General features: G+C 58.8%; 54 protein-coding genes, 1 CRISPR repeat array and 1 riboswitch (1 of these 56 cut by a window edge). Of the genes, 32 read left to right on the top strand and 22 right to left on the bottom strand.

Annotation, left to right across the window (positions count from 1 at the left end; translation table 11 throughout):
* The 4 genes in view from K341_RS0111280 to K341_RS0111265 are tightly spaced (at most 34 nt apart) and all read right to left on the bottom strand, a layout consistent with a single transcriptional unit that may run on beyond the window.
* A protein-coding gene (locus tag K341_RS0111280; RefSeq protein ID WP_026762865.1) for an SDR family NAD(P)-dependent oxidoreductase crosses the window boundary here: on the bottom strand, window positions 1-149 show its beginning. Its footprint begins 607 nt before the window's first position; 149 of the gene's 756 nt are visible here — the first part of the coding sequence; the start codon lies at window positions 147-149; its stop codon lies off the left edge, out of view.
* Window positions 150-163: 14 nt separating this feature from the next.
* Window positions 164-1189, bottom strand: a complete 1026-nt coding sequence (locus tag K341_RS0111275; RefSeq protein ID WP_026762864.1) for a 2-hydroxyacid dehydrogenase — start codon at window positions 1187-1189, stop codon at window positions 164-166.
* Between the two features lie 16 nt (window positions 1190-1205).
* Complete coding sequence (locus K341_RS0111270; RefSeq protein WP_026762863.1) at window positions 1206-2468, bottom strand: PTS transporter subunit IIC; 1263 nt, start codon at window positions 2466-2468, stop codon at window positions 1206-1208.
* A gap of 34 nt (window positions 2469-2502) precedes the next feature.
* A complete protein-coding gene (locus K341_RS0111265; protein ID WP_026762862.1) occupies window positions 2503-2766 on the bottom strand; it encodes an HPr family phosphocarrier protein in 264 nt (87 codons plus the stop codon).
* 440 nt (window positions 2767-3206) lie between these two features.
* Between K341_RS0111265 and K341_RS0111260 the strand changes: the two genes are divergently transcribed.
* Complete coding sequence (locus tag K341_RS0111260) at window positions 3207-3500, top strand: nucleotidyltransferase family protein (RefSeq protein WP_026762861.1); 294 nt, start codon at window positions 3207-3209, stop codon at window positions 3498-3500.
* Between the two features lie 147 nt (window positions 3501-3647).
* Here the strand turns inward: K341_RS0111260 and K341_RS0111255 are convergent, their stop codons facing one another.
* Complete coding sequence (locus K341_RS0111255; RefSeq protein ID WP_026762860.1) at window positions 3648-4238, bottom strand: hypothetical protein; 591 nt, start codon at window positions 4236-4238, stop codon at window positions 3648-3650.
* Between the two features lie 251 nt (window positions 4239-4489).
* Between K341_RS0111255 and K341_RS0111250 the strand changes: the two genes are divergently transcribed.
* Window positions 4490-5044, top strand: a complete 555-nt coding sequence (locus K341_RS0111250) for an NAD(P)H-dependent oxidoreductase (RefSeq protein WP_026762859.1) — start codon at window positions 4490-4492, stop codon at window positions 5042-5044.
* On the opposite strand, the gene K341_RS0111245 is transcribed toward K341_RS0111250, so the two are convergent.
* The 3 genes from K341_RS0111245 to K341_RS0111235 form a co-directional block, all read right to left on the bottom strand.
* Window positions 5039-5392, bottom strand: coding sequence for a winged helix-turn-helix transcriptional regulator (locus tag K341_RS0111245; RefSeq protein WP_026762858.1), 354 nt, complete (start codon window positions 5390-5392; stop codon window positions 5039-5041). The genes K341_RS0111250 and K341_RS0111245 overlap by 6 nt on opposite strands.
* Window positions 5393-5631: 239 nt before the next feature.
* Window positions 5632-6873 carry an NAD(P)-dependent malic enzyme gene (locus K341_RS0111240; protein ID WP_009350846.1) on the bottom strand — a complete coding sequence of 414 codons (1242 nt, stop codon included), beginning with the start codon at window positions 6871-6873 and terminating at the stop codon, window positions 5632-5634.
* Between the two features lie 29 nt (window positions 6874-6902).
* Window positions 6903-8255: an LCP family protein gene (locus K341_RS0111235; RefSeq protein WP_026762857.1), complete on the bottom strand. Its 1353-nt coding sequence runs from the start codon at window positions 8253-8255 to the stop codon at window positions 6903-6905.
* Between the two features lie 144 nt (window positions 8256-8399).
* Between K341_RS0111235 and K341_RS0111230 the strand changes: the two genes are divergently transcribed.
* The 4 genes from K341_RS0111230 (at window position 8400) to K341_RS12055 (ending at window position 11088) form a co-directional block, all read left to right on the top strand.
* Window positions 8400-8903 carry a CYTH domain-containing protein gene (locus tag K341_RS0111230; RefSeq protein ID WP_026762856.1) on the top strand — a complete coding sequence of 168 codons (504 nt, stop codon included), beginning with the start codon at window positions 8400-8402 and terminating at the stop codon, window positions 8901-8903.
* 257 nt (window positions 8904-9160) lie between these two features.
* Window positions 9161-9838, top strand: a complete 678-nt coding sequence (locus K341_RS0111225) for an MgtC/SapB family protein (RefSeq protein WP_009350843.1) — start codon at window positions 9161-9163, stop codon at window positions 9836-9838.
* 21 nt (window positions 9839-9859) lie between these two features.
* Entirely contained in the window at window positions 9860-10339 is a 480-nt protein-coding gene (locus K341_RS0111220; RefSeq protein WP_009350842.1) for a deoxycytidylate deaminase, read from the top strand.
* Between the two features lie 239 nt (window positions 10340-10578).
* Window positions 10579-11088: a hypothetical protein gene (locus tag K341_RS12055; RefSeq protein WP_248676921.1), complete on the top strand. Its 510-nt coding sequence runs from the start codon at window positions 10579-10581 to the stop codon at window positions 11086-11088.
* A 76-nt stretch (window positions 11089-11164) separates the two neighbouring features.
* On the opposite strand, the gene citC is transcribed toward K341_RS12055, so the two are convergent.
* Together citC and K341_RS0111205 are read right to left on the bottom strand one after the other, a co-directional pair.
* A complete protein-coding gene (gene citC, locus K341_RS0111210; protein ID WP_026762855.1) occupies window positions 11165-12211 on the bottom strand; it encodes a [citrate (pro-3S)-lyase] ligase in 1047 nt (348 codons plus the stop codon).
* Between the two features lie 28 nt (window positions 12212-12239).
* Window positions 12240-13136: a Fic family protein gene (locus K341_RS0111205; RefSeq protein ID WP_026762854.1), complete on the bottom strand. Its 897-nt coding sequence runs from the start codon at window positions 13134-13136 to the stop codon at window positions 12240-12242.
* 181 nt (window positions 13137-13317) lie between these two features.
* Between K341_RS0111205 and gyrA the strand changes: the two genes are divergently transcribed.
* The gene (gene gyrA / locus K341_RS0111200) at window positions 13318-15765 is read left to right on the top strand and encodes a DNA gyrase subunit A (protein ID WP_026762853.1); all 2448 of its coding nucleotides are present in this window, start codon (window positions 13318-13320) and stop codon (window positions 15763-15765) included.
* Window positions 15766-15850: 85 nt separating this feature from the next.
* Here gyrA and K341_RS0111195 read toward each other — a convergent pair whose 3' ends face one another.
* The 11 genes from K341_RS0111195 to K341_RS0111135 all read right to left on the bottom strand — a co-directional run bounded on the left by K341_RS0111195 (window position 15851) and on the right by K341_RS0111135 (window position 25862).
* On the bottom strand, window positions 15851-17446 hold the full coding sequence (locus K341_RS0111195; protein ID WP_026762852.1) for a DUF805 domain-containing protein: 1596 nt from the start codon (window positions 17444-17446) through the stop codon (window positions 15851-15853).
* A gap of 111 nt (window positions 17447-17557) precedes the next feature.
* The gene (locus K341_RS0111190) at window positions 17558-18061 is read right to left on the bottom strand and encodes a DUF805 domain-containing protein (RefSeq protein WP_009437984.1); all 504 of its coding nucleotides are present in this window, start codon (window positions 18059-18061) and stop codon (window positions 17558-17560) included.
* Window positions 18062-18125: 64 nt separating this feature from the next.
* Complete coding sequence (locus tag K341_RS0111185; protein WP_026762851.1) at window positions 18126-18524, bottom strand: hypothetical protein; 399 nt, start codon at window positions 18522-18524, stop codon at window positions 18126-18128.
* Between the two features lie 116 nt (window positions 18525-18640).
* The gene (locus K341_RS0111180) at window positions 18641-20362 is read right to left on the bottom strand and encodes a sensor domain-containing diguanylate cyclase (protein ID WP_009350832.1); all 1722 of its coding nucleotides are present in this window, start codon (window positions 20360-20362) and stop codon (window positions 18641-18643) included.
* Window positions 20363-20535: 173 nt separating this feature from the next.
* The gene (locus tag K341_RS0111175) at window positions 20536-22044 is read right to left on the bottom strand and encodes a phosphohexomutase domain-containing protein (RefSeq protein ID WP_026762850.1); all 1509 of its coding nucleotides are present in this window, start codon (window positions 22042-22044) and stop codon (window positions 20536-20538) included.
* A 202-nt stretch (window positions 22045-22246) separates the two neighbouring features.
* Window positions 22247-22912 carry a D-sedoheptulose-7-phosphate isomerase gene (locus K341_RS0111170; RefSeq protein WP_026762849.1) on the bottom strand — a complete coding sequence of 222 codons (666 nt, stop codon included), beginning with the start codon at window positions 22910-22912 and terminating at the stop codon, window positions 22247-22249.
* A gap of 390 nt (window positions 22913-23302) precedes the next feature.
* Complete coding sequence (locus tag K341_RS0111160) at window positions 23303-23677, bottom strand: pyridoxamine 5'-phosphate oxidase family protein (protein WP_009658827.1); 375 nt, start codon at window positions 23675-23677, stop codon at window positions 23303-23305.
* Between the two features lie 57 nt (window positions 23678-23734).
* Window positions 23735-24415: a hypothetical protein gene (locus K341_RS0111155; protein WP_026762847.1), complete on the bottom strand. Its 681-nt coding sequence runs from the start codon at window positions 24413-24415 to the stop codon at window positions 23735-23737.
* A 345-nt stretch (window positions 24416-24760) separates the two neighbouring features.
* Window positions 24761-25036, bottom strand: coding sequence for a hypothetical protein (locus tag K341_RS0111150; RefSeq protein ID WP_009658779.1), 276 nt, complete (start codon window positions 25034-25036; stop codon window positions 24761-24763).
* Window positions 25037-25107: 71 nt separating this feature from the next.
* Window positions 25108-25278: a hypothetical protein gene (locus K341_RS12815; protein WP_169713243.1), complete on the bottom strand. Its 171-nt coding sequence runs from the start codon at window positions 25276-25278 to the stop codon at window positions 25108-25110.
* A gap of 299 nt (window positions 25279-25577) precedes the next feature.
* On the bottom strand, window positions 25578-25862 hold the full coding sequence (locus K341_RS0111135; RefSeq protein ID WP_009350822.1) for a hypothetical protein: 285 nt from the start codon (window positions 25860-25862) through the stop codon (window positions 25578-25580).
* Window positions 25863-25974: 112 nt separating this feature from the next.
* On the opposite strand from K341_RS0111135, the gene K341_RS0111130 reads away from it, so the two are divergent.
* From K341_RS0111130 to hypE, 24 genes are all read left to right on the top strand, one after another.
* Complete coding sequence (locus K341_RS0111130) at window positions 25975-27810, top strand: MutS-related protein (RefSeq protein ID WP_009350821.1); 1836 nt, start codon at window positions 25975-25977, stop codon at window positions 27808-27810.
* Between the two features lie 812 nt (window positions 27811-28622).
* A complete protein-coding gene (locus K341_RS0111125) occupies window positions 28623-29591 on the top strand; it encodes a YybS family protein (protein WP_155814477.1) in 969 nt (322 codons plus the stop codon).
* A gap of 94 nt (window positions 29592-29685) precedes the next feature.
* Complete coding sequence (locus tag K341_RS0111120) at window positions 29686-31692, top strand: DHH family phosphoesterase (protein ID WP_009350819.1); 2007 nt, start codon at window positions 29686-29688, stop codon at window positions 31690-31692.
* Entirely contained in the window at window positions 31670-32113 is a 444-nt protein-coding gene (rplI, locus tag K341_RS0111115) for a 50S ribosomal protein L9 (protein WP_026762843.1), read from the top strand. The genes K341_RS0111120 and rplI overlap by 23 nt, the downstream gene beginning before the upstream one ends.
* Before the next feature lie 3 nt (window positions 32114-32116).
* Window positions 32117-34462, top strand: a complete 2346-nt coding sequence (locus K341_RS0111110) for a S16 family serine protease (protein WP_026762842.1) — start codon at window positions 32117-32119, stop codon at window positions 34460-34462.
* 34 nt (window positions 34463-34496) lie between these two features.
* Window positions 34497-35819, top strand: a complete 1323-nt coding sequence (dnaB, locus tag K341_RS0111105) for a replicative DNA helicase (protein ID WP_009350816.1) — start codon at window positions 34497-34499, stop codon at window positions 35817-35819.
* A 974-nt stretch (window positions 35820-36793) separates the two neighbouring features.
* The gene (gene pfkA, locus K341_RS0111100; RefSeq protein WP_009350813.1) at window positions 36794-37756 is read left to right on the top strand and encodes a 6-phosphofructokinase; all 963 of its coding nucleotides are present in this window, start codon (window positions 36794-36796) and stop codon (window positions 37754-37756) included.
* Window positions 37757-37793: 37 nt separating this feature from the next.
* Window positions 37794-38558, top strand: coding sequence for a ParA family protein (locus tag K341_RS0111095; protein ID WP_026762841.1), 765 nt, complete (start codon window positions 37794-37796; stop codon window positions 38556-38558).
* Window positions 38545-39624 (top strand): ParB/RepB/Spo0J family partition protein, encoded by a 1080-nt coding sequence (locus K341_RS0111090; RefSeq protein ID WP_026762840.1) that lies wholly within the window; start codon window positions 38545-38547, stop codon window positions 39622-39624. Before K341_RS0111095 ends, K341_RS0111090 begins: the two co-directional genes overlap by 14 nt.
* 28 nt (window positions 39625-39652) lie before the next feature.
* Window positions 39653-40174: a DUF4446 family protein gene (locus K341_RS0111085; protein ID WP_009350810.1), complete on the top strand. Its 522-nt coding sequence runs from the start codon at window positions 39653-39655 to the stop codon at window positions 40172-40174.
* A gap of 1141 nt (window positions 40175-41315) precedes the next feature.
* Window positions 41316-41414 (top strand): type II toxin-antitoxin system YoeB family toxin, encoded by a 99-nt coding sequence (locus tag K341_RS13070; RefSeq protein WP_081453789.1) that lies wholly within the window; start codon window positions 41316-41318, stop codon window positions 41412-41414.
* Between the two features lie 228 nt (window positions 41415-41642).
* The gene (locus K341_RS0111080; RefSeq protein WP_009439327.1) at window positions 41643-42548 is read left to right on the top strand and encodes a M23 family metallopeptidase; all 906 of its coding nucleotides are present in this window, start codon (window positions 41643-41645) and stop codon (window positions 42546-42548) included.
* 29 nt (window positions 42549-42577) lie between these two features.
* Window positions 42578-43489: a hypothetical protein gene (locus tag K341_RS0111075; RefSeq protein WP_009350806.1), complete on the top strand. Its 912-nt coding sequence runs from the start codon at window positions 42578-42580 to the stop codon at window positions 43487-43489.
* A gap of 103 nt (window positions 43490-43592) precedes the next feature.
* Window positions 43593-43735: riboswitch (molybdenum cofactor riboswitch) on the top strand.
* A 274-nt stretch (window positions 43736-44009) separates the two neighbouring features.
* On the top strand, window positions 44010-45098 hold the full coding sequence (locus tag K341_RS0111070; protein ID WP_026762839.1) for a hydrogenase small subunit: 1089 nt from the start codon (window positions 44010-44012) through the stop codon (window positions 45096-45098).
* The gene (locus K341_RS0111065) at window positions 45095-47008 is read left to right on the top strand and encodes a nickel-dependent hydrogenase large subunit (protein ID WP_026762838.1); all 1914 of its coding nucleotides are present in this window, start codon (window positions 45095-45097) and stop codon (window positions 47006-47008) included. The genes K341_RS0111070 and K341_RS0111065 overlap by 4 nt, the downstream gene beginning before the upstream one ends.
* A 12-nt stretch (window positions 47009-47020) precedes the next feature.
* Window positions 47021-47704, top strand: coding sequence for a Ni/Fe-hydrogenase, b-type cytochrome subunit (gene cybH / locus K341_RS0111060; protein ID WP_026762837.1), 684 nt, complete (start codon window positions 47021-47023; stop codon window positions 47702-47704).
* Window positions 47705-47796: 92 nt separating this feature from the next.
* Complete coding sequence (locus tag K341_RS0111055; protein ID WP_026762836.1) at window positions 47797-48042, top strand: heavy-metal-associated domain-containing protein; 246 nt, start codon at window positions 47797-47799, stop codon at window positions 48040-48042.
* 6 nt (window positions 48043-48048) lie between these two features.
* On the top strand, window positions 48049-48387 hold the full coding sequence (hypA, locus tag K341_RS0111050; protein WP_026762835.1) for a hydrogenase maturation nickel metallochaperone HypA: 339 nt from the start codon (window positions 48049-48051) through the stop codon (window positions 48385-48387).
* Window positions 48388-48391: 4 nt separating this feature from the next.
* Window positions 48392-49060, top strand: coding sequence for a hydrogenase nickel incorporation protein HypB (gene hypB, locus K341_RS0111045; RefSeq protein ID WP_026762834.1), 669 nt, complete (start codon window positions 48392-48394; stop codon window positions 49058-49060).
* Window positions 49057-49587, top strand: coding sequence for a HyaD/HybD family hydrogenase maturation endopeptidase (locus tag K341_RS0111040; RefSeq protein ID WP_026762833.1), 531 nt, complete (start codon window positions 49057-49059; stop codon window positions 49585-49587). The genes hypB and K341_RS0111040 overlap by 4 nt, the downstream gene beginning before the upstream one ends.
* Window positions 49587-51944, top strand: coding sequence for a carbamoyltransferase HypF (hypF, locus tag K341_RS0111035; protein ID WP_156024947.1), 2358 nt, complete (start codon window positions 49587-49589; stop codon window positions 51942-51944). Before K341_RS0111040 ends, hypF begins: the two co-directional genes overlap by 1 nt.
* A gap of 461 nt (window positions 51945-52405) precedes the next feature.
* The gene (locus tag K341_RS0111030; protein ID WP_026762831.1) at window positions 52406-52651 is read left to right on the top strand and encodes a HypC/HybG/HupF family hydrogenase formation chaperone; all 246 of its coding nucleotides are present in this window, start codon (window positions 52406-52408) and stop codon (window positions 52649-52651) included.
* On the top strand, window positions 52651-53760 hold the full coding sequence (gene hypD, locus K341_RS0111025) for a hydrogenase formation protein HypD (RefSeq protein WP_026762830.1): 1110 nt from the start codon (window positions 52651-52653) through the stop codon (window positions 53758-53760). The genes K341_RS0111030 and hypD overlap by 1 nt, the downstream gene beginning before the upstream one ends.
* On the top strand, window positions 53750-54757 hold the full coding sequence (gene hypE, locus K341_RS0111020) for a hydrogenase expression/formation protein HypE (RefSeq protein WP_009350792.1): 1008 nt from the start codon (window positions 53750-53752) through the stop codon (window positions 54755-54757). The genes hypD and hypE overlap by 11 nt, the downstream gene beginning before the upstream one ends.
* 726 nt (window positions 54758-55483) lie before the next feature.
* Here the strand turns inward: hypE and K341_RS12810 are convergent.
* Window positions 55484-55648, bottom strand: coding sequence for a hypothetical protein (locus tag K341_RS12810; RefSeq protein WP_026762829.1), 165 nt, complete (start codon window positions 55646-55648; stop codon window positions 55484-55486).
* A 243-nt stretch (window positions 55649-55891) separates the two neighbouring features.
* Here K341_RS12810 and K341_RS0111010 point away from each other — a divergent pair, with 243 nt between their 5' ends.
* The gene (locus tag K341_RS0111010; protein WP_026762828.1) at window positions 55892-56815 is read left to right on the top strand and encodes a LysR family transcriptional regulator; all 924 of its coding nucleotides are present in this window, start codon (window positions 55892-55894) and stop codon (window positions 56813-56815) included.
* 540 nt (window positions 56816-57355) lie between these two features.
* A CRISPR array of direct repeats spans window positions 57356-57671; the repeat unit is 35 nt; unit sequence GTTACACAGGCGAATACCGCTTGCGGTATTGAAAC.

Raw genomic sequence — 57671 nt, 5'->3', positions numbered from 1 at the left:
ACGGCCGCCAGCGCCTCTCCTTCGTCTCCGTGGCGGCTGACCGCGACGATGTTCGCGCCCTCCTGCGCGAGCAGTTCGCATACCGCTTTGCCGAGTCCCTTCGTTCCGCCCGTGACAAGCGCGTTTTTGCCATGCAGTCCGAGTTCCATGCTGCACCCCGTTTCTATCGTACGATCCAGTGCGAGGATCGGTCGCCCGAGAGTGCGGACGCCATCGCCTCGGCGAGCAGGACGGGCGAGCGCAGGAACGCGTCCGTCGTCCCGCCCGCCAGATGCGGCGTGATCGTGACGTTCGGGAGCCGTACCAAAGGATCGTCCGCCGCGGGCGGTTCGTGTTCAAAGACGTCGAGCGCCGCGCCGCGCAGCCGCTTGTTCCGCAATGCGTCGGCGAGCGCCGCCTCGTCCACGAGTCCCGCGCGCGCCGTGTTGACGAAATATGCCGACGGCTTCATAAGCGAGAACGCGCGCGCATTCATCATGTGTTTCGTTTCGTCCGAAAGGCGGCTGTGCAGCGTGACAAAGTCCGCCTGCGTGAGCAGATCGTCGAGCGAGACCTGTGTGACGAAGTCCGGAAAGACCGTCGCGTAAGGATCGTAACCGAGGAGGCGTACGCCAAACCCGTGCAGACGGTGGGCGACCTTGACGCCGACCTGTCCCATGCCGATGATGCCGACGGTCTTGCCCTCCAGATCGGGCACGGCGCCCGCGTTCGCATAGTCTCTGACCCAGCGGCCTTCTTTCAAATTTGCGTGCGCCTTCGCGATGTTGCGGCACTCGGCCAGCAGCATGCCGACGGTGAAGTCCGCCACCGCCGTCGCGTTCCGCCCCGGCGTATGGAATACGGCGACGCCCTTCGCGGATGCGTACGGCACGTTGATATTTTCATAGCCCGCGCGCAGGACGCCGACGAGCTTCAGTTTTGTGCAGGCGTCCAGCACCTTTTTCGTAATGGGACAGAACTGTGTGATGAGAATCTCCGCATCGCGCAGCTGCTCCACGAGCGCATCCGGGACGTCGTAGGCCTCGCTGCCCTCCGTCTCTACGCGCAGGTTGATGTTCTGCAGCTCCTCATAGTCCCGCAGCGGCCAGTCGACGGTTTCGACCGTTACGCCGCGCTCCCTGTACGATGCAAATCCTTCTTCTATATACGACGATGGGATGAGCAGGTCGCCGATGCCGATGAGTTTCATATTGATCGCCTCTTTGTCACATGCCGATGAGTTGTCCAAGCTTAATCAGCGCCCAGCCGACGGGCGTATTGTACGCGGCCACGAGGTTTCCGAGCTCGGTCGACGTCACGTTGCTCGGCAGTCGGACGTTCGCCTGATCTGCCGCCATGCCGTAGACGCCCGAGAGATCGCTGCCCGCGTAGAGCGCGAGCGTTACGATGACGAGACCTGTGATGAAAATGCGGAACATGTTGCGCTTACAGAACGGCGCGACCATCGAGATGAGGAAGACGATGGACGCGAGGTCGACGAAGGGCAGCATGCGGTTGCCCGGCAGGATGATCGCGATAAAGAGCGTCGCGGGGATGAGCAGGAGTCCCGTCGCGATGATGCACGGCTCGCCGATGAGCAGCGCCGTATCCATGCCGATGTTGAACTCCCTGCCCGGAAAGACTTTTTTCAGCACCGTTTCGGCCTGGTCGCGGACAATCATGACGCCCTCCACCGTGATCTCTACCATCTTCGGCAGGAGAATCATGACGGCGGCGACTTGAACGGCGAGGAACGCGCACTGACCGACGCCCCAGCCCGCGAGGATGCCCATGCCCGCGCCGAGGATCGTCGCGAGCGTGATCGGTTTGCCGAGCACGCCGAGCTTATTGATGACGCCCTCCGGACTGAGGTTGATTTGATTCAGGCCGGGAATGCGCTCGATAACCGCATTGACGAGGATGCCGATCGGCACATAGACGCCGCAGGTCGCGTGGACGAATGCGACGCCCTTGAGGTTGTACATCTTCTGGATCGCGGGCGCCGTCTTGTCGGCGATGATGAAGGCGATCAGATAGAGGATCAGCGATCCGGCCGTTCCGAGCATGAGGCTGCCCGTCTCGCAGTAGATCATGGAGCCCGGCAGGAGGATCAGCCAGTAGTTGAAAATATCGATATTCAAAATCTGCGTCTTTTTGAGCGCGAGCAGGATGATATTGAGGAGGATTGCGCCCGGCACCACCATGGGGATCAGCGGCGACGACCAGCCGATCGCCGCGCTCGTCGCCCAGCCGGCGTCGATGACCGTCAGGCTCGCGCCGAACCGCGCGACCATGTCCTCGGACGCGGGACCCAGGCTTCCGAGCAGCATGGACACGATCAGGTTGATGCCGGTGAAGCCCACGCCGACGAGCATGCCCGCCTCGAACGCCTTGCCGACGGGCAGGCGGAAACATATGCCCAGAATGAAGAAGATCACGGGCATCATGACCGTCGGACCCAATGCTAAAACTTCGTTCAGAAATTCCATGTCGTTCACCTCGATGTCAAAAACGCACCGTTACTTACCGGTAGATATCCTTTGCGGCGAGCATGCCCGCAAGCGTATACACCGCGGCCGTCGCTTCCGGCCCGGAAGCCTCGACCGTGATCTCGCTGCCGCAGGTGATGCCGAGTCCCATGATTTCGAGAACGTCCGTTGCCTTTGCCTCCTTTCCGTGCGCGTACAGACGAATCTCCGCCTCGAACTTCGACGCGCGGTCGGCGAGCAGCACGGCCGGACGTGCATGAAGCCCCGAGGGGTTCTCCATGGTGATCGTCACTTTCATGTCGTTCCCTCCTTTCGTTGATCAATAAAAAATCGGCATTAGGAGATAAGGAGACCCCTCATCTCTTAATACCGAATTCTTCTGCATACTTCAGTAGCCAAGCTATTTTGTTATAAATCCCTCTCTTTTTCTGAATTATGATAATCATATCACATCTCGTATAAACCTGCAAGAAGAATTTGAATATAGATACCAGACATGCAGCAGATGTTCATTGTAAAATGAAGTGGGACAGTAAAAAAAGACAGGCAGCGCTCTATGTGTTGCAATGCTTTCACCACAAAAACAGAACAGAAGGTGCTGCCGTGTCCCATACTCATTATTGTAATTTAGGATTGTCTTTTTTCATATTGTCACCCTTCCTATGAAGCAATTGACAGTGCTCCTTCCCTGCGATAGAATGAAATCAAGAAAAACCGACGAGAGAGGAGGAATCTCCCATGCTGCTCACCATTCCCGCCGTCAAGGAGCGGATCGCACCCGTCTGCAAAGCGCGCGGCGTTGCAAAGGTGTATCTCTTCGGCTCGTATGCGCGCGGTGAAGCGACCGAGGAGAGCGACGTGGATTTGCATATCGAGGGAGGTCGTATCCAAGGGCTTTTTGAACTCAGCGGATTTCGTCAGGATATTGTAGAAGCCCTCGAAAAGGACGTCGACATCATCACTTGTATGCCAAAACCCCCGCATTTTCGAGAGAATCTTGAACGAGAGGAGATATTGCTCTATGCCAATTAAGACAAAAGACGGGCAGATTTTATATCTCATTTCCCGAACCGGAAACAACCGAAGGATCCTCCGGATTTTATCGAAAATAAATCGACATCAACATAAAAGGACTGCAGCACGAATTCGTGCTGCAGTCCTTTTATATTGTACCGGCGCTTAATCATCGACAACGAATTTATGCCCGCAGCGATTGCAGATATAGCTCCGGTTCCACGCTTCCAAACGATTGCGATATCGTGCCATCGCCGCATCATTTTCCGCCTGTACCGCTTCATTGGCTTTTTTCATACCGGGATATGCTTTTATCAGGAAAAAGACGGTACAAGCGATAAATGCATACATAAGGTAATCCATCCATGCCCAAATATCCTTGTTAAATTGATACTTCGCAACGAAATAAATGATCGCCAACGTGATCGGCATCAGGCAGCCGATCGCACCGCAGCCCACGGAGACAAGAGAATTTGGCATCTCTTTCAGCTTTGGTTCCGAGGGCGGCGCAACCTCGCGTGCGAGGTCGGTCATCGTATGCGTCGTATGTGACACGTTTTCATAGATGGGGCGATTGCCCACCTCTTTTGTTTCGATATGTCCGTCAAAGTGTTGGGTTGTTTCGACCTTGACATCGTAACCGACAACCTCACGATGCACCGCAGTGCCCGTGCCGTGACCGCTCTTATAGACCAGTGGAATGGACGACGTATTTTCACTGCCGCAGTTCGGGCAGTTTAACTTTCCCGGTTCCATATCGTTCCCTCCTTGATATGCTGATGAAAAGAGACTGTTTCACATGACAGTCTCTTTTTGTTGTATTTGATTTCGTTAAGCGGATGTGGTTTTCCTGCAATGAGATGTTAATTTTTTGAAAACATATCTTTGTTTTGTGCCGCATCATGTCGAATACTTTCTCCGAGGTAAGTACTGTGCGCAAAGGTGCGTTCTTGTCACCGCGGTGCGGCAGCGCTATACTTTCTTCGAGAAGAAAGTGAGGTGCTTTGATGAAAACACTCGTTATTGCGGCGCATCCCGCGCTGAAAGACTCTGTGATCAATAAACGCTGGCTCAGTGAGCTGCAAAAGTATCCTGATCAATATACGATTCATGTGCTTGCGGACGTCTATCCGGACGGCTGCATTGATGCGGCACGCGAGCAGCATTTGGTTGAGACGCACGGCAGCTTGATCTTTCAGTTCCCGTTTTATTGGTTTTCCTGTCCGCCGATCCTCAAAGCATGGTTTGATACGGTGCTGACACACGGATGGGCCTATGGGAGAAACGGCGGGGACAAGCTCGCGGGGCGCAAAATCGCTCTTGCTGTCAGTACCGGCATCCGCGCGGAGGATTATGACCGCGGCGGCCGTTATCACTATACGCTCGCGGAACTCCTCGCACCGTTTGAAACGATGCTGCGCATCTACTGCCGCGCGGATTACCGATCGTTCTTTGTCTTCTACGGCGCCGAAGATGTGCCGGGCGAAGATTACAGCTCGCCTGCGTGGGAGGTTGAGGCGAGCGCGCAGGAATATGCCCGCTTTGCGGCGGCGTTGTCATAGGGTTTTGCGCATATTGCGGTGGCGCTCCCCCCAATCGCACATCATGTAGAGGATGGGGATCAGCGAGCGTCCGTGCTGTGTGAGCGCATACTCTACTTTGGGAGGAATCTGCGGGTATTCCGTCCGCGCAACGAGTCCGTCACGGGCGAGTGCGCGCAGTACGGAGGCGAGGGTCTTGAACGATATGCCCGTAATGCGGCGGTGCAGCTCGTTGTGCCGCAGGGCGTCGTGTTCTGCGAGCAGGTAGAGCACAGCCATTTTATATTTACCGCCGATCAGCGACAGTGTATAGTGAAATCCGGTGCGTTCGATTTCTGTTCCCTGTGGGATACAGCTTGCTTCCTTCATAAAATCTCTCCCGTAATCATTACCGATAGAAAAAGGACACGTTTCATCGTGTCCTTTTTTGTATAGCCAAGTGAAAAGCGAAAATCCCGCGTCACGCCACACCGTACAGTGAGTGAGCCGTAAGCTTTGATGCACGGCTAGGAATGAGGTGAACGCGAGCGACGGCGTAGTAAAAAGCTACTCCTAGCGAAGCGTTCACCGATATGACAACGCTGTGCGCAAAGATCGCGGCTCACGCCTTACACTTTCTGTCCTAACAGCTCCCGCGTATGCCTTGCCACATCCTCCGGTGTGATGTCCGTCTTGCGTGCGACACCCGTCTCGAGTGCTGCCTTTGCGACGGCGGCGGCGACGGTGGGGGCGACGCGCGGGTCGAGCGGGCTCGCGATGATGTTGGTCTCGTTGAGCTCGCTCTCGGGGATGAGGGACGCGATGGCGCCGGCGGCGGCGATCTTCATCTCCTCGTTGATCTCCTTGGCACGGACGTCAAGGGCGCCGCGGAAGATGCCGGGGAATGCGAGGAGGTTGTTGACCTGGTTCGGGAAGTCGGAACGACCCGTGCAGACGATGCGCGCGCCCGCTTCCTTTGCCTCGTCGGGCAGGATCTCGGGGACGGGGTTCGCCATCGCCATGACGACGGGCTCCGGGCTCATGGTCTTGATCATCTCCTGCGTGAGGCTGCCGGGGGCGGAGACGCCGATGAAGATGTCCTTGCCCTTCACGACCTCGGCGAGTGTGCCGCGCTCCTTCTGGAGGTTGGAGACCTTTGCAATGCTCTCCTTGTACGGGTTCATGTTCTCGGGGCGCCCCTCGTAGATCGCACCCGTGGTGTCGCAGAGGACGACGGTGGTTGCGCCGTACGCAAAGAGGAGCCGCGCGATCGCCTGTCCTGCAGCGCCTGCGCCGTTGATGACGATCCGCGCGGTGCGCAGGTCGCGCCCGAGGTACTTGTACGCGTTGAGCAGCGCGGAGACGACGACAATGGCGGTGCCGTGCTGGTCGTCGTGGAACACGGGGATGTCGAGGGTCTTCTTCAGCTCGTTTTCGATGTCAAAGCACTGGGGCGCCTTGATGTCCTCGAGGTTGATGCCGCCGTAAGTCGGGGCGATGAGCTGGCAGACCTTTACGACGTCCTCGACCTTGGGGCTGTTCACACAGACGGGGACGGAGTCGACGCCGGCGAATCCCTTAAAGAGGATGGATTTGCCCTCCATGACGGGGAGTCCTGCGCCTGCGCCGATGTTGCCGAGCCCGAGGACGGCGGTGCCGTTGGTGACGACGGCGACCATGTTGCCCTTCGTCGTGTAGTCGTAGATGCTCTCGGGGTCGTCCTTGATCGCAAGGCATGGCGCCGCGACACCCGGTGTGTAGGCGCGGCTGAGATCGTCGCGCGAGGTCAGCGGGACGGTCGGGGTGACGGCGAGTTTGCCGTGGTGGCTCTTGTGGAGGTCGAGTGCTTCTGCATCAAATTTGCTTGCCATGGTGATGGACTTCCTTTCTTTCTCCTAAATTACTCTTGTTTCCCGGTGCCGGGAGTGCCCCGTGTGGGGGCGTTGCTTTGTGCTCCGCCGGAAGAACTGCGTGCGTCGGTACTGCTGCCGTTCTCACGCGAGGAGGCATGGCGCCCGGTGTCCGAGGACTTCGTCGATGAGCTGCCGCCGGTGCTCCCGCGCGTGCGGGTGGAGGACGGTGTGTCCTCGTCTTTGTCGGATGCGGAGGAGGAACTGCCCGGCGTTCGGGATTTGGAGGATTTGCCGCCGCTCTTGACGTCTTTGTCCTCCGCATCCTTTTTGCCGCTCTTTTCTCCGCGCGCCTCGTCCGCGCTGACGGCATGCCCGACGGAGGTATCGCCTGCCGGGAGCTCGGTGGCGCCCGCCGGGATGGATTCCTCGTACTCGCGCACGGCGCGTTCCATGCGGCTGCGCTCGGCGGAGCTGAGGACGATGCCGAGGTTGCTCGCCATGGAGCGGCGGAGCTCCGACATGTTCGGAATCCAGTAGCTCACCTCGTCGATATACATCGGGCGCCCGGGAACCATCTCGGTGCGCAGACCGTGCGCCTGGGATTCGCGCAGTGTCCCCGCGAACTCGAGGAGCTGGCGCAGGGAGAGATCGGTCTTTACGCTGTCGATGACGCTGCTGATAATGCCCGGCAGACGCGGGAGGATGGCGGGTGTGGTGATGGCGTCGACGCACGCCTTCATAAACTTTTGCTGCCGCCGGACACGCCCGATGTCCCCCTCCTCGTCGCGGTAGCGCACGTAGGTGACGGCGGTTTTGCCGTCCATGTGCTGCATCCCGGGGCGGAGATCAATGATGAGACCGCCGTCATCGTCCCACGGGTCTTCATAGTACATGCGCTTTTCCACGTTGATGTCGATGCCGCCGATGGCGTCGACAATCTTTTGAAAGGCGTGCGTGTTGATGATGACATAATGGTCGATGCGGATGCCGAGGAAATCCTCGACCGTGCGCTGTGTGAGCTTCTCGCCGCCGTAGGCGTATGCGGCGTTGATTTTATCGTAGCCGTTGCGCGGGATGGCGACGCGTGTGTCGCGCGGGATGGAGAGGAGCGCCGTCTCCTTTTTCGCCGGGTCGATGGTCGCGACCATGAGCGTGTCGCTGCGTCCCACGTCGTCCGCGCGCTCGTCGACGCCCATGATCATGATGGTCGCCTTGTCCTTGGCGGTCAGGAGCTCTTCCTTTTGCTGCGTGTCACTGCGCTTGTCGAGCAGACTGCTCTCGGCGAAGAACACGCCCGCGATCGCCGCGAGGACAAAGATGAAGATCGTACCGAGGACGACAAACGGCCAGATACGTTTCTTTGGTTTTGTCGGTCGGAGCGGAGGTGGTAATTTGCTCAATGGTTTAACTGTTCTCCTTGCACTTTCACGTCATTCTAGATTATACTACTATATAATATTCCCTTGGTATCACAATAATATATAGCAAACGGCGCCATTATGCAACCTATTTCATCAAGTATTCATAGAAGGGACGCGGTTCTCATGGGGGTTGAAATCGAGCGAAAATTTCTTGTGCGGGAGGATTTTCATCCGGATACTGCCGGAACGCCGATCGCGCAGGGGTATCTCTCGCGCGATCCCGCACGGACGGTGCGGGTGCGCATCGCGGGAGAGCGTGCTTATCTGACGATAAAAGGGAAAAACGTCGGTGCCGCGCGCGCGGAGTTCGAGTATGAGATCCCCGCCGCCGACGCGCGGGAATTACTCGCGCTCTGCGATGCGCCGCTTGTCGAAAAAACGCGGTATCGACTCCCGCACGCGGGGCATCTGTGGGAGGTCGATATCTTTCACGGGGCGAACGCAGGGCTCTGCGTTGCCGAGGTGGAGCTCGGCGATGAGCAGGAGAAAATCGACCTCCCTCAGTGGATAACAAGAGAAGTTACGGGGGAAAAACGTTACTACAATTCGTCGCTGATCGCGCATCCCTACATACTGTGGACAGCGGAGGAACGCGGTGTTCATCCACTCCGGTCTGTGGATAAGTAAGATAAAGTATACTACAAAATATAGGATTCAGATACTTTTCAGGTTCTATATATGGGGTTATCCACTGCTTTATCCACATTATCCACAGAAATCGGAGCATCGTTCGGATTTTTTATCCACACTGTGCAAAGATATGTGGATAAAGGCGTTTTCGGGCTTTTACACAAATTTATCCACAGACTTTTACACAGCTGGGGATAACTTATGACAATGTGTTAATTTTATGTTTTGTTCTCACCGGAAAGGTATTTTTACATATGCAAGAATGGGAAATCTGTCTGCGGCTCGTGCTCTCGTGCATCATGGGCGGCATCATCGGCTACGAGCGGCAGATGCGGCACAAATCGGCGGGTCTCAGAACGAACATGCTCGTCTCGCTCGGCTCGTGTCTCATCATGATCATGTCCGAGGCGCTCTACGACAACGTCGAGGGCAAGACGAACGCCGATCCCGCGCGGCTCGCGGCGCAGGTCGTCAGCGGTATCGGCTTCCTCGGGGCGGGCGCGATTATGAAGGAGGGGCTGACCGTCACGGGACTGACGACGGCGGCGTGCCTTTGGGTCGTGGCGGGCGTTGGACTCGCGGTCGGCGCGGGATTTTACTTCAGCGCGACGGTGACGACGCTCATCGTGTTCCTCGTCCTCGGCAATCTCTCGCGGCTCGATGCGTGGGTGGACAGCGACCGCCTGCTTTCGCTCTCGGTGCACACGGTCGACCGCCCGGGACAGATCATGCGCATCAGCGCGTGCATCGAGGATCTCCACCTGCGCTCGCGCGGGGTGAAGGTGCATACGGACGAGGACGAGGCGCCGCAGGCGGGAGAGCGGCGCATTTATGTCAGCTTTGAGGTTTTTAACACGGAGAACATCAAACCCGCCTTTATCGTGGATGCGCTGCGGCAGGTGGACGGGGTGCTCCGCGTGGACGTGGCTTGATTGTGGAAAAGAGGAAGTACAATGATCATCACATGGGACGAGTATTTTATGGGCATCGCGATTTTCTCCGCCTATCGGAGCAAAGACCCGCACACGCAGGTCGGCGCGTGCATCGTCAACGAGGATAAGCACATCGTCGGCGTCGGTTACAACGGGATGCCGAACGGGTGCGATGACAGCGAGTACCCGTGGGGGCGGACGGGTGAGTTCGCCGATCAAAAATATCCCTACGTCGTCCACGCCGAGCTCAACGCCATCCTCAACGCGAGCACATCGCTCAAGGGCTGCCGCATCTACGTCTCTCTTTTTCCGTGCAACGAGTGCTGCAAAGCCATCATCCAGAGCGGCATCCGCGAGGTTGTCTATCTCTCCGATAAATACGCCGCCACCGACAGCACGAAGGCGTCGAAGCGGATGCTCGCCTCTGCGGGCGTTGTGTGCCGGCGGATGGAGACGGATTTGACGGAGGTGCCGGTGTCGTTCACGCCGGTGGAGACGTAAGGCGTGACGCGGGATTTTGGCGCATAACTGCGTCACTGCGAAAAATACTGCGCTCGACGTAGGTCTTTAACTACGCCTTCGCTTGTATTTTTCTTGTTCCTTGTTCTGCATCCAAACTTCCGCGTCACTTACGTTGCGGTGATGAGAGGCGGGATTTTCGTGCCTAGCGTCGTTATTCGTCGAATCCTGCGGGGGCGCAGAGTTCCAACCCGATGTGCTGCGTCCATGGAGGAAAGGAAATGGATCGAGATACTTCGGATCGGATGCGCTGTATTTCACTGGCCGTTTACATGGCGGTGTCGTTTTATTTTGCCTTTGATTTGATATTTCTCGCTGTCTATACGCTGATTGTGTGCGGCAAGGGCGGCGCATACGGCGTCGGGGTCGCCGTTCCCGCGATTTTGGTGATCGTTCCGTTTGTTCCTATTGTCAAGGAAATCCCGTGGAGACGGCTCTGTCTCGCTGCCGGGGGCGGGTTTTTCCTCCTGTACGGCGCGGCGCTCCTTTTGGTAGAGCCGGAGTTTCTGGAAGATCGGCTGTTTGAGATTACGGTTCTCGTGGTGTCGTACATCGTGATTCAACTGGTCGCGCTGCTGCTTCTGCGATATTTTTTTGACGGTATGGAAAAGCGCGGGCGCTATATCGCGATAGGGGTGAGCGTCGCCGTTTTCTGGGGCATATGGGGGCTATTCTATTATTTAGGAGGGACGCCCGTTCTTTCGAACTGGTTTTTCCGCGGCGCAGCATAATATTTATAGACGAGAAAAGCTGTCGTATTTGTCATGCGGCAGCTTTTTCATGCAGTGTTCTGTTATTTTGGGATGTTCAATAATGTACGACGTTCTCGGCGCGCCGGATTGCACGGCGCACATCGGCGCTCTCCTCGGACGTCAGATAGGCAAGCGTCGGCGCGGGGACGAGATCGGCAAGCTCTTTCATGCGCCCCTCGCGGATGCAGGTGCGGACGCTCGATGCGCTGATGGGCGCGCCCGCGTGCTCCTTGCGCGGGATGATCTCGCAGGTGATGCCCGCCTGCGGGAGGAGGCGGTGCATACTGTCGTTGTAGAGGCTCGTGACGTGACTCGCCTGCTCCGCACCGACGAAGCGGCGCGTGATGCCGAGCGCGGCGGCAATCTCGGTAAAGACGACGAGGTCAAGCGCCGCATGTCCGCGGATCGCCTCGTCCTCATCCTTTTGGAAATAGCTCGGGAACGTCGCCTGACTGACGATATAGGGGCCGCTCGCGTGGCAGACGACGTTCGGCAAATGCGCCGTCCCCGCCCGCACAAGCCGTTCACGCACGGCGCCGGGGAAAAAGCTCACGTCCTCACTGACGATAAAGACGTGCAGGAGGTCGCTGCGCGCGGCGGCGTATTCGATGAGATACTGGTGCCCGAGTGTGAAGGGATTCGCATTCAGAACGACCGCGCCGATATTCTCATACGTGCCGGCGGGTGTCTCCGCCTTCCATTTGGCAAGCATTCCGGAAAATCCGTCGGGGCGGTTCTCCATAAAGACCACGCGGTTCGGCACGCGTGCGACCTCGTAGAATCCGAGCTGCTTAAAATACGGTGCGGTCGTCGGTTTCGTATAGAGAAAGACGTTCCCGTTCCCGCGCGCCGCCTGTACGCCCATGAGGTGATCGAGCAAACGGCGCAGCATCCCCTCGCCGCGGTGTTCGGTGACGACCGCAAAACAGCGCAGTGTATTCCCCGCACAGCTCCCCGTCGCAATAAATGTGCCGTCCGCATCGCGGATCGCGCAGGTGTAGTCCACATGCGCGTCGAGCCGCAGCCCCTCGTGCTCTAAGAGGGCGCGCACGGCACTTATCCCCGCCGTGTCGTCCGGGGCGATATGGATGATGTTAGACATAGTGACCGCCTTTCCTATATACTCGGGTCTATTTCCTGTACGGCACGCGGAAATAGTCCAGATACGCCTTGAATTTATCCTGCGCCGAAAGGCAGGTATCTATCAGATAGCCGCGTTCCGACGTCCATTCGCGCAGCCCGCGGTAATAGAACATTTTTAGGTCTTCGTCGATGATAAACGGAACAATGCCGTGTCGGAGGCATTCTTTCAGCAGGATCAGCCGCCCCACGCGTCCGTTGCCGTCCTGGAACGGGTGGATTGCCTCAAATTCATAGTGAAACGAGATGAGGTCTTCGAATGTTTTTTTCTTCACGATGCGGTAGCGGCGCAGCAGTGCCCGGATTCGTTCCGGTACCTCTTCCGGCGCCGCGGTACGGCGCCCGCCGACCTCGTTGGGCAGCGTTTTGTATGCGCCCGCCGGGAACCGCCCTATGCGTGCGTCGCGGGTTCCGGTCTTGAGCGTTCGGTGGAGCGTCTTGATAAAAACTTCGCTCAGTGCGTAATTTGCCTGCTCGATGGCGAGGTCGATACAGCGGAAGTGGTTTGCCGTTTCCACGATATCGTCGACATTGACCGCTCCGGTTTCTGCGGCAATCGTGTTCGTTTCGTAAATATAACGCGTTTGGTCGTGGGTCAGGCGGCTTCCCTCCATATGGTTGGAATTATAGGTAAATTCGATTTGTATCTTGTGATAGATGCCGCCCTTGACGCGGTCTTTTTTTTCTGCGCGCAGCACCTCCGCCAGATTCTTCGGCGTGGTTGACCTCGCATTTGCGCGCCCCGGACGCTGCGTGTCCGCGGGGATGTTCCATGTCTTGCCCGTGATAAAGGCGTTTGGAATACGCCCTGCCGCACAGTAATTGCGCACGGTGCGCTCTGAGATCTCCCACTTTTTCGCCAGTTCCGACACCGATACATACGTCATAAACTACCTCCATATTTCTTATTATAGGATATAATCGGCAAGAAAACAACGTAATACAAATGATAAAATCCGATAATTTTGCCGTTATCGGCAATCCTGTCGCCCCGTGCGTAGACTTTTCCCCGTGAAAATGCTATAATGACCGTGGATTTTTATGAGACGAACACGAAGAGGTGACATTTTGGATTTGAATTTTGGAGAGGGCCGCGTCGTCCCGGTCAATCTCGAGCACGAGATGAAGAACTCCTACATCGACTACGCGATGAGCGTCATCGTGGCGCGCGCACTGCCGGACGTGCGCGACGGGCTCAAGCCGGTGCACCGCCGCATCCTCTACGCGATGCAGGGCTCCGGCATGACGAGCACGAAGCCGTACAAAAAATCGGCGCGTATCGTCGGTGAAGTGCTCGGTAAATATCACCCGCACGGCGACAGCTCCGTCTACGACGCCATCGTGCGCATGGCGCAGGATTTCTCCATGCGCTACATGCTCGCCGACGGGCACGGCAATTTCGGCTCGGTCGACGGCGATTCGGCGGCGGCGATGCGCTACACCGAAGTGCGCATGTCGAAAATCTCGGAGCTGATGCTGCGCGACATCGACAAGGAAACGGTCGACTTCACGGACAACTACGACGGCTCGGAGAAAGAACCGACCGTCCTGCCGGCAAAGTTCCCGCAGCTCCTCGTCAACGGCACAGCGGGCATCGCGGTCGGCATGGCGACGAACATCCCGCCGCACAACATGACCGAGGTCATCAACGGCACGCTCATGCTCATCGACAACCCGGATACGACCGTCGAGGAGCTGATGGGCGTCATCAAAGGCCCCGACTTCCCGACGGCGGGGCTCATCCTCGGCACGGAGGAGATCCGCAAGGCATATACCACGGGACGCGGCGTCATCAAGATGCGCGCGCGCGCCCACATCGAGACCATGAGTAACGGCAAGCCGCGCATCATCGTCACGGAGCTCCCGTATCAGGTCAACAAGGCGCGGCTTATCGAGAAAATCGCCGAACTCGTCCGCGACAAGCAGATCGACGGCATCACCGATTTGCGCGACGAATCCGACCGCAGCGGGATGCGCATCGTCATCGAGCTGCGCCGCGACAGCGCGCCGAACGTCATCCTCAACCAACTTTATAAACACACGCAGCTCCAAGACAGCTTCGGCGTCATCATGCTCGCGCTCGTGGACGGACAGCCCGTTATCATGAATTTGCGGTCAGTCCTTGGGCATTATATTAGTCACCAAGAGACCGTCATCACGCGGCGCACGCAGTACGAGCTCGCAAAGGCGGAGGCACGCGCCCATATCCTCGAAGGACTGACCATCGCGCTCGATCACCTCGACGCCGTGATCACGACCATCCGCGAGAGCCGCACCGCCGACATCGCGCGCACTGCGCTCATGGAGGGCTTCAAGCTCACCGAAAAACAGGCGCAGGCGATCCTCGATCTGCGTCTCCAGCGTCTCACGGGACTCGAACGCGAAAAGATCGAGCAGGAGTATCAAGAGGTGCTCGCCGCGATCGAAGAGTTCAAGAGCATCCTTGCCGACCGCAATAAAGTCCTCGCCATCATCAAAAACGAGCTCATCGAGGTGCGCGACAAGTACGGCGACGAGCGCCGCACAGAGATCACGTTCGACGCGAGCGAGATGGACATCAAAGACCTCATCGCGGAGGAGGACGTCGTCGTCACCCTCACCATGAGCAACTACATCAAGCGCATCCCGCTCGACACCTACCGCCGGCAGCGGCGCGGCGGCGTCGGGGTGAAGGGCATGGGGACAAAGGAAACGGACATCGTGAGCGATCTCCTCATCACGACCACGCATCACGAGATCCTCTTCTTTACGAACCGTGGGCGCGCCTTTGTGCTGAAGGCATACGAAATCCCCGAGAGCGGGCGCGCTGCAAAGGGCACGGCGATCGTCAACCTGCTCGCCGTCGAAGCGGACGAGCGCATCACCGCCGTCATTCAGGTACGCGAGTTCAAGCCCGACCGCTTCCTCTTCCTTGGCACGCGCAAGGGCGTCGTGAAAAAGACCCCGCTCGCCGAATTTGCGAATATCAGGAAGAGCGGACTGCGCGCCGTCAACCTCGACGAGGACGACGAACTCATCGGCGTGAAGTTCACGGACGGCGAGAACCGCATCATGCTCGGCACGCGCCACGGCAAGGCGATCACCTTCCCCGAGGACGGCGTGCGCTCCATGGGACGCATCGCGCGCGGCGTGCGCGGCATCACCCTCTCCGACGGGGACGAGGTCGTCGCCATGGACATCCTCAAGAGCGGTTCGGAGGTGCTCACCGTCACCGAGGGCGGCTACGGCAAGCGCACCGCGGCGGACGAGTACCGCACGCAGACGCGCGGCGGCAAAGGGCTTATCAATATGAAGGTCACGGAGAAAACGGGACCCGTCGTCGGCATCCGCGTCGTCCGCGGCAGTCAAGAGCTGATGCTCATCACGACCGAGGGCATCGTCATCCGCACGACCGTCGACGAGATTTCCCTCATCAGCCGCAACACGCAGGGCGTCAAGCTCATGACCATCGCCGAGAACGACCGCGTCGCCTCCATGGCAACCATGAACATGACCGTCGATCCGCCGATGGAATAAGAAAATATAAAACCCGCATAGAAAACGGAGCCGACGCACATTTTCGCTGTGCATCGGCTCCGTTCTTTTCATTGCGGCTCAATTTTCATTTTTTGACGAGTCGGGCAATGCCGATGATGCCGGCGACGGCACAGACGAAGGAGAATGCGGCGAACATGAGGGAGCCGTCGGTTGGCGCGACGACGAGCGGGTCGAGGAGCCTGCGGAGCGGTATATCGTGGGCGAATGAGATAAATTGCAGGATACCGAAGGATTCCGATATCGGCAAGAGCGCGAAGGGAATGGGAATGAGCGGAGCGAAGACAAAGACCGCTTCATAGGGACTGCGTCCAAGCGTGCGCAGGCGGCGGATGACGAGCGGGAGCGCAGCGATGGGATAAAGCGCCGGAGCCATGGCGAATAGGTGCATATGTGTGCCGAATGGCAGGAGGCCGAGCCCTATGAGGATAAAGAATATCGGAACGCTGACGAGATATAGGGCAGTTGGGACGATGATGCCCGCGGCAGTAAGGAGCAACAGCGTTTGTACGATGAACGGCCTGCGCTCAATACCGCCGTTCGTGGAAAGGAAGGCCGCGCGCATAGGCGGGAGCTTATTAGAGATAGACGGAGCCCCCCAGCGGTTCTCAACGGGACTGCCTTTTTTGAAGAAGAGAAATGCAGCGTAGGCTGATAGGAGCGGAAGGGTGACCATAAATATGAGAACGATGAAAAAAATCGAGCCGTCGAGAATATCATTCATATCAGTCGTCAAGTGGAATCCGCCGATGTATCCGGTCGGGGTGCCGCTGATCATCACCGACAAGGTAATGCCGATGCTTAGGAGGGACGAGACGAGCGTGAGCCCAAGGATGATGAGCGAGCACGGGACGAGCGGCAGGGCGAGCCAGCCGCTGCAGTTCATATCGTGCAGACGGCGAATGACGGCGGGGAGCGAGAGCGTCAACAGGGCGAGGCAAACGGCGATACAGGCGATGAACCAAGCGCCGGTCATCATCGTCCAGAATGCAGCCGTCATATCGCGAAAGAAAAATGCCGCGACGTAGTAGATGAGAGGAATGGAGAGCACCTCTAGGAGCAGGAATATAAGGCCGGAGCCCCCGAATAGGATGCCGACGGTCAGTGCAAAATCACGCCGCGAGAGCCTGCCGCTGCGGGAAAAAAGATCAAGGGGGATATATTCTCCCTTCTTTGTGTGCCTATTGTGATTTTCGCCTTGCTGTGTGGCGGGTGTGCCGGGGGCGGCGCATACGGGGGGTGGTTCTTTCGTGAAATCGCGTATGTCGGCGGATCCGAGCGGATCGTGACCGAACCGGTTGTCGCCCTCCGTTCCCTTTGCAAATATGAGATACAGACAGAGGATGACATCGACGAACGGGACGAGGCGGAGCAGCAGGAAGAAGCCTGACAGGTTAAGGTCGTGCAGGCGGCGAATCTGGAGCATGACACTGGATACAGCGTATGTAAGTACCACGACCCCCATGAGAGCTATGATGATCCATGTGACGATTTCACTATGGCGCAAATGCGGACTGAGCAGATCTAAGACGGAGGCAAGCAGGAGCATCGCTGCGCACATGAGGCCGAAGACGGCAAGCTGCCGCTTGAAATGACGCATGCGGTTGAGACGGCCGCGCCACGCGAAGAAGTGGGCGCGGAAGCCATGGTCGATCGGGTGCATGGGAATCCTTTCATTTACGGTATCGTGAAAACATTAAAAGCTGTGCAGAGGAAAAGCAAAGGGGTGTCACACGAAACAAACTCGTGCGGCACCCCCTCGTTTCATATGATATTATTCTTTCGGCGCGGTATCTGTGCGGGCGTAGGGATTGTCGTTATGCTCCGGCACTGCGGGCGCAGTCTCGCCGTAGACATACCCCGTCATATCGAGAGGATCGGAACCGTAGTCGTTGTCGCCCTCGGTTCCCTTTTTGAAGAACAGGTAGAGCCCGAGGCCGATGTTGACGAGCGGCACGAAATTCAGGAGGCAGAAGAAGCCCGACATATTGAGATCGTGCAGACGGCGGATCATCAGCATGTAGGCGGAGACCGTGAGCGGCAGGCAGAGCAGGAAGAACAGACCATATAGACCGAGCATCGCCGCCGTAAGTGCCCCCCCGTTCTGTGCGGGCTGCGGCTGGATGCCGGCGGCGATTATAAAGAGGATCATGATGATGATGTAAAGTGCAAAGCCGATGCCGAACAGCGCAAGGTTGCGGAAGAGATAGCGTTTCCGATTGAGACGTCCTTCATAGTTGAAGAAGTTCTCCTTGATTCCGTTGTCGATGGTGTGCATAACAGCTCCTTTCATAATACGATGATCGTACGTTTATCATTATACCATAGAAACGTGCCGCAGCTCAAATGTATTGTCGGGTGTCCTTTTGGAGCAAACGGGCGATACTGACAATACTGACGATGCAGCAGAGGACGGTGAGTGAGACGAGCGCAGCGGAGATCAGGCTCGGCACCGCATTGTGGAATGAGAGAATGGCGGCGGGGACGGCGAGCAGCGGGAAGAGGAACAGACCGATGAAGAATGCAGGCAGAGAACTTGCGGTGTTGAGGAGCCGGAATGCCCGAAGCGGCTCACCGGGGAAAGAAGTGGAGACACCGTAGACAATCGGGAGAGTCAGATTATTATAAAACGTGAGAAAAAGCCCCGTCCCGCCGAACAGCGCGGCGAGCGTTAGGGCAAAACTGCGCCGGGACAATCGACCCACCATGGTGAAAAAGCGCAGGGACGATACCGTATGCATAAAGACTCCTCCCGGTGCCGCAAGCCGTTCCGAAGGCTTGCAGCATGAAAAATTTTCAATCAAATAGGTCACCCGCCACAGTTTGCTGCGGATGACCTTTGGCATATGGAAGATTTCTAGCCGTCGGTCTCCTCGTTCTCGGTGGAGACGGCGTTGCGCCCCTTTTCCTTGGAGACGTAGAGCGCGCGGTCGGCACGGTCAATGAGGGCGCGCAGGCGATCCTTGTCTCCGTGCCATGTGGATACGCCAAAGCTCATGGTCACACCGGCGAGGGCGGCCTCGAGCTTGCGGCGCAGCTCCTCGCAGAATGCGGCCATCGTCTCGAGATCATAGTGCAGGGCGAGCAGTATAAACTCGTCGCCGCCGTAGCGGATGAACACATGGCGGCGGTCGATCTCGTCGTGTACGGTGCGCGCGATCTTTTTGAGTACGTTATCACCCTCGAGATGCCCCTTCGTATCGTTGACCGACTTGAAATGATCCACATCAAAGATCGCAAACGAGAATTTGAATCCGCGCTCATTGGCAAGCGCAGAAAATGCATCGAAACTTTTTTGGAGCTGGAGCCGGTTATAGCAGCCCGTGAGTGCGTCCCGCACCGCCTCTTCCTGCGACTCGCGCAGCTCCTGCGAGAGCTCCGTATTCTCGCGGGCGAGTTTTGCGTCACTCAGCATTTGCTCGCGCATGAGGAAGAAGATGAACGGCAGGGTCGTATAGACGGAAAATACCGTCGTTGCGAGCATGACCGCCGTTTGATGGTACTCCCAATGATAGGCGTCGATGCCGCCGAAGATGACGAACGAGATGAGCGTCAAAGAGGCGTAGCGGCACGCAGGGTGATGCTTCCAGCTCGAGCGGATCACGGCGTGGATGAGTACGAGGAACCCGACGAGCAGAACCGGATAATAGATGTAGAGGAAATTCGTATAGCCGCTCAGACCGACAATCTCGGTCAGCGATGAGACGGCAAAGACCAGGACAAAGATGCGCCAGGTCGATTGGATCCGCCCGATGAAGCGCGGCGAGACGATCTCCCGGATGACCGGGATCACGGAAAGCGGCAGGATATAAAGCGTGACGAGATGGAGCTCCCACCATAGGTGGCTCATGCCGAAGACGCGGGGAAAGAACGATGAGGTTCCCGCCGTCCATAGGATAAAGACGCCGAGGAATGTGATGAGATAGAGATGGGTCTTTCGCCTGTGTGTCGAGTCGCGCCACATGAGCCCCACGAGTAGGAGCATGATCAGCGTGACGGCAATCGACAAACTCGAGATGTAGATGGCATCCGTCGTACTGAGTTTGCGTATAAGGCTGCCCTCGTTGCCAAATGCGAGATAGCCGATGCTGCCGAGCCAGTTCGGATCGGTGCTGTGCAGCATGATGGTCAGGCGCTTGCCCGCGAGATTGCTGTCAAAGTGCACATAGTGAAACGCACGCCCGCGCGTGTCGAGCAGCGACGACCAATCGCCGTGTGTGTAGACGAGATCGTTGTCCACGTAGACATAGGCGTCCTGATTTGACGTTGTGAAAAGGATGTGATCGCCGACGAACCGTGCCGAAACCGGAATCTCAAACGAAATATAAACGGTCGTCGTTCCCTTCGGCACCTTTGGCGGCACCGGAAAATCATAAGGGTACCAATCGTAGCGATCCGCACGGAATCCAATGACATCCTTATAGTCCGGTTCGCCCTCGATGTACGCGTACTCCGCCTGGATCGAGGGATCGAGCGGTGTCTTGAGTGTATGCCATGCCGAGGCAACGATGAGTGTCAGCAATGTAACGGAAAGCAGGGTAATCCAATTGCCCCGCGGGAAAGATACAATCTTGTTCATACAGGCATCCCCCCAGCTGCCATATTCTCCCCAATAAGAACATTAATTTGATTGCAGATATATTTACATATTTTTTTCATTATAGCACAGTCCAAGCAGAAAATATATCCTTTTTATGAAAAACGCACTGCCTCTCTATTGAAGAAGGAAGTGTGTGGTAGGAGTATTCTGTACTATACGCTAAAACAAGATAGATTGATATGGTCAAAGCCGGAAAGAAATGATTTAACGCGCCGTTCAATCTCATCTGCGCCGCCCTCGGCGTTCGACTCGATATTGAGCGGCATATTCGGATCGTGCAGGGATATGCGCAGGAGTGCCCAGCCGTCCGGGAAAACGACGCGTACGCCCTCGTAGGAGGGGGCGGCAATCGAGAGACCCGCATCCCGTACGCGCTGCTCGAATGCAGCGAGAACCTTCGTGCCGTATGCTTTGACATCGTCCGCGCCTTCAATTTTGATGCGCAGCTCGCGCGCTTCCTTGGGGGCGCGCAGCGGGGCGATGAGATCCGCGAGGGTGCGCCCCTCGCTGTGCGCTTTTGCGGCGGCGATGAGGAGTTTCACCGCGAGATACGCGCCGTCGTCGAGGTAGTAGTTCTCACTGAGCGCGCCGTGCCCCGAGGTCTCAATCGCGAGCGGGGAGACCTCCCCTGCTTCATTCCGGCGGATACATTCGTTGATGACGTTCTTGTAGCCGCGCATGTAGCGGAGATGTTTGAGCCCGAGATGATTTTCGAGGAACTCGGTGAGCCCGTCGGAGGTCACGGAGTCGGTGACGATGGTGCTGCCCGGATAGTCGGGGGCGAGAATCGCCGCCATCATGGCAATGAGGGCGTTCCTGCTGATGTCCGTGCCGTCTGCGAGTACGGCGCTCATGCGGTCGACATCGGTGTCGAAGATGAGCCCGAGGTCGGCGTCCGACTCGATGACGGCTTCCTTGACGGCGCGCATGGCGGCGGGATCCTCGGGGTTCGGCACGTGGTTCGGGAAACGCCCGTCCGGGTCGAGGTAGCGGCTGCCCGTCGTGTCCGCGCCGAGCGGGGTGAGGATGCGGCCGGCGAAAAAGCCGCCCGCGCCGTTGCCCGCATCGACGACGATATGCATTCCTGTGAGCGGCTGCGCACCGCCGCCGAGCGCCGTGCGGATTTTGTCCACGAGATATTCGCTGTAACGCCCGATGAGGTCAAATTTCATCACATGGTCGAGCGTACCGTGCGCCTCCTCCGCCTCCGATGCGTATGTGAGGATTTTGATGATATCCTCTTTGTCCGTGCCGCCTGCCGGGGTGAAAAATTTCAGCCCGTTGCGGTTGTACGGGAGATGGCTCGCGGTGATCATGACGGAGCCGTCGGCGGCAGTATCCTCAAAGATGGTCGCCATGAACATGGCTGGCGTCGAGGCGAGTACGCAGTCGATGCCGTGTGCGCCCGTGTGGGTGATGCCCGTCAGCACGCAGTCCTTGATGGCGAGTGCGGAGATGCGCGAGTCGTGCCCGACGGCGATGCGCAGTTCGTCGGGGTGTTTGCCCGTCTTTTCCGCGAGGAAACGGATGAAGCCGGCCGCGATACGGTTCGCCGCCTCCGGGGTCAGCGTTACGGGCTCGCCTGGAACGCCGGGAACGGCGACGCCGCGGATGTCGCTGCCGTTTGCGAGCTTCATAAAGTCGGCGTGGGTTAAGGGCATGGTCATCCTCCTTGTTTATCGGTACAGTGAAGCGTGATCGCTGTGCGCCAAAGTCCCGCATCATAGCCGCAACCTGAGTGAGGCGCAAGCTTTGATGCACAGCTAGGAATGCGGAGAATATGAGCGCCGGCGTAGTTAAGAGCTACGTCAAGCGAAGTATTCGACAAATGACAACGCTGTGCGCAAAGATCGCGCCTCACGTCTATCCGAAGAATTCCTCCTCGGCAGCTATACACAGAGCATGATAGATCGGCAGATGATATTCTTGAATGACGTACGTCTCGCTTGCGGGCGCCTTGATTACGATATCCGCAAGATCGTCTGCCGCGACGCGCCCGCCGTGTGTTCCGGTGAGAGCGACCGTCGTAAGACCGAGTGCTTTTGCGATCTCAAATGCATAGATGACATTCTTTGAATTGCCTGAGGTCGTAATGCCGAGGAGTATATCCCCCTCCTTCCCCAGCCCCAATACCTGCTGCGCAAACGTCAGATCGGGCGCCTGGTCGTTTGAGAACGCCGTGCTGATGGCGAGCTGGGAAGGCAGCGAGATCGCAGGCAGTGCACCCTGTAAGTTCTGCATGAAATAATCGACGGCGCGCGGATCTTTCGCGTCACATACCGCGTGAAGCTTATCGAGCATTGCCTCATCGAGGTGGCGCGGCAGGAGGAACCCTTTCATCAGCTCGCCGACGATGTGCTCGGCGTCCGAGGCGGAGCCGCCGTTACCGCAGACGATGAGCTTGCCGCCCGCCCGGTAGCATTCACAGAGCGCCGTGATGGCCGCGCGGATGTCGGTGCCGCATCCCTCGAGTGCGGGATAGCGTGCAATGAGCGTATCGACGACGGCGTAGGTGGATGGTTTGACCATAATGTTGCTCCTTTATTTATGTCTTACTGTATCTTCTATTATAGCGGTTCGGCCGGCTTTTTCAAGAGGAGAGAGGTGATGCGTTCCCTTGGCACATACAGTGTTATGCCCGGCGGTGATACGCTGTACCCGGCAGTTGCCGGGGACGATACGCGGGGGCTTCCCGGGATCTATATGCGTGCAGCAACAGAATACGAATGTTTCGCACTGTTCAGAGGGAGGATCTTCATCGAATTTAAGGCTATTTATCTTTATTTATAGATATTTATATTTATTTTATTGAATTGATTTTTATTTATTTTCCTACAGACGGTTTTAGAGGAAAAAATAAGACCGCCGAGCGAAATATAAACGCGCAGCGGTTATTTTAGATGCAGTGATGCTATGAAATTATAGTGTTTGGCGGCAGCTTTCCGGGGTGAAAACAAGGACGCGTGCGGCAAAGGGGCATTTTTCTTTCATGCGGGTGAATAATGTGCCCTCTTTGAGGAAGGATGCGGTTCCCGTGAGCAGAAATCCGGTGCCGGGGCCGATATATCCCTCGACTTCGCGCGCTCCGAGTGTGAGTTCGACATGGGGGTTCTCTTTGCTGTTCTTCTCGGTCTTGCGCATCCCTGCCGCCGGGATGAGGATCTGCTCCTCGTCCGTGACGATCAGGTAGCTGTTCCACGTATTCGCGATATGTGCTTCGCCGCTTGCGGAGGCGGTGCCGATGGCAACGACGCCTTCATATTTCAGGCAGTCAAAGAATTTTTCAGGAAGCATGGTACTCTCCTTTATTGATCAAACCGCCCTCGCGGGCAGTTTAGGTGCATTCTCGTTTTAGCGATTGCGATAGCGGTCGGCAATGCTGCGGGGGCTGTCGTCCATATTTATATCGGTCGGCAAGGGAGCGGAGACGCCCTGCGGACGGATGTCGGTGACGGTGGGACGCGGGGCGATGTCCTGCCTGCGCGGAGCACTGCGATAGACGTTCTCCTCTTCTTTACGACCGCGGAAGCGGTTCCAGATCCAGCGGATCGCCATGACAGCGATAAAGACGAGAGCGACGTTTGCAAGGACGCCGAGGATGTCGGTGAGGAAGCCGCTGCCGAGCCCGAACATGGAGGCGAGCATGGAGCCGAGGAGCATTCCGCCCGCGAGGAACCCGATGCTGCGCAGGGCGTTGCCCCAGCCGGTGCCGCTCCTTGCGGCGTTTGCCGTGCCCGCCGCCGCGCCGGGTTTGGCGGAGGCGGCGTTCGGGGCGGTCTTGCCGAGGTCGTTCGCACTCTTTGAAGGAGCGTAGCTGCCTCCGTTGCCGGAGACGGATTTGCCGCTGCCGCGCTGTGCGGGTGCCGCCTTTGGTGCGGCGGGGGCGGAGCGCGGTGCGATACGGGCGCCGCCGCGGGCTGCCTCCGCCTCTGAAATGAGGACACCCTGCACGGCGTTCGGTACGATGATCGGTGCGGCTGCGACGGTCATGGAGGTGATCATCGCGGCTGCAAGGATTTTCTTGAGGTTCATTTATGATTCTCCTTTTTTATGTAAAATTCGGTGTATGATGTTTACGTCTATTTGTCCCGCGGCGGCGCCGCTTGGCATTTGCCTTGCCAAAAAAGCGGGGCTTAAAAATGGCTGCGGCAAACGCCGCGCGGCTGAGCCCTCAAACGATTTAGGGCGGCATAACGAATCGCCGTATGAAATGACACCGCTATACGCCAAAATCCCGCAGATCAAACCGTACAGTAAGTGACGCGGAAGTTTGGATGCAGAGCAAGGAATTGAGGAAAACGCGAGGAAGGCGTAGATGAGCCCTACGTCGACGAAGCGTTTGACGAAAATGACACAGCTATGCGCCAAAATCCCGCGTCACTCCTTATAAGACTTCACATCTTCCGGAAACGCATAAATCTCCCCCACCGTATCGAGCTCTCCCGACAAATAGCGGTCGATATCGTCAACATCGATGTAGAGTTTGCAGTCGATGTCGAGATAGCCCTGTTCGCGCCCGTCGGAGAGATCGCGGATCGCGATGAGCTTTTCGCGGAGTTTCAGCAGGTCGCTGCGCGTCGCATGGACATCCAGCCGCAGCTGCGGTACGCCGTATTCTTTGAGGACTTCTTCCATCGTCATACGCTGTGACATAGGTATCTTCCTTTCTTTCGTATGTTCAGTCTATCATATGTCGCTGAAATCAGAATGAAATGATTCCGGTTTCATTTTGTCTGTTGCTGTCTCTGCTTGAGGGAATGGAGCGCACGCTCAAGGGTGCGCTTTTCGTGCAGATAGGACTCGTAGTCGAGATCCCCGGCAGCGCCGCGCATCCGCACATTCAGTGCTGCGATTGCCGCCTCTAGGCGGCGAACTGCGCTGTCTTCAGCGGTCATAGTCCCCTGCTCCTCCTCCGTATTCATAAGTATTCGGCGGGTGCCGCGTCACAAAAGGAACGGGCGCCATTCTTCTTTTTCTGTTACTTCATAGGGGATGTGCATGGTCTCGAGAAGCACGGCGGTGCGCCGCATCGCGTCCTCCATGTCCGACTGCGCGGAGTATAATTCCTTGGCGGGATTGTATACGCCCGGTGAAAAGTAATAGGTGCTGCTTTGTCGACCGTCTTTTTGTCGGATGCGAAAAGGGGCTGCTGCACAGTTCCCTCATGCAGCAGCTCCTCATAGGCGGCGCGCCGTTAGAAGAAATATCGTTCGAGATTGTTTTGCAGCACGCCCTCATCGGAGAAGATGCCGGTGCCAAACCGCAGCACGAGGGTGTGCGGCAGCGCTGCGGCGCGGATGGTGACGGTATCGGCGGCGAGATCCCGTGAAAAGGAGATCGCTTCTTTGGGCGCGAAGTATTCCTCCCCCGCCGTTTCATTCCGAATGGCGATGCCCTCCCGATAGAGGATGATCTCGTGATACCGGTCGGTCTTTTTGCGCAGCTCAATGACCGTGAAGATGATCATGAGGACGCTCATCAGGTTGAGCTTTCCGGCGTTCCAAAAGCCATCATGAAAAACATCTCTTTTGGGCGAACGATTCGTCCGGTCAGATTATGATACGGCGCCCGCACTGTCTTTTTTGGTGCGGATGATTTATAATATACGTTGCCATTGTTACAAAAAGATTGGAAGGAGAGGCGTCCTTTTGAAGAAAGATTTTTATGAAAACGCATGGGAAAATGCACTCATGCTCGCGGCATCCCTGCGCAGGGAGCATCGGCGGCTCGTGTTCGCGCGTACGCTTGTGTTCCCAGCGGCGGGGGCGGCGCTGATCCACGGATATGATCGCGGAGCGGCGGGAGAGATGCTGCTCGGGCTGTTCCTCGTCGTCCTCTTTGCCGTGCTCGTGGCGCGGCACGCGCGCCTGGAGAGGCGGCGGCGCTTCATGGAGGCGTATCTCTCGGTCGTGGCGGGGTATCTGGCGCGGTTTGCGGGAACGTGGAAAAGCGAGCCGGTGACGGGGGCGCAGTACCGCAAGGCGAAGCGTCCGCCCGATGCGGATCTGCATATCTTCGGTACGGCGTCGCTCTATCAGTACCTGTGCTGTGCGCGCACACTCGCAGGGCGGGATCGGCTTGCCCGCGCGCTCACGGCGACGCCGCGTGATCTCATGCGGACGCGGCGGCGGCAGGCGGCGGTGGCGGAGCTGCTGGCGCATCCCCTGCTCTGCCTCGAGCTCACGGCGCGCGGGGTGCGGCTGCCGGATGGGCACGACACGCGTGCGCTCGTGCGGGAGCTCGCGCAGCAGGTCTCCATCTCGCCCCGCCTATACTGCGCGGTGGGGGCGGTATTCTCGCTCGCGGGATTTGCGGCGCTGCTGTGGGCGCTGCTCGGCGGCGGGACGTGGGGACTGCCGCTCACGATATGGTCGCTCAATATGGCGCTCGCGCTCGTCTTTTACCCGCGCACACAGCGCGTGCTCGCGCCGCTCGGACGGATGGCGCAGGAGCTGCGGCTCTACGGGAATATCTTTCGTGCGCTCGAGCGTGCACCGCTGCGCGGGGATGCCCTGCGTGAGACGCTTGCCCCGCTCTCAACGCCCATGCGTGCGACGCGGGCGCAGAGCAGCCTGACGCGGCTTGCGGACTGCGTGGCGATGCGGCGGAACTTTGTCTTTTTCGTCCTTGCAAATGCGCTGTTTTTGTGGGATTTCCACTGCCGCGCATATTTTGCACGGTGGCGCAGCCGAGCGGGGGCTGCGGCGCCCGGGTGGCTTGAGGTGTGGGCGGAGATGGAGGTCTTGCTCTCGCTCGCGATGATCGGGCACACGCGCGAAGTGCACGCGTTCCCGACCTTCCTCGACGAGGCGTCGCCGCGCCTTGTGGCGCGGGATGCGATGCCGTTCGTACTCACGGAGGAGGCGGGCACACCGAACGATGCGGATCTTTCGGCGGGGGCGCTCGTGATCACGGGATCGAATATGTCCGGTAAGACAACGTATATGCGTGTGCTGGGCTCTAACATGGTACTGGCATACGCGGGTGCACCCGTCTGTGCAAAATCCTTTGCGCTGACACCGATGGCAGTCTACACGTCGATACAGATTCAGGACGATCTCGCGGGCGGCATCTCGACGTTCTACGCCGAGCTCCTGCGCATCAAAAAGATGATGGCATACAGCCGCAAGGGGCGCCCCATGCTCATCCTGATTGACGAAATATTCCGCGGGACGAACTCCGCCGACCGCATCGTCGGCGCGCGCGAGGCGATCCGCCACCTGACGCTGCCGCACGCAATCACGATCGTCACGACACACGACTTTGAGCTGTGTGATCTCGGCAAGGAAGGCATTCCGATCAGGAATGCACACTTTGAGGAGCACTACGAGGGGGATAGGATTCTCTTTGATTTCAAGATACGCGAGGGAAGATGCAGGACGACGAATGCGCAATACTTACTCCGCATGGCAGGCATATTGACGTGACGCAGGATTTTGGCGCATAACTGTGTCACTGCGAAAAATACTGCGCTCGACGTAGGCTTTCGACTACGCCTTCGCTTGTATTTTTCTTGTTCCTTGTTCTGCATCCAAACTTCTGCGTCACTTAGGCCGCGGCTCGTTGCGGGTTCACGTCCTCACTGCAAAAATATTGTAAGGGGCGTAGGTTTCATCTACGAGTTCGCTTGTATTTTTCTCATTCCTTGCGATCCATCCAAGCTTGCCCTTCACTCGGGTTGCGGCGGTGTGACGCGCGCCTAGGCGTCGTCATTTTTGGCAAACGCTTCGTCAACGTAGGTTTTGGCTGCGCCTTCCTCGCGTTTGCCGCAATTCCTAGCTATGCATCGAAACTTCCGTGTCACTTAGGCTGCGGCTCGTTGCGGGTTCACGTTCTCACTGCAAAAAATACTGCGCTCGACGTAGGCTTTCGACTACGCCGTCGCTTGTATTTTTCTCATTCCTTGCGATCCATCCAAGCTTGCCCTTCACTTAGGTTGCGGCGGGAAGCAGAGGCGTGACATGGTATTTTCGCGCCCAGCGTCGTCGGTTTTGGCGAACGCTTCGTCGACGTAGGTTTTGGCTGCGCCTTCCCCTCGTGCGCTCCTCATTCCTTGTTATGCATCGAAACTTCCGTGTCACGCACTGTACGGTTTTATCTACGGGATTTTTGTGCACAGCTGTGCCATAACGCTTGTCCTGTTATGTGTTTTCGTGACAGTATGCTAAAAACCTGCTATAATAGGAACGTATTTTATGGGATGGAAATGACGGGCGGCACGCCGCGGAAAGGATACGGGATGAACGAGCAAGGTGCGCGCCCTGCTGCGACGGCGGGGGTGATGACGGCCGCGGCGGTGGTCTATGCGCTCGCCGCGATCTATCTGCCCATGCTGACGATGGTGCTGGGGCTGCTCTGGCCGGTGTTTGTGGCGCTCGTGGTCGTGCGTGTTGGGCTCAAATGGGGCGTGCTGATGACAGCCGCGTCTCTTCTCCTCCTGATGCTCTTTGCGACGCCTGTGATGGGCGCGTTCTTTGTGTTGGCGTTTGCGCCGACGGGGCTCGTGCTCGGGGCGCTCGTACGGCGTGATCGTTCGGCGGTGCAGACGCTCTTTGCGGGGGCGGCGGCGTCACTCGGCGGCAAGGTCATGGGCGCGGCGCTGATGTTCGCGCTCTTTGGGCTCAATCCGCTGATGATCGACGCGGCGGATATGACGGCGGCGCTCGACCGGACGATCGAGATCTATCGGTCGCTCGGCATCGCGGAGACGGAGATCACGGAGCTGCGCGCGGCCGGAGAGCAAATGCTAACGCTCTTCGTGCAGATGCTGCCTGCGCTTCTCATCGTGAGTGCACTCGCGGAGGCGGCACTGTCGCTGACGATCCTGCAGCGGGTGTTGCGGCGCATGGGCATTGCATCCCGTGCGCTGCCGTCGTTTACGATGTGGCGGTTTCCGGTGTTCTTCCCGTATCTCTTCGGATTTGCTATTGTGGGGCTGTACTGGGGCTCTACAAGAGATGTTACGCTGCTGTACGAGGCGGCGCTCAACGCGTATCTTATCTCGTTTTTTGCGGGACTCATCCAAGGGCTCTCGCTGATGCACTTTATGATGACACGCTTTGAGGTTGCGCCCTTTGTCCGCACGCTGCTCTATGTGTTCGTTGCGATCAACGGGCTCGTGACGCAGGTCGTCTCGTGGACGGGGTTGTTTGACATGGTCTATGACTATCGGAAAAAACTCGGTATCGATAAACAAAATATACAATAACCGTATATTAGATATAAACTTGCAATAATACCCCGCCCGGGGGAATGCGAAACGGTGAGGATGCACTTCTCACATTTCGGAAGAAGGTGATTCTATGCCGCGGAATTTATCCGCGTGGATCGATTTGACGATTCATTTGATCGTCATGCTTGCGCTTGCGCTCGTGACGTTCTGTTACAATACCTATGTCGGCATGGCGGCGCTCGTTTTGTGGGCTGCTCTTGCCGCGTTCGCGTGGGAACGTTGTCATGACAGAGAGCGGCGATTTGAACGCTACTGTATGGGCATTATCCGTAATGTAAACGAGGTAATGAACTATGCGGTGGATCGACTGCCGCAGGCGATCCTCGTTGTGAGCAAGGATGGTCATCTCGAGTGGTGCAATCGTCAGCTTGGCGACTATCTCGGGACGCCCCCGCCGGAGCAAGGAACTGCCGTGGCGGATTTTTGGCAGGAACTCGTGATCGAGCCCCTTTGGGGGATGGAGGGCGAGTACCGTTTTACGCACGAAGGACGGACGTATCGCGTCTATCATCGCCCGCTGCCGACGCCTGCACAGCACGACCCGCTGATGGCGTTCTACGTAGAGGACGAGACGGAGCAGGCGAACCTCGAGATGCGGTTTCATGCAAGCCGTACTGCCCTCCTTTATATCCAAATCGATAATTTTGATGAGATCATGCAGGGGCAGACCGAGGCGGAGCGCTCTCTGCTGCTGCTCGCTGTGCGCGAGCGGCTTGACGCGTGGATGGAGGGACTCGGGGGGTTCATGCGCAGTGTCTCGGACGGCGAGTTCGTCGCGCTGCTCGATCGCGCGGCGCTCGACCACGCGATCGCGGAGAAATTTGACATCCTCGATCAGGTGCGTAAGCTCACGAATACGAAGGGACTGCCCGTGACGCTCTCGATCGGGCTGTCGCTCGCGACGGATCAGTCGCTCAAGGCTCTCGGCGAGGAGGCGGAGGCAAAACTCGACCTCGCGCTCGGACGCGGCGGCGATCAGGTCGCGCTCGATATCGGCGGCAAGACGCAGTTCTTTGGCGGAAAGGCAAAGGCGGTTGAAAAACACACGCGGGTGAAGGCGCGCGTTGTGGCACACGCCCTGCGCGACATCATGGAGGGCGCGGACGAAGTATATATCATGGGACATCACAACGAGGACTATGACTGCTTCGGTGCGGCGATGGGTACGCTGTGCATGGCACGCGCGCTCGGGAAAAAGGCGCACATTGTCCTCAGTGATATGAACGAGGGCATCGACCGGTTCGAAGACGTCCTGCGCAAGGACGAGTCCTATGCGGACGTCTTTGTCCGTGCGGGGGACATCGCGAGCGTCGCGTCCGCGGCGGCGCTTCTCGTCGTGGTTGACGCGCATATCCCCCACATTCTCGCGGATCCGTCGCTGCTCGAGCGCATCCCGAAGGTGGTCGTCATTGACCACCACCGCCGCAGTGAGCATTTTGTCAAAAATCCCCTGCTCGTTTACATCGAGACCGCTTCGAGCTCGGCGAGCGAGCTGGTGACGGAACTGCTCATGTATTTCGGCGAGAACATCCGCCCGACGAAGTTCGAGGCAACGGCGCTCTACTCGGGCATTGTCGTCGATACGAAGAATTTCAACGTGAACACCGGCATCCGCACGTTCGACGCGGCGGCGTACCTGCGCCGCGCGGGGGCGGATCCCGTGCTCGTGCGCAGCCTCTTTCAGAGCGACTACGAGACGACGGTCGCGCTCGCACGCGCGAAGGCGACGGCGGAGTTTTTCCCCGGCGGGCTCATCGTCGGCAGCATCCCCGAGCAGATTCAGAACGGGCAGATCATCGCCTCGCAGGCTGCGGACGGGATGCTGCGCGTGGACGGGGTGCGCATGAGCATCTATGTGTTCCAAATGACCGCCGACACGGTTGGCATCAGCGCGCGTGCCTCAGGCGATATGAACGTGCAGGTGATTATGGAGCAGTTCGGCGGAGGCGGACACGCGAACGTCGCGGGCGCACAGGTGAAGAACGTCCCGCTGCGCGAGGTGCGCGCCGCCGTCATCGAACAGGCAAGGAAATATATAGAGGAGAGTGACCGCAGTGAAAGTGATACTACAGGCTGACGTTAAAAATATCGGGAAAAAAGGCGAGATCGTGGAAGTCGCGGACGGTTACGGACGCAATTTCCTCCTGCCGAAGAAACTGGCGCTGCCCGCGAGCGCGGAGAACGTGAACGTGGCAAAGGCGCAGGCGGGGTCAAAGGCACGCAAGGACGCCATGGCGGAGGACGAGGCGCGGCTGATGGCGGCGCAGCTCGAAAAGGTCACGGTGGACATCCCCGTGCGCATCGGCGAGAACGGCCGGCTCTTCGGCGCGGTGACGGGGAAAGACGTCGCCGAGGCGCTGAAGAAGCAGAATATCGACGTCGACCGCCGCAAGATTGCGATCCGCAGCGAAGTGACGAGCGAGGGCATTTACGAGGCAGTCGTGAAGGTGCATCCGAGCATCGCCACGACGATCAAGATTCACGTTCGTAAGGAATAGTCTATGTCGTTTTTTAAGGATTTGTTTGGCAGTCACGGCGGCACATCCGATGCCCTGCCCGCTCCCACGGGGGAGACGGCGCTCGACATCGAGATTGCCGCTATCTTTCGTATGCTCGCAGATATGATGGGGACGGAAAACCTCGTCATACAGGCGGGTAAGATGAACGCAATGGCGCTCATGCGCTCGGAGAATCGCCGCGAGCGCGTTCTCGCCCTCATGCGCATCCTCGAAGAGGATCCGATGCTCGCGCCGCCGCCGTCCGAGACGGAGATCCCGGAGATCCTTGTCCGCATGACGGAGGAGATCGCGCGCATTCGCGTGCGCCGGGATCTTGAGGATCGCATCGAGCGCAAGGTCACGGAAAAACTCGAACAGGATCACGAGGAGTACGTCGAGGACATCCGCCGTCAGGTCATCTCCGAGGAGAGTCCCGGCGCGGAGTCGCCGCATGATAAGAAAAAGCGCGAAGACCTCGAAGCCCTCGAGAATATCCGGCTCACACAGTCGGTGATGGAACTCCTGCGCCCGCAGAACTTTGACGAGATCATTGGGCAGGAGCGCGCCGTGAGGTCGCTCATGGCAAAGCTCAGCTCGCCCTACCCGCAGCACCTCCTGCTCTACGGACCGCCAGGCGTCGGGAAAACGACAGCGGCTCGCCTTGTGCTCGAGGCGGCGAAAAAACGCGCCGTCTCTCCCTTTGGGGAGAGCGCGCCGTTTGTGGAGACGGACGGGACGACGCTGCGCTGGGATCCGCGCGATATGACGAATCCCCTGCTCGGCTCGGTGCATGACCCCATTTATCAGGGAGCACAGAAGAGCCTTGCGGACAGCGGCGTCCCCGAGCCAAAGCCGGGGCTCGTCACGGAAGCGCACGGTGGCATCCTCTTCATCGACGAGATCGGCGAGATGGACGAGATGCTGCAAAACAAGCTGCTTAAGGTACTCGAGGACAAACGCGCGTATTTTGAGTCGGCGTATTACGATCCTGATGATAAACGGGTGCCGCCCTACATCAAGAAGCTGTTCGAGGAAGGGGCGCCCGCGGACTTCGTGCTGATCGGAGCGACGACGCGCGATGCAGATCACATCAACCCGGCGCTCAGGTCGCGCTGTGCGGAGATCTACTTCGAGCCGCTGACGCCCGCACACATCCTGCGGATCGTGGAGAACGCGGCGCGGCGGCTGCATGTGACGCTCGGGGAGGGCGTCGCGGAGCTGATCAGTGAATACACGATCGAGGGCCGCAAGGCGATCAATATCCTCGCGGATGCGTATAGTCTCGCGGTGAATCGGCTCACCGACCCCGAGATAGAGGAGATTGTTTCACGTGAAACAAATAGTGCGGATGAGGGTATAGGGGGCGGTCGGGTGTCCGACTTGCCAAAAAAGCAGGGCTTAAAAATGGCTGCGCCGGACACCGCTCGCGGCACGAAACTATCCGATGAAAATATTTCACGTGAAACAATCGGGGAAGAGGAAAAAAGTAAGCAGGGCTTAAAAATGGCTGCGCCGGATGCCGTTCCCGACACGATAGTGTCCGGCGGAACTGTTTCACGTGAAACAATCGGGGGCGAGAGCGGGAATGAGCGGGGCTTAAAACCGGATGCGCCGGACATCACTCCTGCCGAGCCGCAATTCGGTGATACTGTTTCACGTGAAACAATCAAGAAGAAGAGTGAAGCCCTGCGCGCTCTGCGTGTGACGGTGACGAAGGACGACATCTACGAGGTGGTTCAGGTAAGCCGCCTGTATCCGTTCGGGCGCAAGAAGGCGTCCGACACGCCTGCCGTGGGGCGCGTCTTCGGGCTTGGCGTAGCGGGCTTTCTTGGGTCGATCATCGAGATTGAGGCGGTGGCGTTCCCTGCCGCAGAGAAGGGGAAAGGAACGGTGCGCTTCAACGAGACGGCGGGCAGCATGGCAAAGGACTCTGTGTTTAACGCGGCAGCTGTGATGCGCCGATTGACGGGGCGTGACCTCCACGACTATGACATCCATGTCAACGTGATCGGCGGCGGCAACATCGACGGTCCCAGCGCAGGCACAGCGATTCTGACGGCGATCGTCAGTGCGGTGACGGGTGCGCCGATCCGTCAGGACGTGGCGGTGACGGGCGAGATCTCTCTGCAAGGGGAGATCAAACCCGTGGGCGGCGTCTTTGAGAAGGCATACGGCGCGCGGCAGGCGGGCATCACAACGCTCATCATTCCGTGGGAAAACGAGAAGGACATCCCCGAGGAACATCTGGGGCTGGATATCCGCCGCCTGAAACATGCGGAGGAGGCGTTTGACGTACTCTTTGCGAATGACGCATGGAAAGCGCCTGTGCCGGAGGAAAAGAGCGCATGAAGAATATAAAAATCAAGCTGAAAGGAGTCGAGTAATGCAGGAAGGACGCATCCCCCCCCAGAGTATCGAGGCGGAACTCTCCGTCCTCGGTGCGATGATGCTCAAGGCAAACGCCGCGACGCAGGCGCTCGAGCTCCTGCGAGCAGAGGACTTCTACCGCCAGGCGCACCGCGCAGCCTTCTCCGCGATGGAGGGGCTCGTGCGCGCGGGCGAACCCGTGGATATCGTGACCGTGACCGAGGCACTAAAAAAGGCGGGGCATTTGGATCAGGTCGGCGGTATCTCTTTCCTTGCCAACCTGACGAATGCTGTCCCCAGCACGGCAAATCTCGAACACTACGCCAAAATCGTCAAGGAGAAATCGATTTTGCGCAGTCTCATCGATGTCAGTACAGAGATTGCAGGCGCGGCATATGAGGGCAGCGACGAGATCGGGCAGCAGCTCAGCGACGCAGAACGCAAGATCTTTGCCATCAGCAGCGGGCAGAACACCGCAGAGTTTACGCCTGCAGAGCGCGTCGTCTTTGACGCTGTGGAGCGCATCAGTGAGCTCTCGGAGTCAAAGGGCGGTATCACGGGTCTCCCGACAGGACTCGCCTCGCTTGACAGCGTGACACGCGGCTTGCAGCCCTCTGACCTCATCATCGTTGCGGCGCGCCCTGCGATGGGAAAAACCGCATTCGTCCTGAATGTCGCCACCCATGCCGCACTGCAGGGGAAAACCGTCGCATTTTTCTCCCTTGAGATGCCGCGTGAACAGCTCATGCACCGTATTTTCTGTGCCGAAGGACAAATTGACGCGACCCATCTCGCGCGCGGCGAGCTCGACGAGGTGGAGTGGGAGCGTCTTGTAAAGGTGGCGGATCGCATGATGAAGACGCACCTTTATTTCGACGATACGAGCAGCACGACAGTTATGGACATTCGCTCACGTGCGCGCCGGCTCAAGGCGGAACATGGGCTCGACCTCATCGCCATCGATTACCTCCAGCTCATTCAGGCACCGGGGCGCGTGGAAAACCGCACGCTTGCTGTTGCCGAGATGACACGCTCATTGAAGATTCTCGCGCGTGAGCTGAACGTGCCGATTGTCGTCCTCTCGCAGCTCTCACGTGCCACCGAAGGACGATCGGATAAACGTCCCATGCTCTCTGACCTGCGCGAATCCGGCTCCATCGAGCAGGATGCGGATATCGTCATGTTCCTCTATCGTGAGGACTACTACAACCAAGACACCGAGAACGCCAATATCACCGAGCTCAGCATCGCAAAGCACCGCAACGGCGCAACCGATACGATAAAAATGTATTTTCAGAAGGAGTATACGAGGTTTCGAGATCTTGCCCGCGAACCCTGAGACGTGGAACGTGATCTTTGCGCCTAGCTTTGTCACATCGTCGGACGCGTCGGTTGACGTAGGTTTCATCTACGCCTGCCCTCGCGTCCTTCTCGTTCCTCGCTATGCATCAAAGCTGACGTCCCACTTAGGATTCCTGTATAGGAGAGACGTGACGCGGGATTTTGGCGCATCGTACTTTTTGATTTTACCTCGCGGCTCAGGTGTGCACTTCGTTCCGCAGCGCAAACGGGACGGCAGTCCATTTATGATGCCTGGAAAGCACACTGCCACGGCTCTAGGTCGCACAGCTCCGAGAGCCGTATGACAGCGTTCTCACATTCCCACATCTTACATCTATTCGTGCCGCCCCGCCCTTCGGGTGATGCTAAGCGTCACGAGAGAGCACACCGTTCGCCGCCCATAGGTAACCGCGCGCGTATGACAACAAATAACGTGCGATACGTTATGCCGCCGTATATCGATACAGGACGCATCACATCATGTCGTACACAACGTGCAGGGGAAATATTCCGTCGTCTCTATCGTCATTACAAAAATAAATTGCGCTATTTAACGCCCTTCCCCAATTATTTCACATGAAACACACACATATCGATTATTATGTAATGTATCATGCGGCGAACGGGGGTATCTTATCGACAACGCGCAGCATGAAACCCGAAGGGCGATGCGGCTCGTAGTGATCCTAGACAGTGATTTGTCAGAACGCCGCTTTGCAGTCCAAAAGACTGTGCGGCGGAATGAACTATATAGCGATATTGTTCTGCCGCATCGTTTGCGGAGCGTGGAGAAAGATACCCTGAGCCGCTCTAAAAACCAAATAAATTTTTGTTTCACGTGAAACAATCTCCCCCCATCCCCTTGAAAAAAGAGGGGATTTTTTTTGTCATTTGTGATATGATGAAGGGAGTTTAGGAAAATGGATGCGGGCGTCTGCACGCATTTTACAACCGGGTAGGGGAGGAACGGTCATGTTAAAGAGCATTGCCATCATGACGAGCGGGGGAGACAGCCCCGGCATGAATGCGGCGGCACGTGCCGTGGCACGGACGGCGCTTTACGAGGGAGTCCGGGTGTGGGGCATCAACGACGGCTATCACGGGCTGCTCGAAGAGGATCTACGCGAGCTCGAGTCTAAGGATGTCGGTGATATTATCCAGCGCGGCGGCACATTCCTCGGGACGGCGCGGTGCAAACGCTGGACAACGCCGGAGGGGCGGCGCCTCGGACATGAAAATCTCATTAAGCGCGGTATCGAGGGACTCTGTGTCATCGGCGGTGACGGCTCGCTGCGCGGGGCACAGCTCCTGTCCGAGGAGTATGGCTTCCCCATCGTCGGGTTGCCGGGAACGATCGACAACGATGTCTGGGGCATGGACTACACGATCGGCTGCGATACGGCGGCGAACACGATCATTGATGCCATCAACAAGCTGCGTGACACCGCCTCGGCGCATCGCCGCGTCATTGTCCTCGAGGTCATGGGGCGCAACTGCGGCTGGCTTGCTCTCGTTGCGGGCATCTCCGGCGGTGCGGAATACATCCTTGTCCCCGAGGAGGAGTTTGACATCGCCGAGATCACTGAAAATCTCGCCGTCGCCTACGAAAAGGGAAAGCGCTACATCCTCATCGTTGTTGCCGAGGGTGCCGCAAAGGGACAGGACATCTGCGACTACATTGCGCAGCACACGGACATCGAGACGCGCGTCTCCGTGCTCGGTCATATTCAGCGCGGCGGTGCCCCGTCCGTCATTGACCGCGTCCGCGCCAGCCAGCTCGGCGAACAGGCGGCACTCGCCCTCATCTCCGGACTCTCCGGCGTCGTGTTCGGCTACAGCAAGGGACATGTCGTCTCGGTCAACCTCTACGATGCCGTGAACAATAAGAAGAAACTCGATCCCGAATACCTCCGCCTTGCGAAGGTGCTGTTCTAACCGGGAATACGAAAGAAGATGCGGAAAGGATGATCCCGTGGCACATATCATCGCGATCGCAAGTCAAAAGGGCGGCGTCGGCAAAACAACGACGGCGGTGAATCTCGCCGCCGCAATTGCACGTGCGAAACGCCGCGTTTTGCTCGTCGATATCGACCCGCAGGGCAACGCAACCAGCGGATTTGGCATTGAAAAAAATACGCTGACCGCGACCACCTACGAAGTGCTCATCGCGGGGGCGCGCCTGCGCGATGCGTGCATCGCATCGGACTACCGTGTCGATATCCTCCCCGCGAATGTCGAGCTTGCGGGCGCTGAAGTCGAGCTCGCGGGGCTCGATCGGCGCGAGACACGCCTGCGCGACGCCATCGCAGAGGGGGAGCGGGACTATGATTACATCTTCATCGACTGCCCGCCCTCACTTGGATTTTTAACGCTCAATGCACTCACCGCGGCACATGCCGTTCTCATCCCCATCCAGTGCGAATTCTACGCGCTGGAGGGTGTCGCACAGCTCATGAACACCATCGGGCTCGTGCAGGAGAGCGCGAACCCTGCGCTCACTGTGCAGGGCGTCGTCATGACCATGTACGACGGGCGCACGCGCATCGCCGCACAGGTCGTCGATGAGGTGCGCGGCGTCTTTGGCGCCGCCCTCTATCAAACGCTTATCCCGCGCAACGTCCGGCTCTCCGAAGCTCCGTCATTCGGGCAGCCCATCACGTCCTACGACATCACGTCGCGCGGGGCGGAGATGTATATAGAACTTGCGAGGGAGGTGATGCAGCGTGAAGAAAAATAAAAGCGGACTCGGACGCGGACTCGGCGCATTCGGACTCGGGAAAAACATCCTGGCACCCGAGGGCTCCGCATCTCCCAATCCTGCGGGTGCAAAAACATCCGGGACAAAGAAACCGGCGGCATCCGCCGCCAAAGGAAAAGGAAGTTCTGTGAAAACCGCAGGGGCGGTGCCTCCGTATTCCGCAGGCAGTGCCGGAACCCCGGCGCTTCTTTCCATAGACCGTATACAGCCGAACCGGTTCCAGCCGCGCCGCGAATTCGATGAGGGCGCTCTTGAGGAACTGCGGGAATCCATCGCGCAGCACGGCATCCTCCAGCCTCTCATCGTCCGCGACATCGGCAGCGGTGCATACGAACTGATTGCGGGTGAGCGCCGCCTGCGCGCGGCAAAGCTCGCGGGGCTTACCGAAGTCCCTGCGGTGTTTCGCATTGCAGCGGATGCCGAGCTCGCCGAGATGGCGCTCATAGAGAACCTCCAGCGCGAGGATCTGAACCCCATCGAAGAAGCGCGTGCCTACGAGCGCCTCCTCGGCGAGTTCAAACTCTCTCAGGAACAGCTTGCCCGCCGCGTTGCGCGCAGCCGATCGGCGATCGCCAACAGCGTCCGCCTTTTGCGGCTCGCCGCCTCCGTGCAGGCATTTCTCGCGAACGGCGTCCTCAGCGTGGGGCAGGTACGGCCGCTCCTCGCCCTTGAGAGCAAGACGCTCCAGAGTGAAGCCGCCGAATACATCCAAGAGCATGAGCTCACCGCGCGCGGCGTCGAAGCGCTCGTCAAGCGGCTCGTCAAAGACCCGAATGCCCTCAAAAAAACGTCTGCGGCACCCGCGCAGCGCTCCGCTCCCGATATTTTCGTTCGCGAGGCGGAGGAACGTTTGACACGCAGCCTTGGGACGAAAGTCTCGATCCGGGCAGGGCGCGAAGAGGGCAAAGGGAAGCTCGAGATCAGCTATTTCTCCGCGGACGACCTCGAACGGCTCCTCGGACTCCTCACGGCTGCGGACGGGGCAGCGAAGGAGGATAAGCGCGCGGCGCTGCGTGCCGTTTCCACGCAGAATTTCACCGTCTGAGCGAAGAACCAAAGAAGGGAAGAAAGAAGTGTTTCTGCAAAATCTTGTGAATTATATTGGAGCGCATGAAGCGACGCTCTTGCTCGCCTCCATGATTCTCATTGTAGTGTTGTTAATCCTTGTTCTCTATCAAATGATACGAATCTCAGGGATGCGCAGCCGTTACCGCGAAATGATGCGCGGCACGGAGGTTGAGGATCTGGAGAGTATGCTCATCAAGCATGTCAGGGAGGTCGAGACGGTCGCCGCGACCAATGCACGCCTCCTTGAGGAAAATGAACTCATCCGCCAATTCCTGCGCCGCACCCTTGTCCGTACTGCCTCTGTGCGCTTCCGTGCGTTTGAGGACATGGGCGGCGACCTCAGCTATGCGGTCGCTATGCTTGACGCGAACAACGACGGCATCATCTTTTCCAGCATCTTTGCCCGCGACGATTCACGCAGTTATATCAAACCCATCAAGGGGGGAACATCCGATTATGCGCTGACGGATGAGGAGCAAGGCGTATTAAAGGAGGCAATGGGGCAGGCGCTGCCTATCCGCTGGTAAGGCGTGAGGCGTGCCATGCGATCTTGGCGTCTAGCGTCGTTATTCGTCGAATACTGCACTCGACGTAGCTTTGAACTACGCCTTCGCTTGGATTCTCCTCATGCCTAGCTATACATCCAAGCTTGCATGTCACTTACTTTACGGGCTGTCGTAGGACGTGACGCGGGATTTTCGCGCCTAGCTGTTTCATGTTTTTTAACATCGTGGGATGTCGTGTCAATGTATGCGCGCATTGTAGGGGCACGGCGTGCCGTGCCCTCTAGCGATTGACGCGCGCGTATCGATAGGAAAGGTATGATGCGGGATTTTGGCATCTTAGGTTTTCCTTCGCGGCTCAGGTGTGCGCTTCGTTCCGCAGCGCAAACGGGACGGCAGTCCATGCATGATACCTAGAAAGTACGCCGCCACGGCTCTAGGTCGCACTGCTCCGAGAGCCGTATGGCGGCGTTCTCACATCCTCGTATCTCGCATCTATCCGCGCCGCCCCGCCCCTTCGGGTGATGCTAAGCGCCACGAGAGCGCACACCGTTCGCCGCCCAAAGGTAACGCCATACGTGTATGACCTCATAATCAAGCGATACGTTACGCCGCCATATATCGATACAGGGCACGGCACGCCGTGCCCTGTATCGATATATGGCGGCATGGAACGTATATCTTTCCGCTATATAAGCGGATGTACGGTGTGCCGTTGATTGCCGTATGAGGTGTATCGCCGTTTTCTATCGCACGGTGAGGGGGCGTATTCGCGGTCGCGGAGCTTTTACCCCCATAGGGGGCGGCGTGCTCCGACATTTTCGTTCCGTACAGATGTCGCCGCGCCGCAGTACTGCCCGGCGGTGCGGCGCAGTATCTTTTATCATCGGGCGTGACGCGCACGCCGTTTGCGCAGCGACAAGAATATGCCCCCGAACCGAAGAAACAGCGTATTTTCCGTTGCGAAGCAGCGAGAAAGATACCCTGAGCCGCGATTAAATACAAAACCTTGTAGTAGGAGTAACGATATGTCGCATGAGAACGTAGAACTTTGCGATACAGAATCAGCAGAGAGAATTTCAGACGTGTTCTGCTCAGAGAGCAATATGAGACATCTTCGGCGAGGAATCTCACAGCTCAATGCCGGCAAAGGTATCCCTCATGAATTGATCGATCCGGACGCATTGACGAGCAGAATCGGCTCGTCTATCGCATCACAAACGACTTTATAGAACTTTTGTCGTGCAAAGGACATTACGAATAACGACCTGCTGAAAACTCAGCAGGTTTTCATTTGTGCAGAGTAGGATAGAGGAACGAAAAATATGAACGCCTGCATAGAGGAGTATTCATTCAATATCGGCGATAAGAATCCACCGATAACATGGGAAATAACATGGATAATAACACAAACAACATAAACAACAACGAAGATAACAGCATAAACAACAGCACAAATCACATTACCGTTCCTCCCACATCCACAGAAGCTGTGGGAAAACGCTTTACACTCCGGCTCTTTGACACAGAGAGCGATGTGACGCGCTCGGTACATCTCTCCCTGCGCGCTGTGCGGATGCTTGCCGTCGGGGCGGGCGCGGGACTTGCCGTACTCATCGGCGCATCCGCGCTCTCAGTCTACACGCTCATGCACTCTTACCGTCATGAGGCGGAGACGGCACAGCTGCGCGAGGCGAACCGCATACAGCAGGAGCAGATCCTCACGGTGTCGAAAAAAGCTGCCGCGCTCGAAGAGGAGCTGGGCAAGCTCCGCCGCACGGAGGACGGACTGCGCGCCATCGTCGGCGCCCCTGAGACGCAGCCTGAGGACGACAATCCGCAGGTCGGAGACGCCGCGCCTACGGGCGGGGTGCCCCACAGTGCGACAACGGACGACCTCAGCGAGGCACTCGCGGCGCTCGAGCGGCATATCGGCGTGCGCCGTGCATCGCTCGATGAACTCAGCGGCATCGTGCAGAAGAACTACCCGGGAGCGTCTGGCCTTGGCGGCACAGCGCCCGTCACGACCCCGACCGGATGGCCGACGGACGGCTTCATCAGCTCGCCCTACGGTCTGCGTTTTGGCGGAGCGGAGTTCCATCAGGGCATCGATATTGCCGCCGACACCGGCACACCCATCACGGCGACTGCCGACGGCGTCGTCACTGCCGCCGGGTGGAGCGGGAGCGGCTACGGCAACATGGTTGATATCGATCATGGAAATGGTGTCATGACCCGCTACGGGCACGCCTCGGCGGTTGCCGTTACGGCGGGCGAACAGGTGCGCCGCGGTCAGATCATCGCCTATGTCGGCTCGACAGGGCATTCCACCGGGCCGCATCTGCACTATGAGGTGCGCCTGAACGGACAGCCCGTGAACCCGGCACCGTACCTTTGATAGAGAGATAGAGAGAAAGGAATCTTGTCATGCAAACAAAATCGTTCGCATATCTTCTCGCTGCAGGGATTTTACTCCTCCCCGTTTGCGGTATCGCAGCGGAGAAATCGGAGAGCCACACGGTGACCACAGCGGAGGAAACATCTGCAGACGAGGCGAAGAACGACGCTCCCGCAAGCGAGGATAAGAAGCTCGCCGAGGAGATGGACGAACTCGGCGGCGAAGTTGAGGAACCGCAGGATACCCGCGTCAAACAGAATGGCAAGGAAAGCGGCCAAGACAGCACAGAGGAAAAAAGCACTGTATCATCCGATGAGCATGGTGCGCGCGCCGATGCCGCACACGAAACGGATGCCCCGCCCACGAAAGACGACCGCCCGGTGGGGTATGCGTATGTCGGCGATAAGGACGCATGGCAGAGCGCCATGGCCGCAGACAGGACGGCGGATACGGAAGATGAGGATGAGATCAATGCCGCCGTGGACGAGGTGACCGCGGAGATCGAAAAGCTGATCGATAAGATCTACGAAGTAAATCCCCATCTCAAAGCGCCCACACTTGCAGAGGGGCACTGGGTCTTCGTTGAGGGCGACGAGCGGCGCGGGTGGTTCGTTGACCGCGGCAAAATGCACCGGAATAAAGACGGCACCATTTCCTACTGGCAGCTCATCCTCTACAACGAGCTTGGGCGCGCGCAGTTCGCCCGCGCCATGCATGACGAGGACTACAAGGAGCTGCGCTACACGCTCCAGCAGCGCGTCATAGATCTCAAGAAAAACACCGTCAGCACCTACGCGGTGATTGCCGTCGGCGCGGACGAGAAGGAACTCGCCCACAGCACGCGCAACGGCGAGCCGGCAGAGATCCGCCCGGACACCATGGCGGAGAAAGAGCGCGATACGGTGAAAAAACTCGCGCACAGGATGAAATTCAAACAATAAATAAAATTTTTCCGGCCGATTCGCGTAGATTATTGACAGCGGACGCGAATCCTGATAGTATGAAGCTATCATTAAATAACTATGGGACAGATAGAGAATTACTATCGTCCCGCGTTTCCGAGCAAAAATATCTAAGGGCTTCGCCTATGATATTGCGCCTGCGCCGGGGGACTTCCGCCCCGCGCGCACCGGGTACGCGCAGAAATGCGCGCGCCTTCCCATATCGAAAAGGAAACGACGAATAACCGCTGCCGCAAGACCTGCTTGCGATCTTACCGTGCGGAATGAGCAGCCGCGCAGGATGCAGAGGGATTGTTTGTCGTGCATTTGGCACGGGAGGCGGTCCCCTTTTTATATATAAAATTGGGATTGGCGCAGATAAAAATGATTGGAGGAAGAGGGCGAATTATATATCTTTTTCGCCCCGTCGGGTGTATAATAATAAGAATTCTTCATAGGAAGAATTTATTATCCGCGCCGAAAGGCAATCGCCTGTGTATTATTGTTAGGAGGCAGGAGCGTGGACAAGAGGGAGAGTCTATGGGAGGCATACCTGGCGAAGGGTATGAGCCGGCGCAGCTTTTTGAAAACCTGCGTTACGCTGACGTCGCTCATGGGATTGAGCACGGACAACCTCACGAAGGTCGTTGAGGCGGCGGAGGTCAAACCGCTGCCGGTCGTCATTTGGCTGCACGGCCACGAGTGTACGGGCTGTGACGAGTCGTTCATCCGCTCGGGGGCGCCGCTCGCCTCCGACCTCGTACTGAACTGCATTGCGCTCGAGTACAGCCATGTGCTGAGCGCGGGCTGCGGCGCGCCGTTCGAGGAGCACCTCGAAAAGACAATGGAGAAGTATCACGGCGAATACATTCTCGCCGTCGAGGGCGGCGTTGCGGTCGGCACACATGCATACACCTGCATGTCGGGCGGGCATTCCTTCGAGCACACGCTCAAACGCGTCGCCGAGGGGGCAAAGGCGGTCGTCGCCTACGGCACCTGCGCCACCTCGGGAGGTATTCAGGCGGCGGCGCCGAATCCCACGGAGTCGCGCGGCATCCGCTCGCTCATCGGAGCGAAACCCTACATCGCCGTCCCCGGCTGCCCGCCGATCCCCGAGGTCATGACGGGCGTTCTTATGCACGTCGCCCTCTTCGGCACGCTGCCGCCGCTCGATGCGGAGGGACGTCCGAAACAGTTCTACGGCAACCGTATTCACGACACCTGCTACCGCCGCCCGTTCTTTGACGCGGGCATGTTCGCCGAGCGCTACGACGACGAGGGCGCAAAGGCGGGCTGGTGTCTCTATCATCTCGGCTGCAGGGGCCCCGAGACGTACAACTCCTGCGGCAATCTCCGCTGGTATCAGGGCATGTCGTATCCGATTCAATCGGGCGCGGCGTGCATCGGGTGCAGCAACGCGAATTTCTGGGATCAGGCGCCGTTCTCGCGCCGGCTCCCGGAGTATAACGGCATCGACGTCGACATGGTTGGCGCAGGTCTTGCCGTAGCGACCGCAGTCGGCGTTGCGGCGCACGCGGGCGCAAGTCTCGTGCAGAAGCATCTCCACGAGAAAGAGCTTGCGGCGCATGAGAAAGAGGTGCACGAATGAAACACGTTGTTGTAGATCCGATTACCCGTATCGAGGGACATCTGCGCGTCGAGATTCAGGTCGACGAGGCAACGGGGAAAGTACAGGATGCGATCTCTTCCGGCACGGCATGGCGCGGGCTCGAGCTCGTCATGCACGACCGTGACCCGCGCGACGCGTGGGCGTATATCCAGCGTATCTGCGGCGTCTGCACGTCGTCCCATGCGCTCGGCTGTCTGCGCGCCGTGGAGGATGCGTTCGGCATCACGATCCCGAAGAACGCGCATTACATTCGCAACATCATCGCGGCATCGCTCGGAGAACACGATCATATTGTCCACTTCTATCATCTGCACGCGCTGGACTGGGTGAGCCCCATCGAAGCGCTCAAAGCCGATCCCGCGGCGACGGCGGCGCTCCAGAATACGGTGCTCGATACCTACCGCCTGCCCTTCCGCGGCCCCGCGGGACTCGACACCGAGGCGTACCCGCACGATATGCCTGTCGCGACGCCCTCCTACTACGCCGCGCTCAAGGCAAAGATTCAAAAGATCGTCGAGAGCGGACAGCTCGGCATCTTCTCCGCGCAGTGGTGGGATCACCCCGATTTTCAAATGCTGCCGCCTGAGGTGCACCTCATGGCGATCTCGCATTACCTCGAGATGCTGGATAAACAAAAGGACCTCGTTATCCCGCACGTCGTCTTCGGCGGCAAGAACCCGCACCCGCACTACGTTCTCGGCGGGATGCCCTGCTCCATCTCCATGGAGGACGGCAACGCCCCGATCAATGCGGCGCGGCTCGCTATCGTCGACCGCTCCATCAACGCGGCGCGGGACATGATGAACGACTACTATCTGCCGGATGTGCTCGCCATCGGCGCGATGTACGTCAAGCAGGGCTATACACACGGCGGCGGACTTGCGAAAAAGCGCTGCCTCGCGTTCGGCATGTTCCCCGAGGAACCCTTCTCGGGCGCGACGAACGGCGATTTCTTCAAGAACCTCCTCGTGCGCTGCAACGGCGTCGTCGAGGACTTCGCGGGCGGCGTCATGCAGGCAAAGGTGCATGAGTTCACGATGGAGGACGTCTCCGATCCCGCAGGCATCGCCGAGAGCGTCGATCACGCGTGGTACAAATATCCGAATGGCGACAAGAACGCGCTCCATCCGTGGGAGGGCGTCACGGAGCCGAACTACACCGAGCCGAAGGAAGGCACAAAGACCGAGTGGAAGGCGCTCAACGAACAGGGCAAATACTCTTGGCTAAAGACCCCCAAATGGCGCGGCAAGCTCTGCGAGGTCGGCCCACTCGCGCGCTACATCGTCCTCTATACGAAGGCAAAACAGGGACTGCTTGGGACACTCACATGGGCGGAGCAGATGATCGTCGATCAGGTCGACGCCGTGACCAAAGTCCTCGGCGTCCCGCCCGAAGCGTGGCTGCCCTCGACCGTCGGACGCACGGCGGCGCGCGCGCTCGACGCGCAGCTCCAAGCCGAGATCAGCAAATATTTCTTTGACAAACTTGTCGCGAACATCAAGAGCGGCGACACGACGGTCGTCAACAACGAGAAGTGGGAACCCTCCTCGTGGCCGAAGGAAGCAAAGGGCGTCGGATTCTACGAAGCCCCGCGCGGCGGTCTCAGTCATTGGGTCGTCATCAAGGACGGCAAGGTCGCGAACTATCAGGCGGTCGTCCCGACGACGTGGAATGCCTGCCCGCGCGACGACGCGGAGGGGCACGGCGCGTTCGAGGCGTCCATGATGGATACGCCCGTCAAGATCCCCGATAAGCCGCTCGAGATCGTCAAGGCGGTGCGCTCCTTTGACCCCTGCATGGCGTGTTCGACGCATCTCTTCAACGCAAAGGGGGAGACGATCCGCGTCGTGACCACAGATCCCTATGCGGGCATCCGTGTAGACGAATAGGGGGCGCGCATCATGAAACAAGAAGAACGGAAGGAATACTACCTCTTTAGTCCCTTCCTGCGCATCTTTCACTGGCTGATGGTCGCTGCCATCGTTGTGCTGTCCGTGACGGGGCTGCTCATCACGAAGCCGCCGACGATGCTGTTCTCAGAGCCGACCTACTCGCCGCTCCTCATGAATCTCATCCGCAACATTCACTTTGTCGCGGCGTTCGCGTTCTGCGCGGGCTTCATCGGGCGCGTGTACGGGTTTATCATCAACCGCGGCGACCGGCTCTTCCCGCATTTTTGGAGTCTCATGTACTACCGCGACGCCATCGAGGTCGCGCGGCACTACATGTTCCTGAAACTCTCGCACAAGCCGTTCCTGCGCAATCCGCTCGCACGCGCCGCGTACGCGGGGCTCTACGGCATGGTCGCGGTCGAGGTGCTGACGGGATTCGCGATGTACTACATGACCGAGCCGAGCGCCATTGGCGGCATCCTATTCGGCTGGGTGAACCGCATCCTCGGCGGAGAGTACATGGCGCACGTCGTCCATCATTACATGGCGTGGGTCATCATCCTCTTTGCCATCGGGCATTTCTATCTGGTCGTACGATCGGAATTTATGGAAGGAGAAGCGGAAGTCTCGAGTATGTTCGCGGGCAGCAAGCTGCTCCGGCATACCCCGGCGGACGCAAGAGATGTTGAATGATTGGGCTGTATGATTGTGAACGCGCATTGCACAAGATGCGCAATTATGTGAAGCGGCAGGTACAGATTCCTGCGCTGAAGGAGAATGATCCGATGTGTAAAGACTGCGGCTGCGGCGAGATCGCCGAGAGCACAACGCATATGCAGTTCTTTGTGCGGGGCTATACGGAGGAGAACGCGGCGGCGGTGCAAAACGCGCTGCTCGGTCTCCCCGGCGTCCTCTATGTGCATATCCATGTGCATGACGGAGAGACGACCGTGGACTATAGCCCCGCGAAGACGAAACTCATGGAGATCGCGCGCACGATCGAGGCGCACGGTCTCACGGCGGAGCTGTAATCCTCTATGCACGAGATGGCACTCGCCGAGGGCATCGTCGACATTGCGATGGACTACGCACGGCAAAATGATGCCCGGCATATTGCAGAGGTACATCTGATCCTCGGCGAACTCGCAGGCGTCGAAACGGAGTCGCTCTCCCTCGCCTTTGACTCCCTTGTGCGGGGAACGATCGCGGCGGGGGCGGCGCTCACATGGGAGCGCGTGCCGTTGACGGGGCGTTGTCATGACTGCGGCAGGGAGATGCATATACGCCCGCAGGATCTCCTGTGTCCCCTCTGCGGGGGCGGGCTGGAGATGACGGGCGGACGCGAGATGCGCGTCGACTATATAGAGATGGAATGATACGATGAAGGTACTCGTGAAGGCGGCCATCCTCGGGCGCAACGAGAACGCGGCGGCAGAGAATGCCGCGCTCCTCGCGCGGCATGGGATCTACGCGCTGAACCTCCTTGGCTCGCCCGGGGCGGGCAAGACGACGCTCCTTGAGAAGACGCTCGCCGCGCTCGCTGGGGAGCTGCGCACGGCGGTCGTCGAGGGCGATCTCTTTACGGACAAGGACGCGGCGCGCATCGAGCGCTGCGGTGCGCCCGTCGTGCAGATCAACACGAGCGGCGGCTGTCATCTCGACGCGGCGATGGTCGCAGCGGCATTTGCGCAGCTCGATCTCACCGCGCTCGACCTCATCGTCATCGAGAACGTCGGCAATCTCGTCTGCCCCGCCGAGTTCGCGCTCGGCGAGGACGCAAAGGCGGTTGTCCTCTCCGTCACGGAGGGCGACGATAAACCGCTCAAGTACCCGCTCATTTTCAAAGAGTCTGCGGCGGCATTGCTGAATAAATGCGATCTGCTGCCGTACACCGATTTTGACATGGCGGCGGCGCGGCGGGACATCGCAGCGCTGCATCCGGGCATCGCCGTCCTGCCCGTCTCCGCACGTATGGAGGACGGCATGGCACAGTGGCTCGCATGGCTGCGCGCGGCGGTCGCCGCAAAGAGGGAAGGGGGAGCACGATGAACGATGAATCGCTGGTCGAGGTCGCACCCATCACGGTGCTCGGCATCGGCAACATCATCCTGCGCGACGAGGGATTCGGCGTGCGCGCGATGGAGTATCTCCGGGAGGGATGGAACTTCCCCGAGGAGGTGCGCCTGCTCGACGGCGGCACGCTCGGTCCAGAGCTGCTGCACTTCGTCACAGGGACGCAGCGTCTGCTCATCCTCGACGCGATTTCGGGGGGCGGTGCGCCGGGGAAAGTCTACCGGTTCGAGAACGACGCCGTGATGGCGCATTTTCAGGAAAAACTCTCCTCGCACGAGATCGGCATTCAGGACGTGCTCGCGTGGCTCACGGTCACGGATCGCGCGATCCCGCAGGTCGTAGTCCTCGGGATGCAGCCGTACGAGCTGTCGGCGGGACTCACGCTCAGCCCCGAGATGGCGGCGGCGCTGCCGTCCTTTGCCGCGCGTGCGGTGGAGGAACTCGTACGGTGGGGCGCAGTGCCCACGCCGCGCGGGATGCAGCGCAGCGTGCGGATCGCATGATGGAGGAACGATTGTCCGCGCAGAGCGGAGAGAGGTGCGCCGCTGAGCGGCGCGCCTTTCGTGTCTCAGGGATCGTGCAGGGGGTCGGGTTTCGCCCGTTTGTCTATCGGCTTGCTATGCGCTGTGGGCTCGGCGGATGGGTACTCAATGACAGCGCGGGCGTCGGCATCGAGGCGGAGGGCGCGGCGGCATCGCTCGATGCGTTCGCGGCGGCTCTGCGCGACGAGGCGCCGCTCGCCGCGTCCGTGACGGCGGTGACCGTGCGCGAGATTCCCCCCGTTGGAGCACAGGATTTTCGCATCCTGCCAAGCCCTGCGGGGGACGCGCCGCGCACGCTCGTCTCGCCCGATCTCGCCGTCTGCGCCGATTGCAGGCGCGAGACCATGGATGCGCGCGATCGTCGGCACGGCTACGCCTTTACGAACTGTACGAACTGCGGCCCGCGCTACTCCATCATCCGCGGCGTGCCGTACGACCGTCCGCTCACGACGATGGCGGCGTTCCGCATGTGCGATGCGTGTCAAAGCGAATATGACGATCCCGCCGACCGCAGATTTCACGCGCAGCCGAACGCCTGCGCGGACTGCGGACCCGCGTACCGCCTGCTGACGGAGACGGGGGCGTTTGACGGAGATGCGATCGCCGAGACGCGGCGCATCGTCGCCGCGGGCGGCATCGTCGCGGTGAAGGGCATCGGCGGCTATCATCTCGTCTGCGATGCACGGAGCGAAGCGGCGGTCACGCGTCTGCGCGCACGCAAACACCGCGAGGACAAGGCGCTCGCCGTGATGGCGGGATCACCGGAGACCGTGCGGGAGCTGTGCGAAGTATCGGCGGACGAGGAGCGGTGGCTCACGTCGCCCGTCGCGCCGATCGTCCTCCTGCGGAGGCATAGGGCGGCGAATGCCGGCGGCGGCATTGCCGGGGACGCCGCGCCGTCCGTTGCGCCGGGGAACGCGTATCTCGGCGTGATGCTCCCCTACGCGCCCGTTCACCTCCTCCTGCTCGCGCCGGGCGACCTCTGGGTCATGACGAGCGCGAACATGAGCGGCGAACCGATCCTCTACGAGGACGCGGCGGCGGAGCGAGAACTCCGGGACATCGCCGACGCGATCCTCACGCACAATCGCGAAATCGCGCACCGCGTGGACGACTCCGTCGTACGGATGGCGGCGGGCGGGCGTATGATTTTGCGCCGCAGCCGCGGCTTTGCGCCGACACCCGTCGCGCTTCCTTTTGATTCAAAAATCTCGGTGCTTGCGGGCGGTGCGGAGCTCAAGAGCACATTTTGCCTCACGCGCGGGCGCGAAGCCTTCCTCAGCGAGCACATCGGCGACCTCACGAATGCAAAGGTGCGCGCGTCCTACGAGGGGACGATCGCGCATTATGAGCGGCTGTTCGACGTGCATCCGCAGCTCCTCGTCGCCGACCTGCACCCGAATTATTTATCGACACGGTATCTCGAAGCGCGCGCGGCGGCGGAGGGCATCCCCCTCGTCCGCGTCCAGCATCATCACGCGCATATCGCGGCGGTGCTCGCCGAGCACGGATGCACGGAGCGCGTCCTCGGCGCGGCGTTTGACGGCACGGGCTACGGGGACGACGGGCGCGCGTGGGGCGGGGAATTTCTCGCCGCCGATCTTTCGGGCTATGAGCGGCTCGGGCATTTTGCGTATATGCCCCTCCCGGGCGGTGACAAAGCCGCCGCAGAGCCGTGGCGGCTCGCGCTGTGGACGCTCTATGGCGTGCATGGGAAAAAGCTCAAGAAGAAGTGTCCCGGCTTTGCGGCGCAGCTCCCGCCCGGATGGCAGCTCCTCATGCAGGCGACGGCGGCGGGCGTCAACGCGCCGCTTACATCGAGCGTCGGGCGGCTCTTTGACGCCGCGGCGGCGCTCCTCGGCATCACCTATGTGAACACCTACGAAGGGCAGGCGGCAATTGAGCTCGAACAATGCGCGCGCAGGGCGCAGCGGCGCGGGCGAGTACTGCGGTATGCCTTGCGGGGGGCGGATGAGCGCGGTGCGCCGCTGACGATCGACTTCATGCCTGTGCTTCGGACGATCGCGGACGAAGCGGAACAGCTCTCGGACGAAGAGCGCGCCGGGCGCGCCCTCGACTTCCACGTCACACTCGCCGCCGCGACCTGCGACCTCCTCGACCGCCTTTCACGCGAGACCGGGCTTCGCACCGTCGCCCTCTCCGGCGGCGTGTTCCAGAACGCACTCCTCGTGGAACTGCTGCTCCTCTTCATCCGCGACAAATACCGCGTCCTCCTGCCGCATACCGTACCGCCGAACGATGGGGGCGTGGCGTATGGACAGGCGGCAGTAGGCGTGATGCGGGATTTTGGCGCATAGCTGCATCCGCACGTTACGCCGCCGTTCATTGATACAGGGCACGGCACGCCGTGCCCCTACGGAGAGCGGCATGGATTGATAGTATTTCGTAAATCCGCCGCCTTCCTTGCTCTGCATCCAAACTTCCGCATCACTTACGTTGCGATGGTATTAGGTGGGATTTTGGCGCATAGCATTCTATATCTCCGCACTTCGTGGGCAAGGGATACGACATATGCGCGCCTTGTAGGGGCACGGCGTGCCGTGCCCTCCTCCGATCTACGCGCGCCAACCGATAAATAGGCAAACCCGGCATCTATACCGCCCCCGTAGGGGCGTCGCGCCGCTGCGCCCTCGAGCGATCCACGGCGGCGTAACTTACCGCCGTACAATAACAAACAACGCAACGCGAAAATCCCGCCGATTTACCATAACCTAAATGATGCGAAAATCCCGCGTCATCGATAGAAAGAAGGATAACTATGTGCCTAGCAGTACCCGCTCGCGTCATCTCAATCGAAGACCGGCTCGCCTCGGTGGAGGTGCAGGGCGTGCGCCGCGCGGCGAGCCTGATGCTCCTGCCCGAAGCGGCGGTGGGCGACTATGTGCTCGTCCACGCGGGCTTTGCGATGCAGATCGTAGACGAGGAAGAGGTGCGCGCGATGGAAGCCCTGCGCGCAGAGATGCAGGGCGCGCCGCGCACGGTCGACGCCTTGAGGACGCACTGATGCAGACAGCAAACGACATGCGCGCGCTCACGGCGGAGGTCACAGGCGAAATGCACCGCCTGCTCGCCCCCCTTGGACGCCGCATCCGCATTATGGAGGTCTGCGGCACGCACACCGTCGCGATTTTCCGTGCGGGACTGCGCCAGATCCTCCCCGAGGAAATCGAGCTCGTCTCAGGCCCCGGCTGTCCCGTCTGCGTCACGCACGACGCCTACATCGACGCCGCGATTGCGTACGCGGGGCAGGAGGACGTCATCATCACGACCTTCGGCGACATGCTGAAAGTCCCCGGGAGCACATCGAGCCTCGCCGCGGCGCAGGCGGCGGGCGCGGACGTCCGCGTCGTCTACTCGCCGCTCGATGCACTCGCGGCTGCGGCGGCGCATCCTGAGAAAAAAATCGTATTCCTCGCGGTCGGCTTCGAAACGACCGCCCCGACCGAGGCGGCGGCAGTACTCGCGGCGGAGCGGCAAGGACTTAAAAATTTCTTCCTGCTCTCCGCGCAAAAACTCGTCCCGCCCGTCATGCGCGCCCTCCTCGACGACCCTACCGCGCAGGTCGACGGATTCCTCCTGCCCGGGCATGTCGCCGTCGTCACAGGAACGCGGCTTTTTGACTTCCTCGCCGAGGACTATCATGTGCCGGGCGTCGTCGGCGGATTTCGCCCCGACGAGATCCTGCGCGCCCTTCGGATGCTCGTACGGCAAGTTGCGGCGGGCGAGGCGCGCATCGAGAACGCCTACGAGAGCGTCGTGCGCCCGGATGGCAACCCCGCGGCGCGCGCGGCGGTGGAACGCGTCTACGAGCCGGCGGAGACCGCATGGCGCGGGCTCGGCGTGATCCCCGCCTCGGGGCTCAGAATGCGCGCAGAATACGCCGCCTATGATTTTGCCGCCGTGCGCCCTCTCGGCGCGATCGACGTCCCCGACGGACGGCGCGGATGCCGTTGCGGCGAGGTCTTGCGCGGGAAAATCGTGCCGAAGGACTGCGGCCTTTTTGGACGGGGCTGTGTGCCCGAGCACGCCGTCGGGCCCTGCATGGTGTCCGTCGAGGGCACATGCGCCGCGTGGTACAAATACGGTGCGGGGAGGTTTCGCTATGGAGCATGACATGATTACACTCGCGCACGGCGCGGGCGGGCGGCTGTCGCGCGCACTGACCGAGGAGATCGTCCTCCCCGCGCTCGGCAATACCCTGCTGAACGGACTGCATGACGGCGTGGTTCTGCCGGCAGAGGGGAAAATCGCGTTTACCACAGATTCCTACGTCGTACAGCCGCATTTTTTCCCGGGCGGCAGCATCGGGCGGCTCGCCGTCTGCGGCACAGTCAACGACCTCGCCATGTCGGGCGCGCACCCCGAGTACCTCTCGCTCGCCCTCATCCTCGAAGAGGGCTTTTCGATGGAAACATTGCGCCGCATCGTTGCAGACATTCGCACAGCGGCAGAGGAGGCGGGCGTCCTCATCGTCACGGGCGATACCAAGGTCGTCCCGCGCGGCGCGGGCGACGGCATCTATATCAACACCGCGGGCGTCGGGCGGCTCATCGAGGGCGCGGACATTTCCCCGACGAACGTGCGCCCCGGCATGGACATCATCGTCTCCGGCACACTCGGCGACCACGCCGCCACCGTCATGGCAGCACGGCATAATCTCACCCTCCCGCCCGGCATCACGAGCGACTGCGCCCCACTCTCCCATATGGTTGAAGAGATGCTAAAGACCGCGCCCGGCATCGCCGTCCTGCGCGACCCCACACGCGGCGGCGTCGCGGCATCGCTGAACGAGATCGCGGGCGCGGCGGGCGTCGGTATCCTCCTCGATGAGGAAGCGATCCACGTACGTCCCGAAGTGCAGGGCGTTTGCGAACTGCTCGGCTTCGATCCCCTCACACTTGCCAACGAAGGCAAACTCCTCGCCTTCGTTCCGCCCGAGGATACCGCGCGCGTCCTTTCCGTCATGCATGAGAATGCGTACGGCAAAGAGGCGGTCGTCATCGGCGAGACCACCGCCGACGCTCCCGGCGCCGTCGGGATACGCACGCCCCTCGGCGGGATTCGTGTTGTGGATATGCCGGCGGGTGAACTTGTCCCTCGCATCTGCTGATCGTGATGGCTATCTTGGCGCCTAGCGTCGTCATTTCGTCGACGTAGGTCTTAAACTACGCCTTCCTCGCGTTCTCCTCACTTCCTAGCTATGCATCCAAGCTATCTCATCACTTACTGTACGGTGTGTTGTGAGATGTGGCGCGGGATTTTCGCGCATAGCGTCGTTATTCGTCGAATTCTGCGCTCGTAGTAGCTTTTCTACGCCGTCGCTTGGATTCTCCTCATGCCTAGCTATGCATCCAAACTTCCGCGTCACTTGCATTGCGGTCGGATGTGGGATTGTACCGCCGTTACCTATCATGTGGCGAACGGGTATCTTATCGATGCTGTGGAGTATTTACCCGAAGGGGGGCGCTTAGGCGTGACGTGGGATTTTGGCGCATAACTGTGTCATATCGTCGGACACTGCGGTCGACGTAGGTTTCATCTACGCCTTCCCTTGTGTCCTCCTCATTCCTTGTTCTGCATCCAAACTTCCGCGTCACTTACGTTCATGTGAGACCGCCGCTTTGCAGTCCAACGGACTGTGCGGCGGAATGAACGATATAGCGATACCGACCTGCCGCGACGTTTGCGAAGCAGCGAGAAAGATACCCTGAGCCGCGCTATAACATCCCCTTATAATCTAGCCTTACACCGCCCTATAACATTTTCCCAATCCTCACATACCACAAAACCCCAACAAAAAAAGAGCGATCCACAGACCACTCTTCACCGTACGATTTCACTTCGTCAAATGCACATCGGGAATCTCAACCTCGTGATGCGTCTCCGGATCCACATTCGAATACACACCCGGCTTCGTCTCGAACGCCTTCAGATTGTCCGCGTTCGCCTCCAGCATATCCTCAACAAAACGCTCTACCGCATCTGCAAAATATACCGCCATCGTAAATTCCCCTTTCGCATACATATCGTAAAGCGCCGCACATCGGCGCATTTGAACTAGGATTAACATAGCACGAACACGACCAAAAGAGAAATACCCCTTTTTCATCAAAAAATAGTGCGAGACTATCGATGAAAACTATCTTTTTTGTGATATTTATCATATTTGAATATTTATATATATAGTAAACTAATAACACAGCACAGTTGGAGACGCCCGTAGGCGGCGGAAGGAGATGACCCTATGACGCTCGTACAAATGCGGTATTTTTATGAAGTCTGTCAGTGGCAAAATATCACCAAGGCGGCGGAGCAGCTCCACGTCTCCCAGCCAACCGTCACCGTCGCCATGCAGGCGATCGAGACCGAAACCGGGCTCAACCTCTTTCACCGCGAAGGACGCAAAATCACCGTCACGAGCGACGGCGCAAAACTCCTCAGCAAAATCTCCTTCATCCTCGGCGAAGTCACCCGCCTCGACGACGAGATTCGCGACATGGCGCACCGCCACGCAAAAGTCCGCATCGCCATGCCGCTCCAGCTCGGCGTCGTTTTTTTGCCATATCTTCTCGGCGAATTTCACGAAGCGCACCCCGAAATCGAACTCGAAATCATCGAAACCGGCGGCGTCAGCGCCCTTCAAATGGTTGAAGAAGAAAAACTCGACTTCGCCCTCACCAACTACACCGTTGACTTCAGCGCGCGCCTGAACTACTCGAAACTCTTTGACTGCGAATGCACCTTCGTCACGCGCTTTGAACATCCCCTCGCAAAACGCCACACCGTCAGCATCCGCGAACTGTGCGACGAGCCCCTCGTCATGCTCGACAGCAGCTTCTTCATCGACCGGCTCGTGCAGGACGCCTTCGGACACATCGGCGAAAAACCGAACGTCATTCACTACTCGCCCTATCTCCACACCGTCAAAAACCTCGTCCGCAGCGGCATCGCATCCACTATCCTCGCGCGCCCGTCCGTCCTCCCCTCCGACGACTTCGTACAGATCCCACTGTTTGACCCCATCTTCATCAACAGCGGACTCGTCGTCAAAAAAGGACGCCAAACCCTCGACGACGTGCGTCTCGTCATGAACTATCTGAGGACACTGACGAAGGAGATGCTGATAGAAGGAAAAGACCGCCCTCAAGGACTAGGCGTGAGGGCGTGACGCGGGATTTTCGCGCCTAGCGTCGTCGTTTCGTCGAACGCTTCGTCGACGTAGGTCTTAAACTACGCCGGCGCTTGTGTTTCTCTCATTCCCTGCTCTGCATCCAAACTTCCGCGTCACTTACATTCCCCCCTCGCACAACATCACAAATCTCTCAGGCGGTTACATTCATGTAACCGCCTTTTACATTAAAAATAATAAACATTTCATTAATAAAACTCCCTATATGTTCGATAAAAACTCTAATTTTCAGAATTGGCATCCACACAGAAAACCTCCCGCGAACCCTGCGACCCGCATAGTGCCGTCGAGGTTTTCTGCCCACGCGCCAAAACATGGGAAAAAGCCCCATAGAATCCCCCGAATTTAGCAAAATACCCCTCAAAATGGCGAAAATACATTGCCAAAAAGGGAAAAAATCGCTATAATGTGCATATCGGGCGAAAACCTCCGACGAGACCGGAGAGCCGCATTCCACCGTCGAGGTTTTCAAAATGTACCGATTTACGCTAGCACCCGCGCGGCTTTAGCGGGTATGCTGTTACACAGGCGAATACCGCTTGCGGTATTGAAACGAAGTTTCTGGGTGAGATACCAGAGAGCTTGTTTAGGTTACACAGGCGAATACCGCTTGCGGTATTGAAACTTTGCGCCGTCCTAGCAGGGTCGGCAGGGGCGTTTTGTTACACAGGCGAATACCGCTTGCGGTATTGAAACCCGCGACCTTTTGCCTCTCCGTCCATCAGAAACAGTTACACAGGCGAATACCACTTGCGGTATTGAAACAAGACATCTGCTCAATACCAGAGACGTCCTTAATTGTTACACAGGCGAATACCGCTTGCGGTATTGAAAC

The sequence above is a fragment of the Centipeda artemidis DSM 19719 genome (assembly GCF_000426665.1).
GTDB classification, from domain to species: Bacteria; Bacillota; Negativicutes; order Selenomonadales; family Selenomonadaceae; genus Centipeda; species Centipeda artemidis.
This window is presented reverse-complemented; position numbering and strand designations above follow the sequence as displayed.

Bases quoted from the DNA above. Each gene is read 5' to 3' on its own strand.
- K341_RS0111110 (WP_026762842.1), top strand. From the start codon at position 32,117: ATGTCGTTTTTTAAGGATTTGTTTGGCAGTCACGGCGGCACATCCGAT.
- K341_RS0111220 (WP_009350842.1), top strand. From the start codon at position 9,860: ATGATCATCACATGGGACGAGTATTTTATGGGCATCGCGATTTTCTCC.
- K341_RS0111010 (WP_026762828.1), top strand. From the start codon at position 55,892: ATGACGCTCGTACAAATGCGGTATTTTTATGAAGTCTGTCAGTGGCAA.
- K341_RS0111040 (WP_026762833.1), top strand. From the start codon at position 49,057: ATGAACGATGAATCGCTGGTCGAGGTCGCACCCATCACGGTGCTCGGC.
- K341_RS0111195 (WP_026762852.1), bottom strand. From the start codon at position 17,446: ATGCACCCGATCGACCATGGCTTCCGCGCCCACTTCTTCGCGTGGCGC.
- K341_RS0111175 (WP_026762850.1), bottom strand. From the start codon at position 22,044: ATGCCCTTAACCCACGCCGACTTTATGAAGCTCGCAAACGGCAGCGAC.
- K341_RS0111190 (WP_009437984.1), bottom strand. From the start codon at position 18,061: ATGCACACCATCGACAACGGAATCAAGGAGAACTTCTTCAACTATGAA.
- K341_RS0111155 (WP_026762847.1), bottom strand. From the start codon at position 24,415: ATGAACCTCAAGAAAATCCTTGCAGCCGCGATGATCACCTCCATGACC.
- K341_RS0111075 (WP_009350806.1), top strand. From the start codon at position 42,578: ATGCAAACAAAATCGTTCGCATATCTTCTCGCTGCAGGGATTTTACTC.
- K341_RS12815 (WP_169713243.1), bottom strand. From the start codon at position 25,278: ATGACCGCTGAAGACAGCGCAGTTCGCCGCCTAGAGGCGGCAATCGCA.
- K341_RS0111260 (WP_026762861.1), top strand. From the start codon at position 3,207: ATGCTGCTCACCATTCCCGCCGTCAAGGAGCGGATCGCACCCGTCTGC.
- K341_RS0111250 (WP_026762859.1), top strand. From the start codon at position 4,490: ATGAAAACACTCGTTATTGCGGCGCATCCCGCGCTGAAAGACTCTGTG.
- K341_RS12055 (WP_248676921.1), top strand. From the start codon at position 10,579: ATGGATCGAGATACTTCGGATCGGATGCGCTGTATTTCACTGGCCGTT.
- K341_RS0111255 (WP_026762860.1), bottom strand. From the start codon at position 4,238: ATGGAACCGGGAAAGTTAAACTGCCCGAACTGCGGCAGTGAAAATACG.
- K341_RS0111125 (WP_155814477.1), top strand. From the start codon at position 28,623: ATGAACGAGCAAGGTGCGCGCCCTGCTGCGACGGCGGGGGTGATGACG.
- K341_RS0111055 (WP_026762836.1), top strand. From the start codon at position 47,797: ATGTGTAAAGACTGCGGCTGCGGCGAGATCGCCGAGAGCACAACGCAT.
- pfkA (WP_009350813.1), top strand. From the start codon at position 36,794: ATGTTAAAGAGCATTGCCATCATGACGAGCGGGGGAGACAGCCCCGGC.
- citC (WP_026762855.1), bottom strand. From the start codon at position 12,211: ATGTCTAACATCATCCATATCGCCCCGGACGACACGGCGGGGATAAGT.
- K341_RS0111230 (WP_026762856.1), top strand. From the start codon at position 8,400: ATGGGGGTTGAAATCGAGCGAAAATTTCTTGTGCGGGAGGATTTTCAT.
- hypD (WP_026762830.1), top strand. From the start codon at position 52,651: ATGCAGACAGCAAACGACATGCGCGCGCTCACGGCGGAGGTCACAGGC.
- K341_RS0111130 (WP_009350821.1), top strand. From the start codon at position 25,975: ATGATTTATAATATACGTTGCCATTGTTACAAAAAGATTGGAAGGAGA.
- K341_RS0111150 (WP_009658779.1), bottom strand. From the start codon at position 25,036: ATGTCACAGCGTATGACGATGGAAGAAGTCCTCAAAGAATACGGCGTA.
- dnaB (WP_009350816.1), top strand. From the start codon at position 34,497: ATGCAGGAAGGACGCATCCCCCCCCAGAGTATCGAGGCGGAACTCTCC.
- hypF (WP_156024947.1), top strand. From the start codon at position 49,587: ATGGAGGAACGATTGTCCGCGCAGAGCGGAGAGAGGTGCGCCGCTGAG.
- K341_RS12810 (WP_026762829.1), bottom strand. From the start codon at position 55,648: ATGGCGGTATATTTTGCAGATGCGGTAGAGCGTTTTGTTGAGGATATG.
- K341_RS0111170 (WP_026762849.1), bottom strand. From the start codon at position 22,912: ATGGTCAAACCATCCACCTACGCCGTCGTCGATACGCTCATTGCACGC.
- K341_RS0111180 (WP_009350832.1), bottom strand. From the start codon at position 20,362: ATGAACAAGATTGTATCTTTCCCGCGGGGCAATTGGATTACCCTGCTT.
- K341_RS0111185 (WP_026762851.1), bottom strand. From the start codon at position 18,524: ATGCATACGGTATCGTCCCTGCGCTTTTTCACCATGGTGGGTCGATTG.
- hypE (WP_009350792.1), top strand. From the start codon at position 53,750: ATGGAGCATGACATGATTACACTCGCGCACGGCGCGGGCGGGCGGCTG.
- K341_RS0111270 (WP_026762863.1), bottom strand. From the start codon at position 2,468: ATGGAATTTCTGAACGAAGTTTTAGCATTGGGTCCGACGGTCATGATG.
- K341_RS0111225 (WP_009350843.1), top strand. From the start codon at position 9,161: ATGCAAGAATGGGAAATCTGTCTGCGGCTCGTGCTCTCGTGCATCATG.
- K341_RS0111160 (WP_009658827.1), bottom strand. From the start codon at position 23,677: ATGCTTCCTGAAAAATTCTTTGACTGCCTGAAATATGAAGGCGTCGTT.
- K341_RS0111275 (WP_026762864.1), bottom strand. From the start codon at position 1,189: ATGAAACTCATCGGCATCGGCGACCTGCTCATCCCATCGTCGTATATA.
- hypB (WP_026762834.1), top strand. From the start codon at position 48,392: ATGAAGGTACTCGTGAAGGCGGCCATCCTCGGGCGCAACGAGAACGCG.
- K341_RS0111205 (WP_026762854.1), bottom strand. From the start codon at position 13,136: ATGACGTATGTATCGGTGTCGGAACTGGCGAAAAAGTGGGAGATCTCA.
- K341_RS0111245 (WP_026762858.1), bottom strand. From the start codon at position 5,392: ATGAAGGAAGCAAGCTGTATCCCACAGGGAACAGAAATCGAACGCACC.
- K341_RS0111065 (WP_026762838.1), top strand. From the start codon at position 45,095: ATGAAACACGTTGTTGTAGATCCGATTACCCGTATCGAGGGACATCTG.
- K341_RS0111030 (WP_026762831.1), top strand. From the start codon at position 52,406: ATGTGCCTAGCAGTACCCGCTCGCGTCATCTCAATCGAAGACCGGCTC.
- K341_RS0111240 (WP_009350846.1), bottom strand. From the start codon at position 6,873: ATGGCAAGCAAATTTGATGCAGAAGCACTCGACCTCCACAAGAGCCAC.
- K341_RS0111265 (WP_026762862.1), bottom strand. From the start codon at position 2,766: ATGAAAGTGACGATCACCATGGAGAACCCCTCGGGGCTTCATGCACGT.
- K341_RS0111135 (WP_009350822.1), bottom strand. From the start codon at position 25,862: ATGAGCGTCCTCATGATCATCTTCACGGTCATTGAGCTGCGCAAAAAG.
- hypA (WP_026762835.1), top strand. From the start codon at position 48,049: ATGCACGAGATGGCACTCGCCGAGGGCATCGTCGACATTGCGATGGAC.
- K341_RS0111120 (WP_009350819.1), top strand. From the start codon at position 29,686: ATGCCGCGGAATTTATCCGCGTGGATCGATTTGACGATTCATTTGATC.
- cybH (WP_026762837.1), top strand. From the start codon at position 47,021: ATGAAACAAGAAGAACGGAAGGAATACTACCTCTTTAGTCCCTTCCTG.